The sequence below is a fragment of the Streptomyces sp. RB17 genome (genome assembly GCF_009604455.1).
Classification (GTDB): Bacteria; Actinomycetota; Actinomycetes; order Streptomycetales; family Streptomycetaceae; genus Streptomyces.
The window spans coordinates 168,802-224,827 of the sequence record NZ_WEGL01000006.1; the positions used below are offsets into that span (position 1 = coordinate 168,802).

The window sequence follows — 56,026 nt, forward strand, 5'->3', positions numbered from 1 at the left end:
TCAGGTCAGGCCGGTCGGGCGTCCGGATCAGGACGCGCCGTCGGGCGGGAGCGCGACGCGCGCGGTACGGCGGTCACCGTCCAGCACGCGCAAGGCCCGTGCCAGCGTGAACCCGTGCAGCTCCGTCTCGCCTCGCTGGTGCATCGACGCGAGCGCGTCACGCAGCTCTGTGGCCTTGCGCACCAGCGCCTGGGCGGCGCGCAGCCCGCGATAGGTGTCCCCGCCGTGCGCGGGGTTGATGCGGCCCAGCAGGTCGGCGGCCTCCAGGTAACGGTCGATCAGCTCACCCTCGGCACGCGTCAGCGCGGGCAGCGGCGGCAGGTCCGGCAGCATCGGCGGCTCACCTCGCGTCCGGTGCGCCGGGGGTGCTCCGCCGGCCGGGTACGACGGCGTCCACCAGGCCGTAGGCCACCGCGCCGGGAGCGTCCAGGACCAGGTCCCGCTCCAGGTCGCCGTGCACCTGCTCGGCCGTGCGCCCGGTGTGCCGTACCAGCATCTCCTCCGTCAGCGCGCGGATCCGGGTCAACTCCTCCGCCTGGATGAGCAGGTCGCTGGGCTGGCCCTGCACCGGCTGGGCGAGCTGGGGCTGCGAGAGGACCATGCGCGCACCGGGCAGGGTGAACCGCTTGCCCGGTGTGCCGGCCGCGAGCAGCAGCGCGGCGTGCGAGGCGGCCTGTCCCAGACAGTAGGTCGCCACGTCGCAACTGACGTAGCGCATCGTGTCGTAGACCGCCGTCAGCGCACTGAACGAACCGCCGGGGGAGTTGACGTACAGCGTGATGTCCCGCTCGGGGGCCGCGTGTTCGAGGTACATGAACTGCGCCATCACGTCGTTCGCGGCCACGTCGTCCAGCGCGGTCCCGAGGAAGACGATCCGGTCCTCGAACAGCTTGCCGTAGGGATCGAGCGTGCGGGCACCGCTGCTGGTGCGCTCGGTGAACTCGGGCAGGACATGACGGGCGAACGCTCGGGACATGGGACACCCCTTCTCATCGCACGGGCCTCCGGCGGGCTCGGCTTCTGTAAAAAATGTACAGGACGTACGTGACGTAAGGTTGGGGTATGGCCTACGAGATTCCGGTGACGCAAGCCAGGGCTGAGCTCGCGGACCTGATCAACCGCGTGGTGTACGGCGGTGAGCGCGTCGTCGTGACACGGCACGGCAAGCCGCTGGTCGCGCTGGTGTCGGCCGCCGATCTGGAGCGGCTGGACGCGCTGGAGGAGGCGGCCGAGGAACAGGTCGTCAGCTCGGTCTCGGGGGTCCGCGAGGTCGGTTCCGCCGCGCGCGAACAGCAGCGGTTCGGGATCGCCGCCGAACATCGTGGTCCCGGCATGGCCGCCGAGCATCGCGGCCCGGGTGCGTCCTGACCCGCGGGGGTATCGGGACTCCCAGCGCGCGGTCATCGGTGGATCAAGGTCTGGTTAACGTCGCTGAAACTCCGGCGTTCTAGCCTGCCGATCCACGCCATCAGGGGTTTTTCTGCCCGGATTGACGACGATCCGGGAATTTGTCTGTGTGTTACATCTATTCCCGTCGCGATGGCTGCGGCACCCGGACCCCGCACGGTCCGGAGCAAGGACTGTGAGGTGGGACGTGCAACTGACCCCGCACGAGCAAGAGCGGCTGCTGATCCATGTGGCGGCCGACGTGGCCGAGAAGCGCAGGGCCCGCGGGCTCAGGCTCAACCACCCGGAAGCGGTCGCCCTGATCACGTCGCACATCCTCGAGGGCGCGCGGGACGGCCGCACCGTCGCCGAGCTGATGTCCTCCGGCCGTAAGCTCCTCACCAGGGACGACGTCATGGACGGGGTCCCCGAGATGATCCACGACGTGCAGGTCGAGGCCACCTTCCCGGACGGCACCAAGCTCGTCACCGTCCACGAGCCGATCATCTGAGGGGGCCGCGATGATTCCCGGAGAGATCCTGTTCGCGGACGACCCGGTCGTCTTCAACGAGGGCCGTGAGGTCACCCGCCTCACCGTCCTCAACGCCGCCGACCGGCCGGTCCAGGTCGGCTCCCACTACCACTTCGCCGAGGCCAACCCCGGCCTGGAGTTCGACCGCGCCGCCGCCCGCGGCAAGCGGCTGAACGTCGCCGCCGGCACCGCCGTACGCTTCGAGCCCGGCATCCCCGTCGACGTCGAACTCGTGCCCCTCGGCGGCGCCCGGATCGTGCCGGGGCTGCGCGGGGAGACCGGGGGTGCCCTCGATGCCTGAGATCGCGCGCGGCGCTTACGCCGACCTGTTCGGCCCCACCGTCGGTGACCGCATCCGGCTCGCCGACACCGACCTGCTGATCGAGATCGAGGAGGACCGCTCCGGCGGACCCGGCACCTCCGGGGACGAGTCGGTGTTCGGCGGCGGCAAGGTGATCCGCGAGTCCATGGGCCAGTCGCGTGCCACCCGCGCCGACGGCACGCCCGACACCGTGATCACCGGTGCCGTCATCGTCGACCACTGGGGCGTCGTCAAGGCCGACGTCGGCATCCGCGACGGCCGGATCGCCGCGATCGGCAAGGCCGGCAACCCGGACACCATGGACGGCGTCCACCCCGACCTGGTCATCGGCCCGGAGACCGAGATCATCGCGGGCAACGGGCGGATCCTCACCGCCGGCGCCATCGACGCGCACGTGCACTTCATCTGCCCCCAGATCGCCGACGAGGCGCTGGCCTCCGGTATCACCACCCTGGTCGGCGGCGGCACCGGACCGGCCGAGGGCTCCAAGGCCACCACCGTCACGCCCGGGCCCTGGCACCTCGCCCGGATGTTCGAGGCGATGGAGGCGTACCCGGTCAACGTCGGCTTCCTCGGCAAGGGCAACACCGTCAGCCACGAGGCGATGCTCTCGCAGATCCGGGGCGGCGCGGCCGGCCTGAAGCTGCACGAGGACTGGGGCTCCACCCCGGCCGTCATCGACGCCGCGCTGACGGTCGCCGACCGCACGGGCATCCAGGTCGCCATCCACACCGACACCCTGAACGAGGCCGGATTCGTCGGTGACACCCTCGCCGCGATCGCGGGCCGGGGCATCCACTCGTACCACACCGAGGGCGCCGGCGGCGGGCACGCACCGGACATCATGACCGTGGTCTCACAGCCCAACGTGCTGCCCAGCTCCACCAACCCGACCCGGCCCTACACCGTCAACACCGCCGAGGAACACCTCGACATGCTGATGGTGTGCCACCACCTCAACCCGGCGGTCCCCGAAGACCTGGCGTTCGCCGAGTCCCGGATCCGGCCGTCCACCATCGGCGCGGAGGACGTCCTGCACGACCTCGGCGCGATCTCGATCATCTCCTCCGACTCCCAGGCCATGGGCCGGGTCGGCGAGGTCATCCTGCGCACCTGGCAGACGGCCCACGTGATGAAGCGCAGGCGTGGCGCACTGCCGGGCGACGGACGGGCGGACAATCACCGGGTGCGTCGCTATGTCGCCAAATACACGATCAACCCGGCGCTCGCCCAGGGTCTCGCCGCCGAGATCGGCTCCGTGGAGACCGGCAAGCTCGCCGACCTCGTGCTGTGGGAGCCGGCGTTCTTCGGGGTCAAGCCGCACCTCGTGCTCAAGGGCGGGCAGATCGCCTACGCGCAGATGGGCGACGCCAACGCCTCCATCCCCACCCCGCAGCCGATCCTGCCCCGGCCGATGTACGGCGCGATCGGCCGGGCCCCGGCCGCCGACTCGGTCAACTTCGTCAGTGGCCTGGCGATCGAGGACGGGCTGGCGGAGCGGCTCGGGCTCGGCAAGAGGTTCGTGGCCATCGAGTCCACGCGCGCGGTGACCAAGGCCGACATGCGCGAGAACGACGCGCGGCCCGACGTGCGGATCGATCCCGACAGCTTCGCCGTGCACATCGACGGCGAACTGGTGGAGGCGACACCGGCCGCCGAGCTGCCCATGGCCCAGCGCTACTTCCTCTTCTGAGGGCGTCGTGATGGCACGGGCAGCACTTCTCGTCCTGGCCGACGGCCGCTTTCCCGCCGGAGGGCACGCGCACTCCGGCGGCGCGGAGGCCGCCGTCAAGGCGGGCCGCATCACCTCCGCCGCGAGCCTGGAGGACTTCTGCCGGGGCCGGCTGCACACCGCCGGGCTGGTCGCGGGCGCGCTGGCGGCTGCCGCCGTACTCGGCGTGGACCCAGGGGAATTGGACGCGGCGGCCGACGCCCGTACGCCGTCGCCCGCCCTGCGGGCCGCCGCGCGTCGCCTCGGCCGCCAGTTGCTGAGGGCGGCGCGGGCGAGCTGGGCGTCACCCGGACTCGACGCGCTGGCCCGGGAGTTCCCCAAGGGCGCCCACCAGCCGGTCGTGCTCGGGCTGGCCGCGCGGGCGGCCGGGCTGGGACCGGACGACGCGGCGTACTGCGCGGTGTACGAGAGCGTGAGCGGGCCGACGACGGCGACCGTACGACTGCTCAGCCTCGACCCGTTCGAGGCGACCGGAGTGCTGGCCCGGCTCGCGCCGGAGCTGGACCGCGTCGTGGATACGGCGGTGGAGGCGGCGCGAAGAGTGCCCTACGAGGGTGTCCATGCGCTGCCGGCCGCGTCGGGGCCCTTGCTGGAGGTCGGTGCGCAGTGGCATGCCGGCTGGCCGGTACGGCTGTTCGCGTCCTGACATGTCTCGCCCCCGCCGCCCGTACCCTCCCCCACTCTCGGCTTCGCTCGAGCGGGGGGACCCCCATCATCCCCAGGGGCCGCGCCCCTTCGACCTCACCAGGGGGCTCCGCCCCCTGGACCCCCGATCGGCCTGAACGGCCTTGTCCTCAAACGCCGGACGGGCTGATTGATGCCGGACCTGGCTGAAAATGGAGCCGCTGTTATGCACCTCGACCACACCCACTCCGGCCCCGCCGCCCTCAGTGCGGACGCCCACCGGCCCGACGGCTCGCGCCGTGCCCTGCGCATCGGGCTCGGCGGGCCCGTCGGGTCCGGGAAGACCGCGACCGTCGCCGCGCTCTGCCGGACGCTGCGCGACGAGCTGTCGCTGGCCGTCGTCACCAACGACATCTACACCCGTGAGGACGCCGAGTTCCTGCTCCGGGAGGCCGTACTGCCGCCCGAGCGGATCACGGCCGTGGAGACGGGCGCCTGCCCGCACACCGCGATCCGTGACGATATCTCCGCCAACCTCGAAGCCGTGGAGGACCTGGAGGACGCGGTCGGCCCGCTGGACCTGATCCTCGTCGAGTCCGGCGGCGACAACCTCACGGCGACCTTCTCCAAGGGGCTCGTGGACGCGCAGATCTTCGTGATCGACGTGGCCGGCGGCGACGACATCCCGCGCAAGGGCGGCCCCGGGGTCACCACCGCCGACCTCCTCGTCGTCAACAAGACCGACCTCGCGCCCCACGTGGGCTCCGACCTCACCCGGATGGCCGCCGACGCCAAGGCGCAGCGCGCCGAACTCCCGGTCTTCTTCCAGTCGTTGCGCAGCGACAAGGGTGTCGCCGACGTGGCGGCCTGGGTGCGCGAGCGGCTCGCCGCGTGGACGGCATGACGGCCACCGGGGTCCGGGCGGACGCGCGGATCGTGGCCCGCGCCGACGGCCGGGGCGGCACCGCGCTGCCGGTGCTGGAGGGCGACGGCCCGCTGGCCCTGCGCCGTACCCGGTCCGCCGGTACCGAGGCGAGGGTCATGGTCGTCGGCGCGATGAGCGGCCCGCTCGGCGGCGACCGTTTCTCGCTCACGGCGCGCGTGGCGGAGGGCGCCCGGCTGCGCGTCGGCTCGGCCGCAGCCACCCTCGCCCTGCCCGGCCAGGCCAAGGACGAGGCCCGCTACGACGTACGGCTCGAGGTGGCCGACGACGCCGAACTGCACTGGCTCCCCGAGCAGTTGATCTCAGCCTGCGGCAGTGACCTGCACGTCACCACCCGCGCCGAACTGGCCGCCGGTGCCCGGCTCGTGCTGCGCGAGGAGCAGGTGCTGGGGCGGGCGGGGGAGGAACCCGGGCGGCTCAGCAGCCGGCTGACCGTGCGGGTCGCGGGCCGGACGGTGCTGGACCAGGAACTGGCCTGTGGGCCCGGGGCGCCGGGCGGCTGGGACGGACCGGCGGTGCTGGCGGGGCACCGGGCGGTGGGGCAACTGATCGTCGTACGTCCCGAGTTTGCGGGACAACCGGTCGAGCCCCAGATGCTGGACGAGCGCGCCGCCCTGATGCCGCTGGCCGGTCCCGCAGCACTGGTCAGTGCCGTGGCCCCCGACGCACTGCGGCTACGACGACTCCTGGACGAGTCATTGGCAAGGCTCGTTGGCCGAACATGACCATCCGTTTATCGGATTGGTAAAGATGGTGGCCGCCCCCTGTTCTCAGGCAGCTCACAGCCGAGAGGATCCCCGGACCGACCACTCGCAGTGATCCTGATACAGGGGGAGGATCCCACTTGAGGGACAACAGACCGAACAGCCGCCTGCTGGCGCTCGGTTCGGCGGGAGCGCTCGTCACCGCCACCCTGATCGCCGGCGCCGTCTCGGCGCCCGCGGCCAGTGCCGCCGGCCGGCCCGGCCCGGACCGGGAGGCCAAGGGCGCCGCGATCGCCGCCGCCCGTGCCGCCAAGGCCGGCATCGACTGGCAGGACTGCCCCGCCGACTGGGGGCTGGCGAAGCCCATCCAGTGCGGCTGGGTCAGCGTGCCCGTCGACTACGCACACCCGTACGGCAAGCAGATCAAGCTCGCCGTCGACCGCATCGGCAACACCGGCACCAAGGAGGAGCGTCAGGGCTCGCTCGTCTACAACCCCGGCGGGCCCGGCGGTTCCGGGCTGCGCTTCCCGACCCGGATCACCAACAAGAACGCGGTGTGGGCGAACGTCGCCAAGGCCTACGACTTCGTCGGCTTCGACCCGCGCGGCGTCGGCCGCTCCGCGCCCATCTCCTGCGCGGACCCGCAGGAGTTCGTGAAGGCGCCGAAGATGGACCCGGTGCCGGACACCGAGGCGGACAAGACCGCCCAGCGCAAGCTGGCCCGCGAGTACGCGGACGGCTGCCTGGAGCGCACCGGCCAGGCGATGCTCCAGCAGATGACCACGCCCAACACCGCCCGTGACCTGGACGTCATCCGCGCCGCCCTGGGCGAGAAGAAGCTCAACTACCTCGGCGTCTCCTACGGCACCTACCTCGGCGCCGTCTACGGCACCCTCTTCCCGGGCCACCTGCGCCGCATGATCGTGGACAGCGTGGTCAACCCCGCCCGCGAGAACATCTGGTACCAGGCCAACCTGGGCCAGGACATCGCCTTCGAGGGCCGCTGGAAGGACTGGGAGGACTGGGTCGCCGCGAACGACACCGCCTTCCACCTCGGCACCACGCGCGACGCCGTCCAGGCCAAGTGGCTCCAGCTGCGCGCCACCGCCAAGAAGAACCCCATCGGCGGAGTCGTCGGGCCGGCCGAGCTCATCTCCTTCTTCCAGAGTGCGCCGTACTACGACTCCTCGTGGGTGCCGGTCGCCACGGTGTTCAGCAAGTACGTCGCCGGTGACACCAAGGCGCTGGTCGACGCCGCCGCCCCCGACCCGTCGAACACGGCCGGGAACATCTCCGCCGAGAACGGCAACGCCGTCTACACGGCCGTCGAGTGCACCGACGCCAAGTGGCCCACCAGCTGGCAGAAGTGGGACAGGGACAACACCCGGCTCAACCGCGACTATCCCTTCATGACCTGGGCCAATGCGTGGATGAACTTGCCGTGTGCCACATGGCCGGTGCAGCAGCGGACCCCGGTCGACGTGCGGACCGGCAAGGGCCTGCCGCAGGTGCTGATCGTGCAGTCCACCCGGGACGCCGCCACCCCGTACGAGGGCGCCGTCGAACTGCACAAGCGGTTCCAGGGCTCCCGTCTGATCACCGAGAAGGACGCGGGCTCGCACGGTGTGACCGGCCTGGTCAACCCCTGCATCAACCAGCGCGTCGACGCCTACCTGCTCGACGGCAAGCTGGACGGCGCGGACGCGACCTGCGGACCGCACGCCACACCCAAGCCGTGACCGGGATCGTACGGTGACGAGGGGCGGCCGGGCTCTCCGGCCGCCCCTCATCCATGCGGCTCATGCCACTCATGCCGCGAGCCGGGCGTCCTCCGCCGCGTAGTCGAACAGGTCCGGATACGCCTGGGCGAGGAGCGGGAAGCACTCCCGCCAGTCCCGTCCGCAGAGCGTGTCCGTCAGCCAGTCGACCGTCTCCGGCAGGCTCTCGGCGTACGAGACCACCGGCCGGTAGCCCAACTCCCGCTCCGCGGCGGACATGTCGAAGACGACCGGCAGCGGAACCGACCACGGCGTCCTCCCGACGGAGCCGTCCGGAGGGCCGTCGAGCAACGCCGTCTCCGTCTCCGCGCCCATCACCGCGTCGACCGCCGCGCCGATCTCGGCGACCGTCGGCGCCTCTCCGTCACAGGCGTTGAGCACCCGGGTACCGGGCCGGGCCGCGGCCAGCCGTACCAGTTCGGCGATGTTGCGCGCACTCGACGGATGGAACCGGCTCTCACCCTGGTACGACAGCACCCGCCTGCGTCTGCCGTCGAGATTCCGCTTCACGAAGTACAACTCGCGGGGCAGCGGGCTGTACGGTCCGTGCACCGCGCCCGGCCGCAGCACGGTCACCGGCAACTTCCCGTCCGCCGCGAGGAGTTCGTGTTCGAGAGCGACCTTGCGGGCACTGTACGACCCCTCGCCCGGAGCCACTGTCGGCCGGCTCTCGGGGACCGGCACCGGGTAGGCAGGAAAGCCGTCCGGCTCGTGCAGCGTGTCGAAGTTCCGGCCCTTGCCGTCGTCGTACACGGACACGGTGGAGATCACGACCGCCGAGCCGACACGGCCGGCCAGGGAGGTCAACTGCCGTGCGTGCGCGGTGTCGTACGCGATCATGTCGACCAGCAGGTCGCAGCCGTCGCCGACCACCGAGGCCAGGGCCGCGTGGTCGGAGCGGTCCAGCCGGACCGTCCGCACCCCGTCGCCCCACGCCCGGTCCCGGCCGCCGCCCCGCGAGGCCGCCGTCACTTCCCAGCCGTCCCCTGCCAGCGCCTCCACCGTCGGACGGCCGATCTGCCCGCTCGCCCCGATCACCACAGCTTTCTTCATGGGCCGAGCCTAGGTACGCGGGCCGCCGGGCCGGTGGACCTTCTGCCGTCGGCAGAGGCGTTCAGCTCAGCGGCGCCCGCGGGAACCTGCGCTCTCTGGCGCCGTTCTCCACGGCCTGTCGTTCTTTGACGACGGCCGCGTACTCGTCGACGTACTCCTGCTCGGACAGCACCAGGATGGCGTACATGATCTCGTCGGTGACGGCCCGCAGGATCGCCTTCTCGTGCTCCATGCCGGCGTAGCGGGAGAAGTCGAGCGGCCGGCCGAAACGGATGGTGACCGGGTGGACGTTCGGGATGACCTTCCCCGGCGGCTGGGCCTCGAACGTGCCGATCATCGCGCACGGCACGACCGGCACCCCGGCCCTCAGCGCCATCACAGCGACGCCGACCTTGCCCTTGTAGAGCCTGCCGTCGTGCGACCGGGTGCCCTCCGGGTAGATCCCCAGCAACTCGTCCCTGCCCAGCACCCTCAGGCCCTCGCGGATCGCCGCCTGCCCCGCCTCCTTGCCCGAGCGGTCCACCGGAATCTGCCCGGCACTGCGGAAGAAGAACGCGGTGAGCCGGCCCCTGAGGCCCGGGCCGGTGAAGTACTCCGCCTTGGCGAGAAAGGTGATCCGGCGCTTCAGCATCGCCGGCATCAGGAAGTGGTCCGAGAAGGACAGATGGTTCCCGGCGACGATCGCGGGGCCGGAGTCCGGCACGTTCTCCAGGCCCTCGATCCGGGGCCGGAAGACCAGTCTCAGCAGGGGACCCAGCAGCACGTACTTGAGCAGGTAGTAGAACACGGTTCGACTCGCCCCTTACCTCGTCCAGGCCACCACGCGTGCGCCTGTCGTCATCTGTAACCGCAACTGACCATGCTCATGCCGTTCTCCGCGCCCCGCGAGGAGGCTCATGGCCTCCCCGACAGAGCGACAGCCGCGCTCCGGCGCGGAACTCGCCGCCGTACTCGACTCCATTGCACGTTCCGTGTGGCTCAGTTCGGCGGGTCCGTCGTGGACTGCTCGGCCCAGATGATCTTCCCGCCGGGGACGAAGCGGGTTCCCCACCGCTCGGCGAACTGGGAGACCAGCAGCAGTCCGCGGCCGCCCTCGTCGGTGGTGCGCGGATGGCGCAGATGGGGCGCGGTGGCGCTGCCGTCGGAGACCTCGCAGATCAGGGCGTTGCGGTCCCGGATCAGCCGGAGCCGGACGGGGCCCTCCGCGTGCCGGATGGCATTGGTGACCAGCTCGCTCACGACCAGTTCGGTGGTGAACGCCAGCTCCTCCAGCCCCCATTCGCCCAGCTGCCGGGCAGCCTCCTTGCGGGCGTCGGCGACCACGGCCGGGTCGGCGGCCAGGTCCCAGTCGGCGACCTGGTCGGCGCCGAGCAGCCTGGTGCGGGCCATCAGCAGGGCCACGTCGTCGTACGGCCGGGCCGGCACCAGCGCGTCGACCACGGCCCGGCAGCGCGTGTCGAGCGTGGGGGCGCGCCGTTCCAGGACGCGGCGCAGCCGGTCGCGGTCCACGGCCTCGGCCCCGGCGCTGCCCGAGCCGTCTCCGTGGACCAGCAGCCCGTCGGTGTGCAGGGCCAGCGTGCTGCCCTCGGCCAGCGTCAGCTCGACCGCCTCGAACGGCGGGCCGCCCGCCCCGAGCGGCGGCCCCTGCGGCAGATCGACGAAGCTGACGTCGCCGTCGGGCAGGACGACGGCGGGCGCGGGATGGCCCGCGGCGGCCATCGTGCACCGGCCGTTGACGGGGTCGTAGATGACGTACACACACCCCGACCCCACCGCCTGGATGCCGGCGGCCTCCGGGTCCTCGGGTCGGACGCCCTCTTCCCGGGCCATCCGCGCCACGAGGTCGTCGAGATGGGCGAGGACCTCCTCGGGCGGCAGATCGAGCGCCGCGAGGGTGTGCACGGCGGTGCGCAGCCGCCCCATGGCCGCCGCGGCGTCGATCCCGTGCCCCGGCACCTCGCCCACGATCAGGGCCACGCGCGCACCGGACAGCGGGATGATGTCGTACCAGTCGCCGCCGAGGCCGGTCAGCTCGTCGGCCGGCCGGTAGCAGGCGGCCACCTCGACCGCGTCCTGCTCGGGCAGCCGGCGCGGCAGCAGGCTGCGCTGCAGGACCAGGGCCGCGTCCCGTTCGCGGGTGTAGCGGCGGGCGTTGTCCACACAGACCGCCGCCCGGGACACCAGGTCCTCGGCGAGATTCAGGTCGTCCTCGTCGAAGGGGTCCTGACGGTGGCGCCGGAAGAAACTGGTGACGCCCATGGTGATGCCCCGGGCACGGATGGGCACGATCATCACGCTGTGCAGGCCCAGTTCCAGGAAGGTCGCCGCCCGGCCGCCCGGGATGTCGGTGGCCCACTCCGTGTCGAGCGGGTCGAGCCGTTCCTCGCGCCAGGACCGGCCCGTGGTCAGACTGCGGACCGGGGGCGACCCGGCGAGGTAGGTGGCCACCGCGCCGATCTCCACGACGGCTTCCGGGACCCCGGGGACCACCGACTGGTGCCCGGCCCGCCGCAGCGGCACCTCGTCCGTGTCGCGCACGGGTCCCGGCTCGGGCTCCGCGCCCCGCAGCACGGACTCCAGCAGGTCCACGCTGACGAAGTCGGCGAAGTCCTGCACGGCCACGTCGGCCAGTTCCTGCGCGGTCCGCACGATGTCCAGGGTGCGGCCGATCTGCTCGCCGGCCCGGTCGAGAAGGGCCAGCCGCCGTCGGGCGCGGTGCCGGTCGGAGATGTCGACGACGGTGTAGTAGACACCCATCGGATGGCCCTGCTCGTCGTCGAGACGGGTGAAGGACATCATGTGCGCCGTCTCCCGGAGCGGCGCGGACCGTACCTGGCCCACGTGCTCGTAGCCGACGACGGGCCGGCCGGTCTCCAGCACCTGCCGCATCTGTTCCTCGATGCCCTCGGAGTCGAGTCCCGGCTGGATCTCCGCGAGCCGCCGCCCCAGCCGCTCCCCGGGGGAGCCGCCGCCGTACCGCTCCAGGGCCGCGTTCGACCAGACGCAGCGCAGATCGGTGTCCACGATCGCGATGCCGATGGGGGAGTCGGTCACCATCTGCTCCAGCACCCCGCGGCTCATGTCCCAGCCGCGTTCCCCGGCCACGTCGGAGAGGAGAACCAGCCAGTGCGCCGCCCCGCCGGGTTCCATCGCCGGAGTGATCCGCACCATCACACGGATCGGCTGCCCGTCCTTGCGTCGCGCGGTCAGCAGGCCCGCCCAGCCGCCGTCCCTGCGGCACCGCTCGGCCAGCTCGGGCAGCCGCGCGGCGTCCTCGGCGGACAGCAGGCGGGTCACGTTGGTGCCCACCGCCTCGGCGGCCGTGTACTCCAGCAGGTGCTGGGCGCCCCGCGTCCAGCTGGTCACCACGCCCTGTGCGTCGAGCAGCAGGGGCGCGGCGTCGGCCACGTCGAACCGCCGCCCGCCGGCGTCCTGCTCCTCGTGAGTGCTCACGGCCGACCTCTCTGTAGCTGAGAGTGGTCTACCCCCTCATGGCTCAATCTTCACCCTTCGGGCGAACGAGCGGTCGGTGTGGGGCGGCCCGGCCGCCCCACACCTGCGTCACGACCCCAGCACCTTCTCCAGTGCCGTCAGCGCGGAGCGCAGCTCCTCCGCCGTGATGGTCAGCGGCGGTGCCAGCCGGATCGTGGAACCGTGGGTGTCCTTCACCAGGATCCCCTCCCGCATCAGCCGCTCGCTGATCTCGCGGCCGGTGCCGATCGCCGGGTCGATGTCGACGCCCGCCCAGAGCCCGCGCGACCGGAAGCCGACCACGCCCCGGCCGGCCAGCTCGGTCAGCCCGTCCCGCAGGAGCACGCCCAGCTCGGCGGCCCGGCGCTGGAACTCGCCGGTCTGAAGCAGTTCGACCACGGCCGTGCCGACCGCCGCCGCGAGCGGGTTGCCGCCGAACGTGGAGCCGTGCTCGCCCGGGTGCAGCACACCCAGCACCTCGCGCCGGGCGACCACCGCCGACACCGGCACGATCCCGCCCCCCAGTGCCTTGCCGAGCAGCAGCACGTCGGGTACGACGTCCTCGTGCTCGACGGCGAAGGTGCGGCCGGTGCGGCCGAGGCCCGACTGGATCTCGTCCGCGATGAACAGGCAGCCCTTGCGGCGGGTCAGCTCCCGCACCCCGGCGAGATAGCCCTCGCTCGGGATGATCACGCCCGCCTCGCCCTGGATGGGCTCGATCAGCACCGCCGCCGTGGTCTCGTCGACGGCCTCCTCCAGCGCGGCCAGGTCGTCGTACGGCACGATCCTGAAGCCGGGTGTGAAGGGGCCGAAGCCCGCCCGGGCGGTCTCGTCCGTGGAGAAGCTGACGATGGTCGTCGTACGGCCGTGGAAGTTCTCCGCCGCGACCACGATCGTCGCCCGGTCGGCGGGGACGCCCTTCACGTCGTACGCCCACTTGCGGGCCACCTTGATGCCGCTCTCCACCGCCTCGGCGCCGGTGTTCATCGGCAGCACCATGTCCAGGCCGGTCAGCTCCGCGAGCCGTTCGGCGAAGGAGGCCAGCCGGTCGTTGTGGAAGGCGCGGGAGGTCAGCGTCAGCTGGTCGAGCTGGCGGTGTGCGGCCTCGATCAGCGCGGGGTGCCGGTGGCCGAAGTTCAGGGCCGAGTACCCGGCGAGCATGTCCAGGTAGCGGTTGCCCTCGACGTCCTCCACCCAGGTGCCCTCGGCACGGGCGACCACCACCGGCAGCGGGTGGTAGTTGTGCGCGAGGACCGGCTCCTCGGCCCGGATCAGGTCGTCGGACGTGCGCGTGCGCGCGGGTGCGGTCATCAGCGGATCTCCTGGGTGCAGCACTTGATGCCGCCGCCGGCCTTGTGGAACTCGGACAGGTCGACGGGGACGGGGGCGAAACCGTGGTCGGCCAGGCGCTCGGCGAGCGCCTCGGCCTGGGGGGCGATGAAGACGTTCCGGCCGTCGGACACGGAGTTCAGGCCGAACGCCATCGCGTCCTCTCGGGTGGCGAGCACCGCGTCCGGGTACAGCCGGCGCAGCACCTCCCGGCTGCCCGCCGAGAACGCTTCGGGGTAGTAGCAGATGTTGTCGTCGTCGAGGACGAACAGCGCCGTGTCCAGGTGGTAGAAGTACGGGTCCACCAGGGTCAGGCCGATCACCGGATGGCCGAGGAACTCCTGCGCCTCCCGGTGCGCCTCACGGGTGGTGCGGAACCCGGTGCCGGCGAGCACGTACCGGCCCGTCCACACCAGGTCGCCCTCGCCCTCGCTCACCGACTCCGGGCGGTACACGTCGTAGCCCGCGGCCTTGAACCAGGTGTCGTAGTGGAGCGACTCCGGGCGCCGCTCGGGCGCGTGGAAGAGGGAGCCGAAGACCCGGCCGCCGACCACGAACGCCGCGTTGGCGGCGAAGACCATGTCGGGCAGGCCGCGGACCGGCTCGACCGACTCCACGCTGTGACCGTGGGTGCGGTAGGCGCTGATCAGGGCCTGCCACTGCTCCCGGGCGAGATCCACGTCGACGGGCTTGTCGGGGTGCATCCAGGGGTTGATCGCGTACTGCACGGCGAAGTGTCTGGGTTCGCAGACGAGAAAGCGCCGAGCACGCTGAACACGGCTTGGGGACACAGAGGGTTTCCTCCGCTTTGCGTTGTGTCACTGGGGGTGCACACCACGGTAGAAAGGGAGGAGGACGGCCGACAAGAAACAAAAGCTGCGCAGATGCGCAGCATCGCTGCGTTCTTCAGGCCTTATACGCACTACTCCTGCGCATGGTCCCGGTCATTCCGGCGCGGCGTGGGTGGCACCGGCTTCCGGGCTCTCGGGGAGCAGGTGGGAGAGCACCATCACGCTGATCGTCTTCCGGATGAACGGCTCGACCCGGATCCGCTCCAGCACCTCCTCGAAGTGGTCCACGTCCCGCGCCCGCACGTGCAGCAGCGCGTCGGCGCCGCCGGTGACCGTCATGGCCGCCGTGATCTCCGGATGGTTGCGCACCACCTCCGCCAGCCGCCGGGGCGGGGCGGCGCCCTCGCAGTACACCTCGACGTACGCCTCGGTGCGCCAGCCGAGCGCCGAGGGCTTCACCGTCGCCGTGAACCCGGTGATCACCCCCGTCTCCCGCAGCCGGTCCACGCGCCGCTTGACCGCCGTCGCCGACAGTCCGATGTCCGCGCCGATCTCGGCGAAGCTGGTCCGGGCGTTCGCCATCAGCGCGGTGATGATCCGGCGGTCGAGGTCATCGAACGAGGTCGTCCTGCTGTTCATGCGGGAACTGTAGTCAGCGCGCGCCGGCCGGTCGTCCCTACGCCCGGGTGACGACCATGGCGAGCGTCAGCAACCCGAGCACCACCCATCCGAACCACAGCCAGCCGTTGCTGCCGAGCGCGACCGTGTAGGCGGTCACGACGACGAGCCCGCCGACCGTGAGAGCCCCCATCGCCCTGGTGGAACCGTTCGTGGAACCGGGCATCGCGACACCCTCCTCATGGTCCGTCCTCGACCATGGTGCCCCCGATCCCGCCCGGAGGGGATGGCTCCGGCTAGCTCTCTCGCGCGTTCAGGGAGGCCAGATAGGCGTTGTACGCCTCCAGCTCCTTGTCGCCGTCCCGGTCCGCGGCCCGGTCCATGCGCTTGGCCTGCCGCTGCTCGGAGCTGTACCACTGGAACAGCAGCGCGATCAGCACCAGCACGGACGGGACCTCGCTGAACGCCCAGGCGATGCCGCCGGCCGCGTTCTGGTCGGCCAGCGCGTCGATGCCGAGCGAGGCCGGTGGGTGCTGGAAGGTGTCCACCATCGGCGCCGACGCCATCATCAACGCGATGCCGAAGAACGCGTGGAACGGCATGCCCGCGAACAGCTCCAGCATCCGCATCACGTACCCCGGCCGGTACGGGCCCGGGTCGACGCCCATGATGGGCCAGAAGAACACCATGCCCACGGCGAAGAAATGCACCATCATCGCGATGTGCCCGGTCTTCGACCCCATCAGGAAGTCGAACAGCGGGGTGAAGTACAGCACGTACAGGCTCGCGATGAACATCGGGATCGTGAACGCCGGGTGCGTCACGATCCGCATGTAGCGGCTGTGCAGCAGCGCCAGCAGCAGCTCGCGCGGGCCCTTGCGGCCCCGGCCGGCGGTCGGCAGCGCGCGCAGCGCCAGGGTGACGGGCGCGCCGAGCAGGATCAGGATCGGCGACAGCATGCTGATGATCATGTGCTGCACCATGTGCACGCTGAACATCACCATGCCGTAGTCGTTCAGCTTGGTGCACATCACCAGGGCGACGGTCAGCACACCGACGACGTACGACACGGTACGGCCGACCGACCACGCGTCCCCACGCCGCCGCAGCCGGACCACACCCCAGCCGTACAGGGCGAGCCCCAGCAGGCAGGCGACGAGGAAGAACGGGTCAGCGGACCACTCCAGCCCCCGTCCCAGCGTGAACGGCGGCAGATCCATCATCATGCCGTGTCCGCTGTGATCCATCCGGCGGCTCCTGATTCGTGGGGGTTGTGCGAGTTGTCCGCCCCAAGACTAGAACCGCCCCCGGTCACTGCCGTGACCGGGGGCGGGTTGTTCTCGGGTGAACTACAGGACGCACTCCGCCTCGTCGTACCGCTCCACGGGGACGGTCTTCAGGGTCTCGACCGCCTCGGCCAGCGACACCATGACGATGTCGGTCCCGCGCAGCGCCGTCATCCGCCCGAACTCACCCCGGTGCACGGCCTCCACCGCATGCCACCCGAACCGCGTCGCGAGCACCCGGTCGTACGCCGTCGGCGTGCCACCCCGCTGCACATGCCCGAGGATCACCGGCCGCGCCTCCTTGCCGAGCCGGTGCTCCAGCTCGACCGACAGCTGCCGGGCGATCCCGGCGAAGCGCTCGTGGCCGTAGATGTCCTTGCCGCCCTCGTCGAAGTCCATGGTGCCGGGCCGCGGCTTGGCACCCTCGGCCGCGACCACGATGGCGAACCGCTTGCCCGCCTCGAACCGCTCGCCGACCTTCCGCGTCAACTCGTCGATGTCGAAGGGCCGTTCCGGGACGACGATGGCGTGGGCGCCCGCCGCCATGCCGGAATGCAGGGCGATCCAGCCGGTGTGCCGGCCCATGACCTCCACGATCAGCACGCGCTGGTGCGACTCGGCGGTGGTCTTCAGCCGGTCCAGGGCCTCCGTCGCCACGGTCACGGCCGTGTCGAAACCGAAGGTGACGTCCGTGACGGCGATGTCGTTGTCGATGGTCTTGGGCACGCCCACGATCGGCAGCCCACCGTCCGACAGCAGCCGGGCAGCCTTCAGCGTGCCCTCACCGCCGATCGGGATGATCGCGTCCAGGCCGAGTTCCTCGACATGCCCCTTGGCCCGCTCCACGCCGTCCCGCAGATGCTCCGGGCGGACCCGGGAGGAGCCGAGGATCGTGCCGCCGCGCGCCAGGATGCCGCCCACCGCGTCGAGGTCGAGCTTGAGATAGTCGCACTCCAGGAGGCCCTTCCAGCCGTCCCGGAAACCGATGACCTCGTCGCCGTGGTCGGCGACGGCACGGTGCACGACGGACCGGATGACGGCGTTCAGGCCGGGGCAGTCGCCGCCGGACGTGAGGACACCAATGCGCATAGCCCGAAATACCTTCTCAACGTGGGCCGGGTAACCGGACCACGTTGTCCGGCGGATTCCCGGCCACCCTACCGGCGTGTGGGGGTGGCTCCGTAGCGGGCGTCCGCCTGCTGGACGCGCCCGCACATGTGAGCGGACGGGCCGTCAGGCGGGCCCGCTACGGGGTTGCCGCAAGACGCTGAGAAGTCCCTGACGTGACGCTCACGCAGGCCGCTGCGCAACTGTGCTCACGCAGGCTGCTGCGCAACGGTGGTCACGCAGGCTGCTGCGCAACGGTGGTCACGCAGGCTGCTGCGCAGCCGCGATGCGCTCGTTGCGGAGCGCCTCGTACCAGCGGTCGTCGGTCGGCGGCAGCGCGTTGACGTCGAGCGCCAGCTTCAGCAGCAGGTCGGCGATCTGCGGGTTGCGGGCGAGCACCGGGCCGTGCATGTACGTGCCGAAGACGGTCCCGTTGTACGCGCCCTCCGTGCCGTCCCCGGTGCCGTTGCCCTTGCCGATCTTCACCTGCGCGAACGGGCGCGCGGTGCGGCCGAGGTGGGTGACGCCCTGGTGGTTCTCGAAGCCGGTCAGCGGGGGGAGGCCCAGCTGCGGGTCGATGTCGGCGAGCACGTCACCCACGCACCGCTCGCCCTCGCCGCGCACCGACACCACGTCGAGCAGGCCGAGGCCCGGCTCGCGCTGGCCGAGGTCGTTGATGAACTCGTGGCCGAGGATCTGGTAGCCGGCGCAGACGGAGAAGACGATCGCGCCGTTCTCCACCGCCCGGTGCAGATGCCCGTCACGGCGCAGCCGCTCGGCAGCCAGCCGCTGCGGACGGTCCTCGCCGCCGCCGATCAGGTAGATGTCGCCGGACGTCGGGATCGGCTGGTCGCTGCGCACGTCCAGCCGGGCCACGTCCAGGCCGCGCTGCCGCGCCCGCCGCTCCACGACGAGGGCGTTGCCCTGGTCGCCGTAGGTGCTCAGCAGGTCCGGGTAGATCCACACCAGCCGCAGTTGGTTGTCGCTCATGAGGTGATCGCCCTTCGAGGATCAGAAGATCAGTTGCCGACGCGGCGGCGCAGGTCCTGGAACGCGGTGTAGTTCGCGATGACCTCGATCCGGCCCGGCGGGCACATCTGCACGGCCTGGTCGAGGTCGTCGCAGACCTGGAAGTGCTGGTTCGCGACCTCCAGACGGACGGCGAGGTCCAGCTTCCGGTCGCCGATCACGAAGATCGGGTGGCCGGTCAGCCGGGTGTAGTCGACGTCCCACAGCCAGGAGGTGTCGGTGCCGTCGGCCCCGCGGGCGTTCACGGACAGGATCACCGGGGCGGGCGGCGGGTCGATCAGGGAGAACGTCTCCAGCCAGCCGGCCGGGTTCTTCGCCAGCAGCAGCCGCAGATCGCGGTTCTGGAACTGCACGACGTCATAGCGTCCGGCCACGGCCTGCACCTGGTACATCCGCTCCAGGGCGACCTGCGGCGGCACCCCGAAGACGGCGGCGACGGCCGCGGAGGAGGCGGCGTTCGCCTTGTTGGCACGGCCCGGAAGCTGCAGATGGATGGGCCAGGCGGACCCGTGCGGATCCAGCACGTGGTCCCCGGACAGCGCCCAGGTCGGGGTGGGCCGGCGGAACCCGCACTCGCCGCAGAACCAGTCGTCCCCCGGGCGCTGCATCACGCCACCGCAGGACGGACAGGACCAGGCGTCGTCCTTCCACATCTGCCCGGCCGCGACCCAGATCACATTCGGGGACGAGGAGGCGGCCCACACCACCAGCGGATCGTCACAGTTCGCGACGACCACGGCCTTGGACCCGGCCAGACCCTCGCGCCAGTTCTCGGCGAGCATCCGGGTCTCGGCGGCACGGTCCAGCTGGTCGCGGGAGAGGTTGAGCAGGGCGATGCACTTCGGGTCGGTGTCCCGGGCCACACCGGCCAGGTACTTCTCGTCGACCTCGATGACACCGAACTTCGCGTCCGAGCCGCCGGCGAGCGCGGAGGTGATGCCGGCCGGCATGTTGGCGCCCAGCGCGTTCGACACGACCGGGCCCGCGGCGCGCAGCGCCTCGGCGATCAGCCGGGTCGTCGTCGTCTTGCCGTTGGTGGCGGACACCAGGACGACGTCCAGGTTCTGCGCGAGCCGTGCGAGCAGGTCGGGGTCGAGTCTCAGCGCGACCCGGCCACCGATCACCGACCCGCTGCCGCGCCCCGCGGCGCGCGATGCCGCAGCGACCGCCTTGCCCGCGGTCACGGCCAGCTTGGCCCGCGGCGTGAGCGGGTCCGAGTTCCCTGCCATCAGTTCTCGATCCTCCTTGCGTACGCGCCGCGCCTGGGGCCATCCGGCAGCGTGGTGTGGACCTCAGCCTATCGAGATCCGTTCGCACACCCGAATCCCGGCCCACGCCTTGAGCGGCGGGCATGGGCGATACGAACCGTACCCTTGCCGCCATGCGACACGGTTCCATTCCGGGCGCCCACGGGCGCGTCCGGCCTCTCACCCTGCTCGGCGACGCGGGTTTGCGCGAACAATGCCGGGAAGTCGCCGAATTCGGCCCCGAACTGGCGGCCCTCGTGGAGGACCTGTTCGCCACGATGTACGCGGCGCAGGGGGTCGGTCTGGCGGCGAATCAGATCGGAGTGGCGCAGCGCGTGTTCGTGTACGACTGCCCGGACGACGACGATGTCCGGAATCTCGGACATGTGGTGAACCCACGCCTGGTGGACGTCGACGGAGTGGTCGTCCGGGGCCCCGAGGGCTGCCTGTCCCTGCCCGGGCTGGAGGCAGGGACCGAGCGCTACGACCACGCGGTGATCGAGGGCTTCACGGCGACGGGGGAACCGGTCACCGTGCACGGCACGGGGTTCTTCGCGCGGTGCCTGCAGCACGAGTACGACCATCTTGAGGGCCGGGTCTACGCGGACCACCTCATGGGTTGGCGCAAGCGGAAACTGCTGAGGCACATCAGGCGAGCTCCATGGCACCGCTGAGGGGAAACCCAGCGGCGCGGGGCTGTGTCGACATGCGGCTGCGCCGCGGGGCGCGACCAGCCCCCACGCACCCGCAGGCGAACTGCGACCGTCAGAACCCCGGCCCCCCCATTTTGTCCCCGGCCGCGGCAAGGCGACCCCACAGCAGATCAGCCAGAGACCGCACCAACTCGGCGCGGGAACAAGGCCGTTCCCCCAGCCACCAGTCACCCGCCGCATGCATCATCCCGACGATCCCATGCCCCCACACCCGGGCCAGCTGCTGACTCTCCGGCCCCAGATCCACCCGCTCCTCGATGACCTGAGCCAGTTCCTCGCCCATGCGCCGAAGCAGCGGAGCCGAATGCTTGCCGACGTCGAACCCCTGGTCCCCGCTCCCGCCGCCCTCCGCCGGATGCATCAGGAACCGGTACACCTGAGGCCGCGCCTCGATCGCGGCGAGATACGTGTCCAGCGTCGACTCGACCCGCTCCCGCCGATCGGCCGGAGCGTCGAGCGCCGCCCGCAGCGAATCGAGCAGCGCATCCGTGTGCCGTTTGGCCAAAGCGGCGTAAAGGCCACCCTTGTCGCCGAAGTGGCGGTACAGGATCGGCTTGGTGATGCCGGCCTCCGCGGCGATCGCGTTCATCGACGCCTGCGGGCCGTCGCGCAGCACCACCCGGTCCGCGGCCTCCAGCAGCTCGCGCCGTCGGCGGTCGGCGGATCGCTGCTGATCGGTCCGCTGTGTGGTGTCCATGTGCTCTCCCCACCCGTGCTGATTCGGTGACGCCTGCGCAAACTAACACTGACTGTGCCCCTGACATCGAACGGGATGCCGAGACGTCATCACCGGTTGACTTTTCCTACCCGTCGGTAACAGACTCGGGTTACCGCTAGTAACATCGCACTTCCGCCGCTGGAGGGGACATGGCCGAGTTCACCATGGAGCTGAACGACGAACAGAAGGAAGTCCGGGACTGGCTCCATGGCTTCGCCGCCGACGTGATCCGCCCCGCGGCCGCCGAGTGGGACGAGCGTGAGGAGACTCCCTGGCCGGTCATCCAGGAGGCCGCGAAGGTCGGCATCTACTCCCTCGACTTCTACGCGCAGCAGTACTTCGACCCCACCGGCCTCGGCATCCCGATGGCCATGGAGGAGCTGTTCTGGGGCGACGCGGGCATCGCCCTGTCCATTGTGGGCACCGGCCTGGCCGCCGTGGGCGTTCTCGCCAACGGAACCGAGGAACAGATCGGCACCTGGATCCCGCAGATGTACGGCGACCAGAACGATGTCAAGGTCGCCGCCTTCTGCTCCTCCGAGCCCGACGCCGGCTCCGACGTCGCGTCCATGCGTACGCGGGCCGTGTACGACGAGGCCAAGGACGAGTGGGTGATCAACGGCACGAAGACCTGGGCGACCAACGGCGGCATCGCCAACGTCCACGTCGTCGTCGCCAGCGTCGACCCGGAGCTGGGCTCCAAGGGCCACGCCTCCTTCATCGTGCCGCCGGGCACGCCGGGCCTGGCCCAGGGCCAGAAGTTCAAGAAGCACGGCATCCGGGCCTCGCACACCGCCGAGGTCGTCCTCGACAACGTCCGCGTCCCCGGTTCCTGCCTGCTCGGCGGCAAGGAGAGGCTGGACGAGCGGCTGGCCCGGGCCCGGGAGAGGGCCGCGAAGGGCGGCGAGCGCGTCAAGAACGCGGCGATGGCCACGTTCGAGGCCTCCCGGCCGGCCGTCGGTGCGATGGCCGTCGGCACCGCCCGGGCCGCGTATGAGGTCGCCCTCGACTACGCCAGGACACGGGAGCAGTTCGGGCGGCCGATCATCGACAACCAGGGGGTCGCCTTCCAGCTCGCGGACATGCGGACGCAGATAGACGCCGCCCGGCTGCTCGTGTGGCGGGCGTCGTGGATGGCCGTCAACGGGAAGCCGTTCACCGCGGCCGAGGGGTCCATGTCCAAGCTGTTCGCCAGCGAGACCGCCAAGAAGGTGACTGCCCAGGCCATCCAGATCCTCGGTGGCAACGGATACACCCGTGAGTACCCGGTCGAGCGCATGCACCGGGACAGCGCCATCTACACGATCTTCGAGGGGACGAGCGAGATCCAGCGGCTCGTCATCGCGCGCACGCTCGCGGGTATGCCGATTCGGTAGCGCCGTGGGGCTGCTGCGCGATCCGGTCACACGGTGGTGTGTGGCCGGTCGCGCAGTTCCCCGCGCCCTCAGGGAGTCATCTGTGCCTCAGTGGAGTCAGTTGCTCGATGTCGTACTTGGCCCGTAGCGCCTCGATGGCCTCCTGGTCCGGTGGGCCCCCGTTCCCCAGGATCTCCAGCAGCTCCTCGAAGTAGCGTTCGTGATCCGGTGGCGGACTCGCCTGGAAGAACATCTTCGCGGGCGTCTCCGTCGGATTGGCGAATGCGTGCGGGCAGCCCGGGGGTACGACGATGACCGTGCCCGGAGTCGCCCGCACCACCCGGGTGCCCGAACTCGACTGCCATTTCTGCCAGTTGTCGGGAGTGCGGATGCGCGGCTCGAAGGCGAGGACGTCCAGTTCACCCTCCAGGACGTAGAACAGTTCCTCGCTGCGCGTGTGCACATGCGCGCCCACGTCGAAGCCCGGAGGGACCTCCACCTCGAAGGTGGAGGCCATCCGTGAGTGCATGCCGGTGACCTTGAACGTCACCCGCTGGGCCGGCGTCTCCACGACACGGCCGTGGCCCGGCGGCACGAGCAGTCCCTCGGTCCAGGTCATGCGCCGCTCACCAGGTCACCGGCAGGGCCTCGGGCCCCCGGATCAGCGCGCCCTTCTTGAAGGGCACCTTCTCCGGCGGTACGGCCAGCCTCAGGCCCGGCATCCGGTCCAGCAGGGCGTCCACCATGAGTTCCTCCTCCATTCGGGCCAGCATGTTGCCGGGGCAGAAGTGCGGGCCGAAGCCGAAGGAGACGTGGGGGTTGGGGCTGCGGGTGAAGTCGATCGTCTCCGGGTCGGGGAAGACCTCCGGGTCGCGGTTCGCGGCCAGATAGGAGTTGTACACCGCGTCGCCCGCGCGGATCCGGACGCCTCTGATCTCGACGTCCTCCAAGGCGATCCGGGACAGCCCGACCGCGTTGCGGTGCGGGATGAAGCGCAGGAGTTCGTCGATCGCCCTGGGGCGGATCTCCGGCTCCGCGCGCAGCCGGTCCACCAGGTCGGGGCGGGTCAGCAGCAGATAGAACATCTGCCCGCTGTTGTTGGTGACCGCCTCGCCGCCGATCTGGAGGAGACCCGCCAGCCCGACGGCCTCCTCCAGCGTCACCTCGCCCCGGCCCACGGCGGCGCCGAGCAGGGAGGCGACGTCCTCGGCCGTGCTGTTCTCGCGCAGCCCGATCAGATCCGAGAAGTAGGCGGCCATCTCCCGCTTGGCCTTCTCGCTGACCTCCTTGCCGTTCGAGGAGGACAGGATGAGCTGGGTCCAGGTGTGCATGGTGTGCCGGTCGGCGGCCGGGACGCCCATCAGCTCGCAGATCACCGCGATCGGGAACGGGCTGAGCACCGCACTGGTGAGATCGGCGGGCGGGCCGTCCTGGAGGAGTTCGTCGACCAGTTCGTCCAGCATGGCGCGCGCCTTGTCGCGCACCCGCTCCACCCCCTTCGTGGTGAACGCGGGCGCCACCGAGCGGCGCAGCCGGGTGTGGTCGGGCGGGTCGAGGAAGCCGACCGCGCCCGGGTCCGGGATGAAGTGCGGGGCCAGCCGGGTGACCGGCTTCTTCATCACCTCCTCGCGGCTGAAGCGGGGGTCGTTGGTCACCATGCGGACGTCGTCCATCCGGGTCACCAGCCACGCCCAGCCCTCGCCGTTGGGCAACTGGATGCGGGTGACCGGTCCTTCGCACATCAGCTCTCTCAGCACCGGATCGAAGTCCGTCCCGGTCAGATCGAGCGCCGGCCAGTGCCGGATCGGGGGCAGGGTCTCGGTGAGTGTCTCTTCGGTCATGCGGTACTCGAACCGTCTCTCGGTCTTCAGCTGCGCCAACGGCCCAGCGCCATTTCCGCGGTGATGCCGGGGCCGAACCCGGCGAGGAGCCCGCGCGCCCGGTTCTGGGTGCCGCCCTCGTCGAACATCCGGCGCAGCGCGTCCAGCACGACGCCGGAGGCGATGTTGCCGTACTCGGTGAGGGTGGCCCGGCTGAACCGGAAGGCGTGCGGGTCGACCTGGAGGAACTTGCTGAGGTCGTCGAGGATGCGCGGCCCGCCCGCGTGGACGATGTAGAAGTCCAGGTCGGAGGCGTCCCAGCCGTGCATGCCCGCGAGGTCCTGCAGCGCCGGGGCCAGCGGCTCCATGGTGGCCGGCACCCGCTTGTCGAGCAGGAAGTGGAAGCCGGTCGCCCGGACGTCGTACATGATCCACTCTTCGGTCTTGGGGATCAGGTACGAGCCGTTGCGTTCCAGCTCGATGCCGGTGCCGCCCTTGCCGCGGACCACGGCGGCGGCTATGCCGTCACCGAACAGGCCGTTGGAGAGCAGCGAGCCGACGCCCAGGTCGGTGGGCTGGTAGCACAGCGAGCAGAACTCGCAGGCCACGATCAGCGCGTTGGTGTCGGGGTAGGCCGTGCAGAAGTCGTGCGCGCGGTTGATCGCCGCGCCGCCGGCCGCACAGCCCAGCTGGGCTATGGGGAGCTGTCGGGTGGTCGGGTCGAAGTCCATCTCGTTGATCAGCCACGCCGTGAGCGAGGGCATCATGAAGCCCGTGCACGAGACGAAGACGATCACGTCGATGTCGGTGGTGAGGAGTTCCGCGTCGTCGAGGGCGCGCTGGATTACCGCGGGGACCCGGGCCTTGGCCTCGGCCTCGTAGAGCTTGTTGCGCTCCTCGAAGCCGGGGTGCTTGAGGGTCTCCTCGATGGGCTGCACGATGTGCCGCGTCTTCACGCCCGTGTTCTCTATCAGCCGCAGGGCGAGCGGCAGTTGCGGATGATCCGCGTGCCGGGAGCGCGCCAGCTCCAGCGTCTCCTCCATCGTGATCACGTGCTCCGGCACCGACACCGTGGGTCTGCACAAAGTCGCCATGAACCGTGCCTGCTTTCAGCCTTCCGGAAGGTCTGCGCCCGCCGGTCAGAGGGTCGTTCACCTCAGGAGGTGGTTCACCCACGATCACTCGACCTGGCGACGATCTCGCGCCGAACTACTCCAGACCGGGGACACCGCGTCCGCGGACGGGTGGGAAACCGCAGGTCCGCGGGAGGGAGAACATCGTGCCGGTCGCGGCCGAGGCACTGCTGGAGACGGCCGCCAGGGAACTCGCCCCGGACCGTCCGCCCATCCCTTCGTCCCCCTGGTGGAACGCGGCGCGGCAGCTCCCCGGACCCTCGCCCGCCCGGCCCGGAACAGCAGTGGAGGATCCCCGCCGACCGCCGCTCCTCACGAGCACATGGCCCAGCGCGCCGACCCCGCCCCCGCGGCCTCTTTCGGCACTCTCGCGCCGGGCGAGGAACGCGCGGCAGCACGTCTGGCGGACCTCGTCCGGGCCCGCGGCGTCATCGAGGCACTCCCGGACGTACGCCCCTGTGACGGGCTGCCAGGCCTACCCCGCCCACGATCCCCGGCCGGGAGACGGTGGTGCGCGCGCATCCGCCCTGCGCGACCTAGGGCGCCCCACTGCTGTGCGCGATACACGCCACATCGATACGATCGGCCAGCTTGGCCAGCTCAATGGTCAAAGCGGCAACCGTGTCCTCGTCCAACCCCGGGTCCCCGGCCTCGACGAGCCGCAGCCACCGCCCACCCACGGTCCGCAGCAGCTTGCTCACGTCGGCCGCGGCCACCTGCAAGGTACCGCGGTCGTCGACGATCAGAGGCAGGGTCACTTCGCGGTTCACAAAAGGGGATGGTAGTCGCGCAGCACTCACGCACCCTGCCAAACCGTGGTGATGTTGCAGAACTCGCGGATACCGTGCCCGGACAGCTCACGCCCGTACCCGGACCGCTTGACCCCGCCGAACGGGAACGCCGGATGGGAGGCGGTCATCCCGTTGACGTACACGGAACCGGCCTCCAGATCGCGGGCGCACCGCTCCACCTCGCTCTCGTCCCGCGTCCACACGTTGGAACTCAGCCCGAACGGCGAGTCGTTGGCGATGAGCAGCGCCTCGTCCAGGTCGCCGGCCCGGTACAGCGTGGCGACCGGCCCGAACGCCTCCTCCCGGTGGATGCGCATCTCGCGGGTGATCCCGGCCAGTACGGTCGGCGGGTAGTACCAGCCGGGCCCGTCCGGCCGTTCGCCGCCGCAGAGCACCTGCGCCCCGCTGCGCCGCGCGTCGTCGACCAGCTCCTCCAGGTCCTTCCGCCCCTGCTCGCTGGAGAGCGGCCCGACCTCGGTGTCCTCCTCCAGCGGGTCGCCGACCCTGAGCGCCGTCATGCCGGCGACGAACTTCTCGGCGAAGGCGTCGTAGACGTCGGTGTGCACGATGAACCGCTTGGCGGCGATGCAGGACTGCCCGTTGTTCTGCACGCGCGCCGTGACCGCCACCTCGGCCGCCCGGTCCAGGTCGGCGGAGGGCAGCACGACGTACGGGTCGCTGCCACCCAGCTCCAGCACCGTCTTCTTGATCATCTCCCCGCAGGTGGAGGCCACCGCGCGGCCCGCCGGCTCGCTGCCGGTGAGCGTCGCGGCCTTCACCCGCTCGTCCCGGAGGATGTCGTCCACCGCGCCCGAGCCGATCAGGAGCGTCTGGAAGCAGCCCTCCGTGAAGCCCGCCCGGTGGAACAGGTCCTCCAGGTACAGGGCCGTCTGCGGGACGTTGGAGGCGTGCTTGAGCAGGCCCACGTTGCCCGCCATCAGGGCGGGCGCGGCGAACCGGATCACCTGCCAGAGCGGGAAGTTCCACGGCATCACCGCGAGGACGGGTCCCAGCGGCCGGTACCGGACCCGGACCCGGGACGCGCCGGAGTCCCGTACATCGGCCTCGGCCGGCTCCTCGTCGGCGAGCAGCGCCTCCGCGTGCTCGGCGTACCAGCGCATCGCCTTGGCGCACTTCGCGGCCTCCGCCCAGGCCTGCTTGATCGGCTTGCCCATCTCCGTGGTCATCACCCGGCCGATCTCGCGCCGGTCCTCGTCCAGCAGATCGGCGGCCTTGAGCAGCAGCCGGGCGCGATCGACGAACGAGAGCGCCCGATAGGTGCGGAACGTCGCCTCGGCGAGCTGGAGCCGGCGTTCCAGCTCTTCCTCGCCCATGGGCTCGTACGTCTTGAGCGTCTCGCCGTTCGCCGGGTTCACCGTCGCGATGGGCATGGCTGACCTCCCTGGGAGCGGGCTTGCTTAGACCTTCGCGCGCGGCAGGGCCGTCCGCAACGTGTGTCATCCCTTAGGCCGAGTGCTCCGCCAGCCGGTCGAGAAACGCGGTCTGCGCCGTGATGACCAGCGCACGGGCCCGCTCCAGGCCGAGCCACTCCACGCGGTCCAGCTCCGGGAACTCCCGCACCCGGCCGGACCTCGGCGGCCACTCCATGGTGAAGGTGCCGGGGCGGAAGGAGCTCAGGTCCGGGTCCGCCTCGACGGCCCACGCCGTGACGATCTTGCCGTTCTTCTGCGCGACCTCGCCCAGCGGTACGGCCTTCCCGTCGGGCGGCACCAGCCCCAGCTCCTCCTGGAACTCGCGCCGGGCGGCCTCCCAGGCGGGCTCGTCGGGTTCGTACTCGCCCTTGGGGACCGTCCACGCCCCGGCGTCCTTCTTCGCCCAGAGCGGACCACCCATATGGCCGAGCAGTACCTCGAGTCCCTCATCGGCGTGCCGGAACAACAGCAGTCCCGCGCTGCGCTTCCTCGCACGCTCCGTCATGGCTCGACCTCCGGATGGGCCGCCAGCAGGGCCTCCACGGTATCGGCCTCCTCGGGGCGTTTGTCCTCGCGGTAGCGGACCACGCGGGCGAAGCGGAGGGTGACGCCGGCCGGGTAGCGGGTGGAGCGCTGGAGGCCGTCGTAGGCGATCTCCACGACGAGTTCGGGGCGCACCCGGACCACCCAGCCGTCGTCCTCCACGGCCAGCTCCCGCAGCCGCTCGGTCTGCCAGGCGAGCATCGCGTCGGTCATGCCCTTGAAGGTCTTGCCGAGCATGGCGAAGCCGCCGTCCGGGGTGCGGGCGCCGAGGTGGAGGTTGGAGAGCTTGCCCGTGCGCCGTCCGTGGCCCCACTCGGCGGCCAGCACGACGAGGTCGAGGGTGTGCACGGGCTTGACCTTCAGCCAGGCGGCGCCGCGCCGGCCCGCGCTGTACGGCGCGTCCAGCGCCTTGACCACCACGCCCTCGTGGCCGCGGGCCAGGGTCTCGGCGAGGAACCGTTCCGCCTCCGCGAGGTCTCCCGGCCCGGAGGCGACCGTCCGGCGCACCCGCATCGGCTCGGGCACCAGCCGGGCCAGCTCCGCGTGCCGCTCGGCGAACGGCAGGTCCAGCAGATCGGTGCCGTCGACCGACAGGACGTCGAAGAAGACGGGGGAGACCGGGACCTCCCCGGCCGCCTTGGCCACGTCCGTCCGGGAGCCGACCCGACCCGCCGTCTCCTGGAAGGACCGGGGCCGTCCGGCCGCGTCGAAGGAGATCACCTCGCCGTCCAGGATGAACCGCTCGCCCCGCAACTCCCGTGCGGCGGCGGTCACTTCGGGCAGCCGGCCGGTGATGTCGTCCAGGGTGCGGGTGTGCACCCGGACCGTGTCGCCGTCCCGGTGGACCTGCACCCGGATGCCGTCCAGCTTCTCCTCCACCGCGCACGCGCCCAGCTTCTCCACCGCCTCGGCCACCGAGGACGCGCTGTGCGCCAGCATCGGCAGCACCGGCCGCCCCACGGTGAGCCGGAACCGGTCGAGGGCCCCAGGGCCCTCGCCGAGCAGGGCCTGGGCGACCGTCTGCAGCGACCCGGCCAGCATCACCGCCCGGCGTACGGCGGCCGGGTCGGCGCCCGTCGCCCGCGCGAGGCCCTCCACCGCGACCGCGTCCAGCGCGCCCTGCCGCACCTCGCCGGTGAGCAGACCGAGCAGGAAACGCTGCTCCTCCTCGGTGGCCGCGCCCATCAGCTCGCCGACGAGCCGGACCCGCTGCGCCTGCGAGCCCGGCCCCGAGACCTTGCCCAGCTCGCCGAGCAGGGCGTCGACCTCCCGGACGGTGAGCGTGGGCTCGCCGGCGGGCGGCACCGGGCGGCTCAGCACCTTCCAGCCGACGCCGAGCCGGCCCTGCGGCAGCCGTCCGGCCAGGTACGGGATGACGATCGGCACGTCGTCCGGCTCCGCCTCCCGGAACAGTTCGGCGAGCAGCGCGGTTTTACGGGACCGGGCCGCCGTCGCGGCGACGTCCCGGGACACCTGGGCGAGCCGGGTCAGCAGCATGCAGCCATCGTGCACCGGGGGAGCGGCCGCTACACCCGGACGGAGTCGAGGTCTGTCATCAGCAGTTCCCCGTTGATCGCCGCACCCGCCCGGTACCCCCGGCTCGCCGCGTTGATCACCTGCTCGGCGAAGCCGCTCGCGTTGCCCGCAGCCCATAGTCCGGGCACGGTCGTCAGGCCCCGTTCGTCGATCACCGGGTAGGCGCCGAACGGCGTCTCGCGCAGCTCGGCGCCCAGCCGCACCAGCAGGTGGTTGTTCGGCACCGCGCGCGGGGCGGCGTACAGGACCTCGCGGTCGTGGACCGTGCCGTCCGAAAGACGCACCCCCGTGAGCCGGTCGTCGGCCACGACGAGTCCCGTCACCTTCCCGGGCACGACCGTGACCCCGGCGGCGGCCAGCCGGCGCAGGTCGTCGTCCGTCAGTGCCGACTCGCTCAGCTCGTGCAGGAAGAACCGCACGTCCTTCGACCACTGGGTGACCATGAGCGCCTGGTGCACGCTCAGCGGCGAGGTCGCCAGCACCCCGGTCGGCAGGTCGCGGGCCTCCCAGCCGTGGCAGTACGGGCAGTGCACCACGTCGCGGCCGAACCGCTCGGCCAGCCCGGGGACATCCGGCAGCTCGTCCTTGAGGCCCGTGGCGATCACCAGCTGCCGGGCCCGGACGGTCCGGCCGCTCGCGAGCACGACGGAGAAGTCCCCGTCCCTCGTCGCGTCCACGACCCGGTCCCGGACCAGCTCCACCCCGTACCGGGCGATCTCCTCGCGGCCGATCGCCAGGAACTCGGCCGGGGACATGCCGTCGCGGGACAGATAGCCGTGCATGTGCGGGGACGGCGTGTTGCGCGGCTCGCCCGCGTCGACGACCAGCGCGCGGCGCCGGGCCCGGCCGAGGACCAGCGCGGCCGACAGCCCGGCGGCCCCGCCACCGACGACGACTGCTTCGTACGTGTTGTTCTCGGTCCTGTTCTCGGTCATGGGGCGACGGTCGCTCGACGCTCGCGGGATTGACAAACGCATTTGCCGTTCCTGCAATAGGCGCCATGAGCACAGACGACGTACTGGCCGAAGTGGGCCCGCGGCTGCGGCGCATCCGCAGGGACCGGCAGGTGACCCTGGCGGCGCTGTCCGAGGCCACCGGCATCTCCGTCAGCACCCTCTCCCGGCTGGAGTCCGGTCTGCGCAGGCCAAGCCTCGAACTGCTCCTGCCCATCGCCCAGGCCCATCAGGTGCCGCTGGACGAGCTGGTCGGCGCGCCGCCGGTGGGGGACCCACGGGTGCGGGCCGAGCCGATCGTCCGCGGCGGGCGCACCCACTGGCCGCTGACCCGCCAGCCCGGCGGGCTCCAGGCCTTCAAGGTGCTCGAACCGCAGCGGAAACAGGACCCGGATCCGCGCACCCACGAGGGCTACGAGTGGCTGTATGTGCTGTCGGGGCGACTGCGGCTGGTCCTCGGCGAGCACGATGTCGTGCTGTCGGCGGGGGAGGCCGCCGAGTTCGACACGCGCGTGCCGCACTGGTTCGGTTCGACGGGGGAGGGGCCGGTGGAGTTCCTCAGTCTGTTCGGGCCGCAGGGCGAGCGGATGCACGTGCGGGCCCGGCCCAGGCGGAAGTGACACGGACGACTGTTCCCTGAATGCGACTGTTCCCTGAATGGCAAGCGACCGCTTAGTATGCAATCGGACCCGGTCAGACGAAGCAGTCCCGTGGAGGCCCCGCATGCAGGCATGGCAAGTGCACGAGAACGGCGAGCCGAGCGAGGTGATGCACCTGACGGAGGTGGAGCCGCCCACGCCGGGTGACGGCCAGGTGCGCCTGCGCGTGCGTGCCGCCAACGTCAACTTCCCGGACGCGCTGCTGTGCCGCGGCCAGTACCAGGTGCGCCCGCCGCTGCCGTTCACCCCCGGCGTGGAGATCTGCGGCGAGACCGAGGACGGCCGCCGGGTGATCGCCAACCCCGCGCTGCCCTACGGCGGTTTCGCCGAGTACGCCCTCGCGGACGCCCGTGCTCTGCTGCCCGCGCCCGAGTCGCTGGACGACGCCGAGGCCGCCGCGCTGCACATCGGCTACCAGACCGGCTGGTTCGGCCTGCACCGTCGGGCCCGTCTGGAGGCCGGCGAGACCCTGCTCGTGCACGCCGCCGCCGGAGGGGTCGGCAGCGCCGCCGTCCAGCTCGGCAAGGCGGCGGGCGCCACCGTGATCGGTGTCGTCGGCGGCGCGGACAAGGCGGCCGTGGCCCGCGAGCTGGGCTGTGACGTGGTCGTCGACCGCCGATCCGAGGACGTGATCACGGCCGTGAAGGAGGCCACCGGCGGCCGGGGCGCGGACGTGATCTACGACCCGGTGGGCGGCGAGGCCTACGTCCAGTCCGCCAAGCTCGTCGCCTTCGAGGGCCGGATCGTCGTGGTCGGCTTCGCGAGCGGCACCATCCCCAGCCCCGCCCTCAATCACGCGCTGGTGAAGAACTACGCGATCCTCGGCCTGCACTGGGGCCTGTACAACACCAAGAACCCCAAGCTGGTCCTGCGCTGCCACGAGGAGCTGACCGAACTGGCCGCGCGTGGCGCGATCAAGCCCCTGGTGAGCGAGCGGGTGCCGCTGAGCGAGGCCTCCGTGGCCGTGCAGAAGGTGGCGGACGGCCGGTCCACCGGCCGGATCGCCGTGGTGATGGAGGGAGCAGCATGACCGACGCCGACGAACTGCGCCGCCGCACACGGGAGTTGCTGTCCGTGCATCCCCCCGCGGACACCGACCGCCTCGACTTCCTGCGCGCCCGCTTCGACGCCGGGCTCGCCTGGGTGCACTACCCGGAGGGTCTCGGCGGACTGGGCGCCCCCCGCCACCTCCAGGCCGTGGTGGACGCCGAGCTGGAGGCCGCCGGCGCCCCCGACAACGACGCGCGCCGCAACGGCATCGGGCTCGGCATGGCCGCCCCGACGATCCTCAAGTACGGCACGGAAGAGCAGAAGCAGCGCTATCTGCGGCCGCTGTGGACGGGCGAGGAGGTCTGGTGCCAGCTGTTCAGCGAGCCCGGCGCCGGCTCCGACCTGGCCGCGCTCGGCACCCGGGCCGTGCGGGAGGGCGAGGACTGGGTCGTCAACGGGCAGAAGGTGTGGACGTCCGGCGCGCACAACGCCCGCTGGGCCATCCTCATCGCCCGCACCGACCCGAGCGTGCCCAAGCACGCGGGCATCACCTACTTCCTCTGCGACATGACCGACCCCGGTGTCGAGGTCCGGCCGCTGCGCCAGATCACCGGCGAGGCCGAGTTCAACGAGGTCTTCCTCACCGACGTCCGCATCCCCGACTCCCGCCGCCTCGGCGAGGTCGGCGACGGCTGGCGGGTCGCCCAGACCACGCTCAACAACGAGCGCGTGGCCATCGGCGGCATGCGGCTGCCCCGCGAGGGCGGCATGATCGGCCCGGTCGCCAGGACCTGGCGCGAACGCCCCGAGCTGCGCACCCACGAACTGCATCAGCGGCTGCTGAAGCTGTGGGTCGAGGCCGAGGTCTCCCGCCTCACCGCCGAACGCCTGCGCCAGCAGCTCGTCGCCGGGCAGCCCGGCTACGAGGGCTCCGGCATGAAGCTCGCCTTCGCCCGGCTCAACCAGGAGATCAGTGGCCTGGAGGTCGAACTCCGCGGCGAGGAGGGCCTGTCGTACGACGACTGGACCATGCGCCGCCCGGAGCTGGTCGACTTCACCGGCCGCGACGCCGGCTACCGCTATCTGCGCGCCAAGGGCAACAGCATCGAGGGCGGGACCAGCGAGGTCCTGCTGAACATCGTCGCCGAGCGGGTCCTCGGCCTGCCCGCCGAACCGCGCACCGACAAGGACGTCGCATGGAAGGACCTGGCCCGATGACACAAGCGCCGGACCTGCTGTACTCCGAGGAGGAAGAGGCGCTGCGCTCCGCCGTCCGCGACCTCCTGACGGACCACTGCCCGCCGGCGGACGTCATCGCCCGCGCCGAGTCGGACACCCCGCACGACCTCGCCCTGTGGAAGTCCCTCGCCGAGGGCATGGGCCTGGCCGGGCTCCTGGTGCCCGAGGAGCAGGGCGGCCAGGGCGCCTCCGCCCGCGAAGTCGCCGTCGTCCTGGAGGAGCTGGGGCGTACGGTCGCACCGGTGCCGTATCTCACCAGCGCGGTCGTGGCCACCGAGGCCCTGCTGGCCTGCGGTGACGACGAGCTCCTGGGACAGCTGGCCTCCGGGCGCACCATCGGCGCCCTCGCGGTCGGCCTGCACGCGGCTCCGGGCGCCACGTTCAAGGCCGTACGACGTGAGAACGGCCTCCTGCACGGGGAGTTGGCCGGCATCGCCGACGCGGCCGTGGCCGACGTCCTGCTCGTCCCGGCCGAGGACGGCGGCCTGTACGCCGTGGCCGCGGACACCGCGACCGTCACCCCGCAGATCTCCCTCGACCTGACCCGGCCGCTGGCGACGGTACGGCTGGAGGGCGCGCCCGGCCGCCGCGTCGGCGACGCCGAGCCCGCCGTACGACGCGCCCTGCGCGCCGCCGCAGGACTCCTCGCCTCCGAGCAACTCGGTGTCGCGGACTGGGCGTTGACCGAGACGGTGCGCTACCTGAAGGAGCGCAAGCAGTTCAACCGGCCGGTCGGCGGCTTCCAGGCGCTCAAGCACCGGCTCGCGCAGCTGTGGCTGGAGGTCGTCAACCTGCGGGCCGCTGCGCGGGCTTCGGCCGATGCGCTGGCCTCGGGCGAGGACACGGACGTCTCGGTCGCCGTCGCGCAGGCGTACGCGGCGCCGGTCGCGGTCCACGCCGCCGAGGAGGCGCTGCAGCTGCACGGCGGCATCGGGATGACCTGGGAACACCCGATCCACCTGTATCTGAAGCGGGCCAAGGCGGACTCGATCGCCTACGGGACTGCGGGGGCCCATCGGGAGGCGCTGGCCGGACTGGTCGACCTCCAGGCGCCCTGACGCCACCCGCGTGAAGCCCGCCCCACCTGGGGCGGGCTTTTCCGCGGCCAAGCTCCGCAGAAGTGAACAACGCGCCAACTCCCCGCGAGACAGGGCCTCTTCGGTGACAGGGCCACGCATACTCCCTTCGGTCCCATCCGGCACCTCAAGGGAGGCAGAGCATGGCCCTCACCACCCGTCGCGGAGCCCTCACCACCCTCGGCGCCGCCCTCGCCGGCGCGGTCGTCCTGCCCGCGTCGCACGCCTGGGCGGGCACCGCTCAGCGGGGTCGGCACCCGCTGTGGAACGCGCACGCCCACAACGACTACGAGCACCCCAGGCCGCTGCTCGACGCGCTCGACCACCGCTTCAACAGTGTCGAGGCCGACATCTTCCTCGTCGGCGACCAGCTCCTGATCGGGCACGACAGCTCCGAGCTGGACCCGTCCCGCACCCTCGAATCCCTCTACCTCGACCCGCTCGCGGCCCGGGTCCGGGCGGGCCACGGCTCGGTGTACCGGGGCTGGCGCAGGCCGCTGCAACTCCTGATCGACATCAAGACCGAGGGCTCGTCGACGTACCTCGAACTCGACCGCCACCTGCGCCGCTACCCGCACCTGTTCACCCGCTACGCGCACGGCCGCGTGCATCCCGGACCGGTCACCGCCGTCATCTCCGGCGACCGCGCCGCCCGCATCCCCATGGAGGCGCAGGAGGAGCGGCGCGCCTTCTACGACGGCCGGCTCACCGACCTCACCGCCGCCGCCCCGGCCACGTTCATCTCGCTGATCAGCGACAACTGGACGCAGAACTTCACCTGGTCGGGCGAGGGCGCGTTCCCCGACGCCGAGCGGCACAAGCTGCGGAGCATCACCGCCGCCGCGCACGCGCGCGGGCAGCAGGTGCGGTTCTGGGCCACCCCGGACGCCGCGGGCCCGGCCCGGGACGCCCTGTGGACGGAACTGCTGGCCGCCGGTGTCGACTTCCTCAACACCGACGACCTGGCCGGGCTGGAGAACTTCCTGGACGCCCACCCCGCCGCATAACGCCGCGCGATGTGACACCACTCGATCGGGGGACACGTCAGGCGCCCGGACAAACCCTCCGCTACGCCACACTTGCGGCCGGAACGCCACTCAAGGGGCGTGGCGGAGGAGGTTCCTGGTGGTCATTCCCGTCTCTGCGGTCCTGCTGCTCCTGATCCTGGCCGTGATCTTCATTCGCAACTGCTCGCTGAAGATCTCCCACGCCCTGGTCTGCCTGCTGCTCGGCTTCTTCCTGGCCGGTACGAGCATGGCGCCCACCATTCACAGTGGGCTCATGACGACCGCCGACCTGGTGAGCGGTCTGCGGCCCTGAGATCAGCCGGCCGAGAACACCCCGATGCCGTTCGCGACGGGGCGCTCGGCGCCGGTGCTGGGGTGGTTGCGGACCGTCACGGCGCTCGCCCCGCCGTCGCGGGTGACCAGCTCCGTCGAGCCGCCGCCGTCGAGGTTGAACGCGTCGGACGCGCCCAGCGCGCGCATGGTGGCCGCCTCCTCCGCGACGGTCATCCCGGTCCGGTACTCGGCGGCCCCGTCCAGCGCCAGGACGAGCAGCTGCCGTCCGCCGCCCTTGAAGCCCACCACCGTGCGCACCGCCGAGGTTCCGGTGTCCAGACCGGACAGCTTCTTGCCGCCCTCGAGGACCGGGAAGCCGCCGATCGCGAACGCGTACGGCACCCCGGACGAGGCCGCCACCAGGCGGTGCGTCACGCTCACCGCGTCCCCGACGGAGAGCTTGCGCAGCCGCCGCGCGCCCTCCTCGCGGCCCACCAGGACCGTGGTGCCCGCCGGGATCGAGCCGCTGCCGGGGGTGTCGGACGCGGAGACCACCCGCCCGCCCCGCACCTTCACCTCGTAGGTGTCGGTGCTGCACGGCGCCGACCGCTGGGCGTCGGTGCCGCACACGGCGCGCATCCGGGAGGCGCTGCCCCAGGGTGCGGTGAACGCGCCGACGGAGTTCTCCGGGAGCGCGTACTGGTTGAGGCCCTTCAACGGGAACTTGCCCTCCGGTGTGGCCACGCTCCCGGCCAGGGAGAGTCGGTCCAGCCTGGCCCGCCGGTCGGTGCCCACGCCGAAGACGTCCTGTGTGTTCGTGCCCGGCGGCAGTGCGGGCCCGAACCGCTGGCCGTTCGGCACCGCCGCCTTGAGCTCCTGCCCGTCCGTGATCGCCGGTCCGACGCTCGCGCCGGTGGCCTCCACGCCCGGATGCTGGGTCTCGGTGATGTTGAAGAAGTCACCGTTGACCCCCGCGACCGCCCCGGCGGAGTCCGCCATCCGGGAGACGGTGGCCCGGGCCGCCACCGCACCCGGGTACAGCAGGTCCACGCGGACGTGCGGATTGCCCAGGTCGACGGTGAGGAGATGGGCGTGTGTCCGGCCCGCGGCCGCGGTGACGTCGAACTGCCGGTAGGTGACACCCGGCGCGATGCGCTTGCCGGCCGGTGCGGCGCCGGCCGGTGCCGCCCCCGCCAGGGACGCACCGGCCAGCACACCGAACGCCGTGACGACCGTGAGAACCGCTCTGCCCGTTGCCGAACGCCAAAGACGTCTGATCACCGTGCCCCCTGATGCCTCGTCAACTGTCCCTGTCGCAAGGGCGTTGCCGTACGTGTTGTGTCGTACGGGTTCTACGGGGCAGTGGATCAGAGTGCGGCGACCGCCGGGCCGACTAGGCGTCGACTACGCGAGAACGAGTGAGAAAACGCACCCCCTCGGGTGCCTCCAGCGAGAAGCCGCTGCCCCGTCCGGGGACGACGTCCACGATCAGCCGGGTGTGGCTCCAGGCCTGGTACTGGCTCCGGGACATCCAGAAGGTGACGGGCTCGGCCACACCGTCCACCGTCAGCTCCGCCAGCAGCACGTCCGAGCCGCCGGTGCGGAACTCGCCGTCCGGGTAGCACATGGGAGCGCTGCCGTCGCAGCAGCCGCCGGACTGGTGGAACATCAGCGGGCCGTGCTCGGCGTGCAGCCGCCGCACCAGGTCCGCGGCCTCGGGAGTGAGTTCGACGCGCGGGGTTTCCTCGTCCATGGGTCACCGTCCTGAAGAGCCGGGGCGCGGGGCGTCGGGTCCGGCCCAGTCTCACGGATCGTCACCGGCCCGTCCAGAACGCGTCGTCGGCCCGTCCGGTCGGGGTCACCGATGGCTGAGCACGTTCACCACCCGGCCGCCCGGGTCCCGCACGAAGAACCGTCGTACGCCCCACTCCTCGTCCGTCAGGGGATGCACGATCTCCGCGCCGCGCTCCCGCATCGCCGCGTACGCCGCGTCCACGTCGTCGACCTCGGTGCTCAGGTCCGGGGCGACGGGCGCGGTGCGGTCCTGCGTGATCAGGCCGATCTGCACGGCCGGGTTCCCGGGGGAGGCCGGCGTCATGATCCAGCCGAGGTTCATGACCTCCTCCAAGCCCAGCGCTCCGTAGAACTCCGCGCTCTGCGGCAGCGCGGTCGACCGGAGGTTTGTCACGACACGGCGTACGTGCATCTCGTGGTCCGCTGGTCGGTCGGCTGGTGCGGGAGGCGCCAGGGTATCCCTGCGCGCGACTGAGAGGATGGACCCATGCACCCCTCGCCCTTCGACCTGCCCGAGCCGCGCTTCGTCACGGCCGGCGAACATCCGCTCTGGGACGAGGCGCCGGCCGCGGTCGACCGGGACATGGCCGCGACCCTGCCCGGGCAGCAGCCGCCGCGTCTCGTCGCGTACCCGGGCTTCGAGGAGGACGAGGAGGCGGAGCGGTGCTACGTCGCCTTCGCGGACGGCTACTCGCACGGCAACCCCCTGGGGCGGGCCGGGTCCGCCGCCGGAGCCCTGCGGGTGGTCGCCGAGGCGGCCCAGGACACGGTCATGGAACGCCTGTGGCAGGCCTGGCCCGTGTGCACCCTGCACGGGCTCGGCCTGCACGTGACCGAGGACGCCGGGCGCCCGTCCTGGTGGTGCGCCGGGGGTTCCCGGCCGGACGATCCGGCTCATGTCCGTGCCGCGACAGGGGAGATGGACACGGTCCACCGCCCCCGCCGCCCGAACCGCAAGCGCCGGAAGGCCCGCTGACGCGCCCGGTGCCGGGCCGCCGGACCCGGACTGCGATCATCCTCGGATGCGAGAGATCGACGAGCTGGTGGGAGTGCCCGATCCGGCATGGCCGGAACTCCGCCAGGCCTTCGCCGCGAGCGACGTACCCGTGCGGGTCCTGCCCGCCGACCCCGACGAGGGCCGCCGCTGTCTGCTGCAGCTCCACGTCACCGCGCGCTCGGTGCTCGGGGCGCTGACCCTGCACTGCGGCGGGCTCGTCCTGGACGACGGATGGGTGCGGGTGTACGGCGCGGGCTCGGCCGCGAACGGGCTGCCGAGCCTCGGCCGGGTCAACGGCTTCCCCGCCGTGCCCGACCCCGGCTGGTACCCGGCGGACGGGCTCGTGGTCGGTCATGACGTGCTCGGCGGGGTGTTCTGCCTCAACGGCCACGAACCGGGCCGGGCCGGCCGTCCGGGCGTGCCCGGACAGATGACGTACTTCGCGCCCGACACGCTGGAGTGGGAGGCGCTGGACATGGGTCACTCCGCCTGGGTGTGGTGGCTGCTGTCCGGCCGGCTGGAGACGTTCTACGACGGGCTGCGCCACCCGGGCTGGCGCGAGGAGGCGGCGGCCCTGGACCTCGGGCAGGGCATCACCGTCTTTCCGCCGCTGTGGACCGAGGAGGCGCACCGGGATCTCGCCGCGACCAGCCGGCGCGCGGTGGCGATGCGGGAGGTCCTCGGAGTCACCGCCGACTCCGCCCGGCAACTCGGACCGGCCGACCCCGGCTTCCTCGGCGAGGTGTGAGCCCGCGGGCCGTGGCTCACCCGGTGCCGCGGATCCGGTAGGTCAAGGTCTCCGCCATCGCCCTGACCGAGGGCCCCGGAATGCATCACCCTGCGTCGCATCGGGCCGCGCCGGTCACCGTGAGCAGCACCGGCGGCTCCGCCAAGTCGGTGTCCGGGCCGGGTCACGTATCGGGCGTTGGAGGTGTGAAGCGCCCCGAGGGGGGACGCGGGGCGTGCGGCTACCGCCGCGTGGGCGCGACCAGCCACAACACGGCCGCAGACGCAAGACGGCACCATGCGGCCCTCGCCGCCGAGCGCCTAGCGTCGCTGGTGGCGGGCGCGGCGGGCCTCGAACAGCAGGGGCAGCATGGACAGCACGACGACCACGGCGACGAGCGGCAGCAGGTAGTCGTCGACGTGCGGGACGGAGGTTCCGAGCGTGAAACCGGCGAGGACGAGCAGCTGCGACCACAGCACCCCGCCCACGGTCTGCCAGAGCGTGAAGGGCCGCACGGGTACCGCGAGCACACCGGCCACGGGGTGCAGTACCGTCCGCAACAACGGCACGAAACGGCCGATGACCAGTGCCTTCCCGTAGCCGTACCGGGCCAGCAGCCCCTCGGCCCGGGCGGCCGCGGCCGTCACCCGCCGGCTGGAGGTGCGGGTCAGCAGCGCCCGTCCGCCGTGCCGCCCGATCAGATATCCGACCTGCCCGCCGGCCACCGCCCCGACCGCCGCGCACAGCAGCACCTGCCACAACGCCATCCGGGGCGGCTGGTGCGCACTGCCGGCGCACAGCACACCGGCCGGGAACAGCAGGGTGTCACCGGGCAGGAAGAAGCCGACGACCAGCAGACCGGACTCCGCGAAGATCACCACCAGGACGCCGAGCGCGCCGAAGGCGGCCAGCACCGAGGCGCTGTTCATCGGATTGACGGCTGTCACCTGGCCGCGCCTCCCGGCCTGCTCGCAGGGCTGCTCGCTCACCAGCATCGCCCGGCCGCCGGGAAAACGCCCGCCCCGGCGCAGGATGTCGAGGCGGGCGGCCTGCCGGGCCGTAAGGTGCCGGTCAGCTTCGTCTCCCGCCCCGGGCCGTTCGAGGCGACGCGCACGCTGTGGCCGATCTCGTAGCCGGCCTTCCGCGCGGAGAGCCTGTCCAGCGCGATCTCACCGCTGCGCTGCGGACCGAGGCCCGAGCCGATGGGGTGGCGGGGGTCCTTGCCGGAGGCGTCCGGGACGTAGTTGCCGCCCGTGACAGCCCGGCCCTGCCGAGCAGGTTCCCGTGCCTGTCGGCGACACCGTGGTCATCATCGCCTACGAGACGGGCCTGGTCTCCGTGCCCCAGTGACACCCGCACGCGCCGGAGGGCCCGGGAGCCGCCCCATCCACGGGGCGGCGGACCGGACGGCCGAGGCCCGCCGTCGCGGCGGGCGACGGAGAGGTGGCACTGTCAGTCGGCCAGAGGGGCTCGACTCGTGCCGGTCGTCGCGGCGCCGGCGGGCCGTGCCCGCATCAGCTCACCAGCTCACCGGGTGCGCGACAGATCACTCCGGTTGCGCCCTGGCCGTACGGCCCGCACGCTGCCTCCGTGGAGCGCACCCTGGAAGCACGCACGCGGCCCGTTCTGGTGACCGGTGCCGCGGGCCGGGTCGGAGCCGTCGGTCGGGCCGTTGTCGAAGGTCTTCGGCGCCGAGGGTTGCAGGTCCGGGCGTTCGTGCGTCGGGATGACGACCGCGCTCAGGCGTTGCGTGAGACCGGCGCCGAGGTCGTGGTCGGAGACCTGACGTCCTCCCGTGATGTCGCCGATGCCCTGGACGGCTGTGGGCAGGTGTACTTCGGCATGGCCGTGTCGGAGCAGTATCTGCTGGCCGCAGTGACGACGGCTGCCGCCGCGCGCGCCTACGCCGGGCTGGAGGCGTTCGTCAACATGTCGCAGCTGACCGTCTCCGAGATGGATGTCACCAGTACGGCCGAGTCGCACCAACATCGGCAACAGTGGTTGGTCGAGCAGGTTCTCGACTGGTCGGGCCTGCCCGTGGTCGAGGTCCGGCCCACCGTCTTCCTGGAGAATCCACTGTTCCAGGCGGGCTTCTCCTGGATCCCGCGGGACGGCACGATCAGGCTGCCGTTCGGCCGGGCGAAAACGTCCCCGATAGCGGCACACGACGTGGCGGCGGCCGTGGAGGAGATCCTGGCCGATCCGTCCCGGCATGTCGGCCGGACCTACGAGCTGACCGGCCCCCGATCGGAGAGCATCGACGCCATGGCGGCGGAGATCTCGGCGGCTTCGGGCCGAACGGTCGGCTACACCGACGTTCCCCTGCAGCGATGGCTCGACGACGATCTCCGAGCACTGGGACTGCCGGATCACACCTTCCAGCACATCTCCACCATGGCTCGCCTGCATGCGGCCGGTCGCTACGATCGCCAGGCGCACGGCATGGAACAGATCACCGGGCGTCCGGCCGGAGGGGTGGCCGATTTCGTCCGCAGGAACCCCGAACTGTTCACCCGCTGAAAAGAGCGTCGAGGTCACACGGGCGTTGCAGAAGCCTTCGGGCGGTCGATGCGCCCGCATGTCGTGGGCGAGATCGTCCCGTGACCAGGGCTGATTAGTCTGCGGACATGCTCAGCACGCACCGCCTGCACGTTCTGGCCGAGATCGATCGGTCGGGGAGTATTGCGGGGGCCGCCCGGCAGCTCCGGCTGTCCCCCTCCGCCGTGTCCCATCAGCTCGCTCAGCTGGAGAAGGACGTGGGCGTGAGCCTTGTCGAACGCGGTGCACAGAGCCTCCGCCTGACGTCGGCCGGGCGGCGGTTGTCCCTGCGCGGTCAGGAGGTGCTCGCGCTGCTCGACGCCGCCGAGAAGGATCTCCTGGCGCAGGCCCGAGCCGACTCGGGTCACCTGCGGATCGGATTCTTCGCGTCCGCCGGATACCGGCTGCTGCCGGAGGCACTGTCGCGGTTCTCCGGACGCTACCCGGCCGTCGAGCTGGACCTCGTCGAGGGGCAGCCGCACGAACTGGCCCCCAGCGTGCAGCAGGGTGCCATCGACGCGCTGATCGCCTTCGACTACCCACTCGACCCGTGGACGCCGCCGGACGGGGTCCGGCTCCGGGAACTGCTCCACGAGCCCCTGTATCTGGTGGTGCCGGCCGGGCATCCGGCGGGTCGGCGTGCCCAGGTCCGGCTTCAGGAACTGGCCGGGGAGCAGTGGATCACCTCCTTCGGGACCGGGTCGCCGGTGCTCTCGGTGCTGGAGCGTGCCTGTGCGCTGGAGGGATTCGCGCCGAACATCCGCTGTCGCAGCGACCATTACGAGGTGATCCTCGGCCTGGTACGGGCCGGGATGGGGATCGCGTTGGTGCCTGGTCTGGGCATCAACGACACCCCAGGGGTGCAGACGACCAGGCTGTCGGGGCCGCGGTTGTACCGGAAGGTCTCAGTCGCCTCCCGGCCGGGCAACCCGAATCCGCTGCTGAACACCTTCCTCGCCTACCTGGCCAGTGCCGCGTCCAACCTGCTGACGGTGGCGAAACGCTGAAGCGTGTCGCACGAGGCTGTGCCCGGACGTCTTCCTTGTACGGCGGAGGCGGATCGGGGACGGCACCGTCATCCAGGTCCGTGACCGAGGTCCTCCGCGACTGGCGGCGGCGTGGTGGCGGCCGCCATCAAGCGGTCCGGGCCGTCGCCCACATGCACAACCACACCCTCGCGTCATGACCAGATGACGCCGCTCACCGGTTCCGGCCTGCCCGCTCACCGCCTTGTGCAACAGGCTTGAGCGGGCGGGGCCGCGCGTCCGCACGGAGGTGGCCGCCGCACCGGTCGGCCGGTACCGCGTCAGCCCGCCAGCGCCGCGATGCGTGCGCCGACCGCGCGCATCGCCTGCACCATCGTGAACTCGTGTCCTGGCGGGCAGGAGGTGAGCACCGCGTAGCAGACCTGGCGGCTGCCGCGGACCACGCCCACATCGCAGCGGGTGCCGGCGTCGGTGCCGGTCTTGTTCGCCACCCAGGTGCGATCGCCCGCGACGCGCCGCACGGCGTCGTCCTCCGGATCGTGCGGGATCTCTGCCGGGACCATGCTCCGGTCGCTGCAGGCGGCCATCCAGCCGAGCATCGTCGTCGCCCACGGTTCGTCGCCGGCGATGCGTTCCGCGAGGCCGGCCAGTTCGTGGGCGGTGCCGACGGCGAAGGTCGGGGCGTGGTGTGCGAGCCGGGGTTCGCGGATCCGGTCGAGGATCCGCGTCCGCTCAAGGCCGAGCAGGCCGGCCCGCTCGTTCACGCGGTCCAGGCCGATGACTCGGATCAGGGCGTTGGTGGCGGTGTTGTCGCTGACGGCGGCGGTGAGGCGGGCCAGGTCGGTCACGGTCCAGCGGTGTGCGGAGAGTTTGGCCAGCAGGCCCGATCCTCCGCAGTAGTCCTCTTCCGTCAGGTCCACCGGCTCGTCGCCGGCCAGGGTGCCGACGGTCAGGGCGTGTGCGACCTCGGCCAGCAGCAGCAGCTTGCCGACGCTGGCGAGCGGGAGCAGCTTGTGGCTGTGGTGGTCCAACTCCGGGTGGCCGGCCACGGCGACGGCCAGCATTCCGGGCGCCGTGGCCGGCAGGGCACCAGTCAGCATGCCAGCAACTTGCCGGGCCGGGCTCCGGTCACGGCGCCGTCGTCCACCACCACGGTCCCGTCGACGACCACCAGCGTGATGCCTGCGGGAGGCAGCAGCGGTTCGGTGAAGGTGGCCCGGTCCGTGACCGTGGCCGGGTCGAAGACCACGAGATCGGCGGCGGCGCCGTCGCACAGGACGCCGCGTCCGGTCAGGCCGAACCGTGCCGCGGTGGCCCCGGTCATCTTGCGCACCGCCTCGGTCAGGGACAGGAGGGCGAGGTCGCGGACGTAGTGTCCGAGGACCCGCGCGAAGGTGCCGGCCCAGCGCGGGTGCGGCAGGCCCGGCTTGGGCACGCCGTCGGAGCCGATGATCGCGAACGGCGTGCTCAGTACCCGCTGGACGTCGTCCTCGCGCATCGAATGGCTGATGATCGTCACGTCGCCGTCCTCGGCGAGCAGCAGCTGCGCGACGACGTCGATGGCTTCGGCACCCTGTTGGGCGGCGATGTCGGCGATGGTCCGTCCCTGCAGCTGGGGATGACGGGCCGCGCTCGCCACCGCGATCCGGTCCCAGCCGCCGTTGCCGACGGTGTTCTCCCATCCCGGCACGCCTTCGGCGATGGACACGCGCATCCGCCGGCGCGCCGCCGGATCGCCCAGCCGTTTCAGCAGCTGTTCCGGGCCGCCGTCGTGGGCCCACGGCGGCAGCATCGCGGCCAGGGCCGTGCTTCCCGCCGTATAGGGGTAGACGTCACAGGTCACGTCCAACCCCGCGGCGCGCAGGTGTTCAAGTCGGGGCAGGGTCCGCAGGGTGCGGCCCCAGGCGTACTTGCCCGCGGTCTTGTGGTGGGAGACGTGCAGTGCCGCGCCGCTGTCGCGGGCGATCCGGACAGCCTCGTCGAGGGCGGCCTCGACGTGTGACATCTCGTCACGCAGATGTGTCACATAGGGCTTGCCGTGCCGGGCGGCGACGGCGGCGAGGGCGGTCACCTCAGCGGTGTCCGCGTAGCTGCCCGGCGTGTAGATCAGGCCGGAGGAGAGCCCGGCGGCGCCCGCGGTGAGCGCATCGTCCAGCACCTGGCACATCTCGGCGAGCTCCGCGTCGGTCGCCGCTCGGTCATCGTGTCCGACGACCGATCCGCGCACGGTGCCGTGTCCGACCAGGGAGACCAGATGGTTGGCCCTGCCGGTGTCCGTGTGCGCCCGGGCGAACGCGGCGAAGTCGCCGTAGGGGTGGGGGAAGGCGCTGTCACCGCAGTTGCCGCAGATCTCGACGGTGACGCCCTGCAGCACCGCGGCGTGGGCCTGGGCCTGCCCGATGTCATCGAGGGTCGTCAGATCGGAGTGGGTGTGCGCGTCGATGAAGCCGGGCGCCACCACCTGCCCGGTGGCGTCGTGCACCCGGGCAGCCGTGACGGAACTGTCGGCGGGCAGGACGCAGACCCTGCCCGCGGCGATGCCCACGTCCGCGCGCCGCAACGGGGAACCGGTTCCGTCCGCGAGTTCGCCCCCGCGAATCAGCAGGTCGAAGTCACGCCTGGTCATCGCGCCGCCACCGGCGAGGGAAGCGGCGCGACGCCGCTCCTGGACACCACGTCGTCGATGGTCTCGGCGGCGCGCAGCAAGGTGAAGCGGACCTCGCCGTCCCCGTCGGCCTCGAAACCGTAGACGGGCGGCATGGGCAGGCTGTTGTAGTGGAACGGAGAAGAGAAGTAGTAGGCCCCCGTGTCGGGCACGACGACCAGGTCGCCCGGCGACAGGCGCGGCAGCAGTCGCTCCTTGGCCAGCAGGTCGCCGGCGAAGCAGCATGGACCGGCGACATCCTGGACCTCCTGGTCGGCGCCACTGGGCCGGCCGTCGCCGTCGTACACGAGCACGCGCAGGGGCCACCTCTGTGGGTCGAAGGTGGTGCGCGCCGCCACCTGGGCGCCGACGTGGGTCAGAGCGATGCGCCGCCCGCCGGACGTCTTCGTGTACTCCACGCGGCTTGCGACGAAGCCGTTCTTCGCCATCAGAGCGCGGCCGTACTCGGTGACGATCCGGAAGGAGCCGTCGAACAGGTCCGGCACCAGTTGCTTCAGCACAGCGACGTGGTCGGCGAAGGTCGGGGAGTCGGCGTCGTCGGTGAAGTCGACGGGCAGTCCGCCGCCGATGTCGATGCCCACGACCTGGCCGGGCCGCTGCCGGTTGACCTCCTGCGCGAACTCGACGGCCACGGCCACTCCGGCCGCGTTGAGCTCCAGCGGGATGCCCTGCGATCCGACGTGGACGTGTACCCAGCGCAGCCACGGCCGGGCCCGGTAGGCGTCCAGCAGGCGCTCACGGTGGCCCGGGTCCTGCAGCGCGATACCGAACTTGGTCGTGCGGCCCGCCGTCGACATGGCTTCGATGCTGCCGAGCCCCACCTGGGGGTTGATCCGGATGCCGATCCGCGGCACGGCCGCGGCAAGGCCGATCAGCCCGTCGACGCGCTCGAGTTCCTCGAAGTTGTCGATGTTGACGGCGATGCCGCCGGCCAGCGCTGAGGCCAGCTCGGCGAGCGTCTTCACGGGGGAGTCGAGGACGATCCCGTCGGGGGTGAATCCGGCGGCGCGGGCCTGCGCGAGTTCTCCGGGGCTGCTCACCTCGCACGCCATGCCGTGACGGCGCAGCTGCGCCAGCACCGGCACGAGCGGGTTCGCTTTGGCGGCGAACGCGTGCAGGACCTCGACCTCGGACGGCCATGCCGCATGAAGCGCCTGGGCGCTCTCGCCGATTCCGGCCAGGTCGACGAAGGCGGCTACCGGGGTTTCCAGACCGTCGAGAAGGCCTTGTGCGGCAGCGTGGACGGCCCCGTCCCGCCGGGTTCGGCGCGCTGGGACCGCACTGGGGGTCGGGTGCATCGCTTCCTTCGAGGAGTGTCGGGCAACCGGCGCGGCTCGAGGGCCGGGTCGGCGCAGTCCGGTCGCAAGAGTCCGGCTTCGGTGACGCGTCGGGCGGCCGGAGGCCCCGCGACGCGTCGGACGGCCGGCAGGCCCAGGGGATCCGGTGGTCCGCCGGACCGGCCCCAGCCTGCCCGGACGATGCGCTGTTCGCCGGAAGCATCGAAAACGTCGGTGCTCAGTCACCACTTCCTTCCCGGTGGCTGGTCGGGAGTCCGACAGCGGCCCAACATAACGGCTCACCGCGGCGATGTTGCCGCATGACCTGCGTGGATTCGAGTGAGGGGTTTGCCCATGACCGAGGTCGCCGCCGTCGACGGCGGGGCGCCGGGCCATCGCGTCGGCGCCTGGGCATCACGGATCACGCCGGAGGCGGTCGGCGGCCAGGCCGGGGCGCCGGTCTGGCCGGCCGTGGTCGGCGCCGAGACGTGGTGGTGCGCGTCCGACCCGGTGGCGGCGAGCGTGCGCCTGTGGCGCTGCGCCGAGCCCGGATCCCGCGTGCTGGAGGTGCTGGACCCCGCCTGGTCGGTGAGCAACCGCTCCATCGGCTACGGCGGGCGGCCCTACCTGGTGGTGCCGGGCGTGGATCGGCACCGGCTCGTCTTCACGCACGCCGCCGACCAGCGGCTGTACGCGGCGGGCGTCGCGTCCTTGTCCGCCCTCGCCGAGGCACCGAGCCCCCTGCCGGTGCCGCTCACACCTGCCGACCCGGAGGGAGTGCACACCGCGTACGCCGATCCGATCCCCGGCCCGTGCGGAGCCGAGGTCTGGTGCATCCGCGAGACCACTCGCACCGCTCCCGGCGGACAGTTGGACGATCCCGCGCCGCGCACGGTCCGCGACGTCGTCGCCGTTCCGCTGTCGGGCGCGGCGGCCGTCGATCCGCATGCGATCCGGGTCGTGGCGCGCTCGCACCACTTCCTGTCCGGGATCCGGCTGAGCCCGGACGGGTCGCGCCTGGCCTGGATCGGCTGGGACCACCCCGACATGCCCTGGGACACGAGCGATCTGATGGTGGCCCGCCTCCAGGACGGCGTGGCCGTCGAGCCGGTGCGCGTCCTGGGCGGCGACGGCGTCTCGGTCCCGCAGGCCGAGTGGGCCGACGCGGACAGTCTCTATGCGATGGCCGACCCCGACGGCTGGTGGAACCTGCACCGGGTCGACCTGCTGGACGGCGGCGCCAAGGCCACCTGCGTGCTGCGCACCGACACGGAGTGCTCCCACGCGATCTGGAGGGTCGGGGCGACCTCGTTCGCCGTGACCGACGCCGGTGTGCTGCTGCGGCAGAGCCGCGGTGACCAGAGCCTCGCGCTGTGGGACCCCGCGAGCGGCGCACTGACCCAACTGGCCGGGGAGTGGACCGACTTCGCCGTCGGGCTCCCGGGCGACGCCTCGGCCGTCGCGGTGGTCGCGGCGAGCCCCACCGAGACCGCGACCCCGCTGCGCATCGATGCGACACCCCGTCAGGTCGGCCGCGCGCCGACGGTGACCGTCGCCCGCTGCACCACCCCGAACCACGACCGCTTCGCACGCCGGCAGTCCGTCCCGCAGCGCCGCACCGCCGCCGTCGACGCCGGCTGGGAGGTGCCGTATGTGTACTACCCGCCGACCAGCCCGGACCAGGGCGGTTGCGCCGACCAGGCCCCGCCGCTCCTGATCGACGTCCACGGCGGCCCGACCAGCCGTACCGGCGGCACCCGCAGTCTGGAGATCTCGCTGTTCGCGGGCCACGGCTACGCCGTCGCCTCGGTCGACTACGGCGGCTCGATCGGCTACGGCCGGGCCTATCGCGAACGGTTGCGCCACAGCTGGGGCACGGTCGACGTCGACGACTGTGTCGCCGTGGCCAGGGCGCTGGCCGACGCCGGGCTCGCCGACCCCCGGCGCACCGCCATCCGCGGCGGCTCCGCGGGCGGCTGGACCGCGCTCGCGGCGCTCGCCGGTCGCGACGTCTTCTGCTGCGGGTCCGTCTACTACCCCATCAGCGACCCGGTGACCTGGCGGGGCGGCCAGACCCACGACTTCGAGAGCCGCTACGTCGAGTCACTGGTGGGCGTGCTGCCGGAGGACGAGGCGCGCTACTGCCAGGTGTCGCCGCTGGCGAACGCCGCGAAGATCACCGTCCCGTTCGTGATGCTGCAGGGTCTGGACGACACCATCTGCCGCCCCGACCAGGCGCGCAGGCTGGTCGCGGCGGTGGAAGAGGCGGGCAGCCCCGAGCTGTGCTTCCGCTTCCTGGAATTCCCCGGCGAGGGCCACGGCTTCCGGCGCGCGGCCACGATCGCCGCCGGTCTGCGGGCCGAGCTCGAACTGTACGCCCATGTCATGCGCGAGCCGTGACGGCTCCTCAGCCGCTGTACGCCGCGAGCAAACCGGTGAGGCCCGAGCCGAAGAAGCCCCGGGTCCGCCGCCCGTGAACCACCCGCTCCCTGTGATCGTGAGGTGCTGGTCATGTCCGATAGCGTCGCTCCGATGCCCGTCCCCTCGGAGGACGAGGGCGTCTCCCTGGCCGCCGACGCGGTGGCCCTCTGCTCCCGGCTGATCCGCTTCGACACCAGCAATTTCGGCGGCGGTGAGAGCCGCGGTGAGCGCGCCTGTGCCGAGTGGGTCGCCGAGCAGCTGACCGATGCCGGTCTCAAGCCGGTCGTGCTGGAGGCCGCTCCCGGCCGGGCCAGCACCGTGGTGCGCATCCCCGGTGCCGACCCCGCCGCGCCCGCGCTGCTGGTCCACGGCCACCTCGACGTCGTGCCCGCCGAGCCGTCCGACTGGACGACGTACCCGTTCTCCGGCGAGGTCCGCGACGGCGCGGTCTGGGGGCGCGGCGCCCTCGACATGAAGGACATGGACGCGATGATGCTCGCGTTCGTCCGGCACCTGGAGCGCACCGGCACCAGACCGCCACGCGACCTGGTACTGGCCTTCGTCGCGGACGAGGAGGACACCGGCGAGTACGGTGCGCGGTTCCTGGCCGAGCGGCACCCCGACCTCTTCGAGGGGGTCAACGCCGCGATCAGCGAGTCCGGCGGCCACACCGTCCATCTGCCCGGTGGCGGTCGGCTCTACCCCGTCGCCGCCGGCGAGCGGGGGAGCGCCTGGATGACCGCGACGGCGCGCGGCACCGCGGGGCACGGCTCCCGCCGTAACGACGACAACGCACTGGTGAAACTGGCCGCAGCGATCGGTCGGGTCGCCGACCACGAGTGGCCGGTGCGGGTGGTGCCGATCGTCGCGGCGCTCCTGGACGGCCTCTCCCGGCACCTCGGCATCGAGATCGACCCCACCGATCTCAGCCCGCTGGGCGCCGCCGCACCGCTGGTGTCGGAAACCCTGGCCAACTCGGTCAACACCACCATGCTGCGCGCCGGTTACAAGCACAACGTCATCCCCACCGAGGCGAGCGCGGCGCTGGACGGGCGCATCCTGCCCGGCACCGAGGCCGAGTTCTTTGCCACGGTCGACGCCCTGCTCGGCCCGGGCATCACCCGCACCAGCGACTACCAGGCTCCGGTCAGCGCCGACCACACCGCGCCGGACTTCGCCGCGATGGCGGCAGCGCTGCGCGCCCACGACCCGCAGGCCCTGGTCCTGCCCTACTGCATGACCGGCGGCACCGACGCCAAGGCCTTCGCCGCCCTCGGCATCCCCGGCTTCGGCTTCGTGCCGGGCCGCACCCCCGCGGACTTCGACGCCTGGCAGTACGTCCACGGCGTCGACGAGCACGTGCTCACCGACAGCCTCGGCTTCGGCGCGCGTGTGCTCACCAGCTATCTCATGACCGATCCCCGCGCGTTCGCCTGAAGCAGCACCTCACCCTCACGCCCACGGAGGCACGACATGGTTGTGCGCGACAGAAGAAGAATCCGAGCGGCCCTGGCCGCTGCCAGCGTCAGCGGCCTGCTCCTGGCCGGACCAGCCGCCCTCGCGGCGGCGACGAGTGCCGAAGCCGCCCCGTCGGCGAACACCACCTCCGGCACCACGCTCCGCGTCGCCATGGACAGTTCCGGCGTGGACACCCTCAACCCGTTCACCGCGTTCTTCAACGGCTCCCTCGACATCTTCGGGAGCATCTACCCGTCGCTGACGTCGATCGACGAGAACGGTGTCCCGGGCCCGTACCTCGCCTCGTCCTGGACCCTGTCGCCGGACCACCTCACCTGGACCTTCAAGATCCGCAAGGGACTGAAGTGGAGCGACGGGCAGCCCCTGACCGCCGCCGACGCCGCCTGGACGCTGAACCTGATCAGGACCGACAACGTCGCCGGCACGGCCAACGGAACGCTGGTGTCCAACTTCGCGTCGGTGACCGCACCGGACCCCGCCACCCTGGTCATCAAGACCAAGAAACCGCAGGCCAACGTCACCTACGTGAGCATCCCGGTCTCCGGCATCCCGATCGTGCCGCAGCACATCTGGCAGTCCCACGTCGCGGACCTGAAGGACTTCAAGAACGACTCGTACCCGATCGTCGGTTACGGACCGTGGGTCCTCACCAGCTACAAGACGGACCAGTACGCCAAGTTCGATGCCAACAAGTCGTTCGTCCTGGGCGCGCCCAAGTACGACCACCTGATCGAGCAGGTGTACAAGGAGTCGGACGCCGCGGTCGCGGCGCTGAAGGCCGGTCAGCTGGACTACATCAATGGCGTCAACGCCACCCAGTTCGCATCGCTGCGGCACACCAGCGGTATGCAGACCGCGCAGGCCGCCGGTGACGGCTGGACCGGCGTGGAGCTCAACCCCGGCGCCAGGACCCGCTCGGGCAAGCCGATCGGCACCGGCAACCCGGCGCTGGCCGACCCGACGCTGCGCCGGGCGATAGCCCAGGCCATCGACAAGAAGACGCTGCTGGCCAAGGTCATCGACGGTCAGGGCCAGGTCGCCACGGGCTACCTGCCGCCGGCCTGGCCGCAGTGGCGCTGGACGCCGCCGGCGGGTGAGACACAGACGTACGACCCGGCCGCCGCGAACAAGCTGCTGGACGCCGCGGGCTACAAGAAGGGCTCCGACGGCGTTCGCATCAACCCGAAGAACGGCAAGCCGCTCAACCTGCGCCTGGGCATCCACTCCGACAACTCCAACGACCCCGCGATCTCGACCTACCTGGTGGGCTGGCTCAGGACGATCGGAGTCCACGTCACCATCCAGCCGATGAGCATGACCGCGCTCAACAGCGACCTGGGCAAGGGCAACTGGGACATGCTGATGGACTCCTGGACCACCGGCCCCGACCCGACCTACCTGCTCGGCATCCAGAGCTGTTCGACGCTGCCCGACGACGCGGGCAACGGGGGCAACACCGATGCCTTCTTCTGCGACCCCACCTACGACAAGCTGTTCGCGAAGCAGGCGACCGTCTTCGACCCGGCGCAGCGCGCGAAGCTCGTCGGCCAGATGCAGGCCATCCTCTACAAGGCGGACGTGGACCAGCTGTTCTACTACGCCACGAACAAGATCGCGGCCTCCTCGAAGGTCACCGGACTGATCACCGGCAAGCAGACCAACGGTTTCTACCCCGCGCAGACGAGCTTCTGGAGCTACCTGAAGGCAGCCCCGGCGGCGCACAGCACCTCGTCCTCATCCGGCGGCAGTACCGGACTGTGGGCGGGCCTTGCCGCAGCCGTGGTGGTGGTCGGAGCGGGCGGCGTCATCGTCCGTCGCCGCGCCGGGGCGGACGACCGTGAGTAGTCCGTCCGCAGCGGCGGAGGCGACCGTCGCGGCACCCGAACCCCGCCCCCGCCGGGCGTTCGGGGTGCCGCGGCCCGGCTACCTCGCCAACAAGCTCGCCGCCGCCGTCGTCAGCTTCGCGGTGACGCTGGTCATCGGTTTCGTCCTGTTCAACGTGATGCCGTCCGACCCGGTGCGGACCATGACGCGGGGGCGGCCCGTCAGTGAGGCGCAACTCGCGTCCCTGCGCATCCAGCTCGGCCTGGACAAGCCGATCTGGGAGCGGTTCCTCAGCTATGTCGACAACACCCTGCACGGGCACCTGGGCTACTCCTGGGAGTACCAGCAGTCCGTGGCCTCCCTGACGCTGAGCCGGCTCGGGCCGACCCTGCTGCTGATGGGTACCTCCTTCGCCATCTCGGTGGTGCTCGGCCTCTGGCTCGGCATGCGCAGCGGATGGCGCGCGGGCAGCCTGCTCGACCGGTTCACCTCCGCCACGGCACTGACGCTGTGGTCGGTGCCGACCTTCTGGCTCGGCATGATCCTGCTGATCCTCTTCAGCGTCGGGATCGGCCCGATCCACGGGTTCTTGCCGACGGCCGGGATGAGCGATCCGACGCTGCCCCAGACGGGCATGACGCACTATCTGGACGTCGCCCGCCACCTCGTGCTTCCCGCGCTGACCATGGTCCTGGTCGTCTACGCGCAATACGTGACGATCATGCGGTCCTCGATCGTCGAGGAGATGGGGAGCCCGTACCTGCTCACCGCCCGGGCCAAGGGTCTGACCGACGCCTCCGTGCGCCGCCGCCACGCCCTGCCCAACGCGCTGCTGCCCTCGGTGACGATGATCTTCATGCACCTGGGGGGCCTGATCAGCGGCGCTGTCACGGTCGAGGCGATCTTCTCCTGGCCAGGTCTCGGGAATCTGACCTACCGGGCCCTGACCATCCCCGACCTGCCGGTCCTGCAGGGCACCTTCATCGTCTTCAGTGCGAGTGTGATCATCATGAATCTGCTGGCCGACCTGGTCTACCGGTTCCTCGACCCGCGGGTGCGCGCCCAGTGACCGCCGCGCAGACAGCCACCGCACCGACCGCCACCGGACAGCCGCCCGCCGCGGCCGTTCCACCCCGCTTCGCCGCAGCGCGGCGCTTCGCCCGCGCCTTCGTCCGCCGGCCCTCGGGCATGGCCGGGCTGGCGATCCTGGTTCTGTTCACCCTGCTGGCGCTCGTCGCCCCGGCATTCATCGGGCCGAAGCAGTTGGACGTGACCAAGGTGAACGGCCCGCTGCTGGCGGCGCCCGGCGGCTCCTACCCCCTGGGCACGGACCAGGCCGGCCGCAGCGTCCTGCTCCTGCTCATCTGGGGCTCCCGCGAGTCGCTGCAGATCGGCGTCGTCGCCACCGTGCTGACGGTCGTCTTCGGCAGCGCGGTGGGGATCGTCGCAGGGCACTACGGCGGATTCGTCGGCCGCGCCCTGATGCACATCACCGACTGGTTCATCGCGCTGCCGAGCCTGCCGCTGGCGATCTCGCTCGCGGCGGTGCTCGGCCAGGGCTCGGCCTCGATCACCATCGCGATCGCCGTCACCTCGTGGACGGCGACCGCCCGCCTCGTCCGTGCCCAGACCCTGGCCGTCGAAGCCCGCCCGTTCGTCGAACGGGCCCGCGCCCTCGGCGCCGGGAACTGGCAGATCATGCTGCGTCAGGTGCTGCCCAACGTAATGCCGCTGATTCTGGTGTCCAGCACGCTCACCGTCGCCGGCTCGCTGCTGTCCGAGGCGACGCTGACCTTCCTCGGCCTCGGCAGCCCGACCGACGTCACCTGGGGCGAGATGATCCGCGACGCCTTCTTCGGCGGCGCGTTCACCGCCGACGCCTGGTGGTACCTGCTGCCTCCGGGCCTGGCCATCCTGGCCGTCGTCCTGGGCTTCACGCTCACCGGACGCGCCGTGGAGCACGTGCTCGACCCGCGGATGGAGAAGAAGCGATGACGACGCACACAGTCACCCCCGCGCGCCCGCTGCTGGAGGTCCGCGACCTCCACGTCACCTACCGGCAGGGCGGCCAGACCGTCCCCGCCGTGCGCGGCGTCACCTTCACCCTCGGGGCCGGCGACACCCTCGGTATCGCCGGGGAGTCCGGCTGCGGCAAGTCGACGATGGCGCTGAGCCTGCTGCGGCTGCACGGCGGCGCGGCACAGGTCACCGGCGAGGTGCTCTTCGACGGCGAGAACCTGCTGACCACCACCTGGTCCAAGCTGCGCGCGGTGCGCTGGGCAGGCGCGTCGGTGGTGTTCCAGGGCGCGATGAGCGCGCTCAACCCGGTGCGCACGGTCCTGGACCAGATCGTCGAGCCGATGGTGCTGCACGACAAGATCGGCCCCAAGGACGCCGAGCGCCGCGCCGCGGAACTCCTCGACAGCGTCGGCATCCCCTCCCGCCGCATCCGGAGCTACCCGCACGAGTTCTCCGGCGGACAGCGGCAGCGCGTGATGATCGCCATGGCCCTGGCCTGCCGCCCGGATCTGATCATCGCCGACGAGCCCACCACCGCGCTGGACGTGATGGTCCAGGCGCAGATCCTGGAACTCCTGGGGGACCTGGTCCGCGAGTCGAAGATCGCGGTCATCATGATCACCCACGATCTGTCGCTGCTGGCGCACACCTGCGACCGGCTTGCCGTGATGTACGGGGGACGGATCGTCGAACTCGGCCCCTCCCGGCAGGTGCTGGAGGACCCGCAGCACCCGTACACCCGGGCCCTGTCCCGGGCCTTCCCCACCATCGGCGACCCGGCCTCCCGGCGTGCCCCGGAGGGCCTGCCCGGGGACCCGCCGCGGCCCTCGGAGACCGACAGCGGCTGCGCCTTCGCGCCCCGCTGCCCGGAGGCAGAGGCGTCCTGCCGCACCGGCGAGATGCTGCTGTGGCCGGCCGGCCCCGGCCGCAGCGCGGCATGCCTGCACGCCCGGCCCCAGCACGGAGGTACCCCGTGACCGTCATCCCCAGCCAGGAGACCGCCATGAGTCAGCAGGCCGCGCTGGAGGCCCGCGACCTGTCCGTCGTCTACCCCGGCTCCCGCGGCCGGGGCCCGGCACGCGCCGTCGACGGCGTGAACCTGCGCATC

56 protein-coding genes (1 of these 56 cut by a window edge) are annotated in these 56,026 nt (G+C 71.6%); 27 read left to right on the forward strand and 29 right to left on the reverse strand.

The genetic code is table 11. The annotated features are described in order from the left end of the window. Positions 1–27: 27 nt before the first annotated feature. Positions 28–333: a hypothetical protein gene (locus SRB17_RS25975; RefSeq protein WP_153542574.1), complete on the reverse strand. Its 306-nt coding sequence runs from the start codon at positions 331–333 to the stop codon at positions 28–30. Positions 334–340: 7 nt separating this feature from the next. Beyond that, entirely contained in the window at positions 341–976 is a 636-nt protein-coding gene (locus SRB17_RS25980) for an ATP-dependent Clp protease proteolytic subunit (protein ID WP_153542575.1), read from the reverse strand. 86 nt (positions 977–1,062) lie between these two features. Here SRB17_RS25980 and SRB17_RS25985 point away from each other — a divergent pair, with 86 nt between their 5' ends. The 8 genes from SRB17_RS25985 to SRB17_RS26020 all read left to right on the forward strand — a co-directional run bounded on the left by SRB17_RS25985 (position 1,063) and on the right by SRB17_RS26020 (position 7,982). Further along, positions 1,063–1,368: a type II toxin-antitoxin system Phd/YefM family antitoxin gene (locus tag SRB17_RS25985; RefSeq protein ID WP_153542576.1), complete on the forward strand. Its 306-nt coding sequence runs from the start codon at positions 1,063–1,065 to the stop codon at positions 1,366–1,368. 226 nt (positions 1,369–1,594) lie between these two features. After that, positions 1,595–1,897, forward strand: coding sequence for an urease subunit gamma (locus SRB17_RS25990; RefSeq protein ID WP_093479411.1), 303 nt, complete (start codon positions 1,595–1,597; stop codon positions 1,895–1,897). Between the two features lie 10 nt (positions 1,898–1,907). Then, positions 1,908–2,219, forward strand: a complete 312-nt coding sequence (locus SRB17_RS25995) for an urease subunit beta (RefSeq protein ID WP_153542577.1) — start codon at positions 1,908–1,910, stop codon at positions 2,217–2,219. Then, entirely contained in the window at positions 2,212–3,933 is a 1,722-nt protein-coding gene (locus tag SRB17_RS26000; protein ID WP_153542578.1) for an urease subunit alpha, read from the forward strand. The genes SRB17_RS25995 and SRB17_RS26000 overlap by 8 nt, the downstream gene beginning before the upstream one ends. Positions 3,934–3,943: 10 nt before the next feature. After that, positions 3,944–4,618 carry an urease accessory protein UreF gene (locus SRB17_RS26005; protein ID WP_153542579.1) on the forward strand — a complete coding sequence of 225 codons (675 nt, stop codon included), beginning with the start codon at positions 3,944–3,946 and terminating at the stop codon, positions 4,616–4,618. Positions 4,619–4,822: 204 nt separating this feature from the next. Beyond that, on the forward strand, positions 4,823–5,500 hold the full coding sequence (ureG, locus tag SRB17_RS26010) for an urease accessory protein UreG (protein WP_153542580.1): 678 nt from the start codon (positions 4,823–4,825) through the stop codon (positions 5,498–5,500). Next, a complete protein-coding gene (locus tag SRB17_RS26015; RefSeq protein ID WP_153542581.1) occupies positions 5,497–6,264 on the forward strand; it encodes an urease accessory protein UreD in 768 nt (255 codons plus the stop codon). The genes ureG and SRB17_RS26015 overlap by 4 nt, the downstream gene beginning before the upstream one ends. Positions 6,265–6,383: 119 nt before the next feature. Further along, on the forward strand, positions 6,384–7,982 hold the full coding sequence (locus SRB17_RS26020; RefSeq protein WP_194294141.1) for an alpha/beta hydrolase: 1,599 nt from the start codon (positions 6,384–6,386) through the stop codon (positions 7,980–7,982). Positions 7,983–8,051: 69 nt separating this feature from the next. Here the strand turns inward: SRB17_RS26020 and SRB17_RS26025 are convergent, their stop codons facing one another. The 11 genes from SRB17_RS26025 to SRB17_RS26075 all read right to left on the reverse strand — a co-directional run bounded on the left by SRB17_RS26025 (position 8,052) and on the right by SRB17_RS26075 (position 19,934). After that, entirely contained in the window at positions 8,052–9,074 is a 1,023-nt protein-coding gene (locus tag SRB17_RS26025; protein ID WP_153542582.1) for an NAD-dependent epimerase/dehydratase family protein, read from the reverse strand. A 61-nt stretch (positions 9,075–9,135) separates the two neighbouring features. Then, complete coding sequence (locus SRB17_RS26030) at positions 9,136–9,861, reverse strand: lysophospholipid acyltransferase family protein (protein ID WP_323376246.1); 726 nt, start codon at positions 9,859–9,861, stop codon at positions 9,136–9,138. Between the two features lie 191 nt (positions 9,862–10,052). Further along, entirely contained in the window at positions 10,053–12,527 is a 2,475-nt protein-coding gene (locus SRB17_RS26035; RefSeq protein WP_323376247.1) for a SpoIIE family protein phosphatase, read from the reverse strand. A gap of 108 nt (positions 12,528–12,635) precedes the next feature. Then, the gene (gene rocD / locus SRB17_RS26040; RefSeq protein ID WP_153542583.1) at positions 12,636–13,856 is read right to left on the reverse strand and encodes an ornithine--oxo-acid transaminase; all 1,221 of its coding nucleotides are present in this window, start codon (positions 13,854–13,856) and stop codon (positions 12,636–12,638) included. Then, positions 13,856–14,665, reverse strand: a complete 810-nt coding sequence (gene ddaH / locus SRB17_RS26045; RefSeq protein ID WP_323376248.1) for a dimethylargininase — start codon at positions 14,663–14,665, stop codon at positions 13,856–13,858. Before ddaH ends, rocD begins: the two co-directional genes overlap by 1 nt. A 153-nt stretch (positions 14,666–14,818) precedes the next feature. After that, a complete protein-coding gene (locus SRB17_RS26050; protein ID WP_153542584.1) occupies positions 14,819–15,304 on the reverse strand; it encodes an Lrp/AsnC family transcriptional regulator in 486 nt (161 codons plus the stop codon). Between the two features lie 37 nt (positions 15,305–15,341). Next, positions 15,342–15,509, reverse strand: coding sequence for a hypothetical protein (locus SRB17_RS26055; RefSeq protein ID WP_153542585.1), 168 nt, complete (start codon positions 15,507–15,509; stop codon positions 15,342–15,344). A gap of 70 nt (positions 15,510–15,579) precedes the next feature. Beyond that, positions 15,580–16,530: a cytochrome c oxidase assembly protein gene (locus SRB17_RS26060; RefSeq protein WP_153542586.1), complete on the reverse strand. Its 951-nt coding sequence runs from the start codon at positions 16,528–16,530 to the stop codon at positions 15,580–15,582. A gap of 102 nt (positions 16,531–16,632) precedes the next feature. Continuing rightward, positions 16,633–17,658 (reverse strand): 6-phosphofructokinase, encoded by a 1,026-nt coding sequence (locus SRB17_RS26065; protein WP_153542587.1) that lies wholly within the window; start codon positions 17,656–17,658, stop codon positions 16,633–16,635. Positions 17,659–17,937: 279 nt separating this feature from the next. Beyond that, positions 17,938–18,666, reverse strand: a complete 729-nt coding sequence (locus tag SRB17_RS26070) for a type 1 glutamine amidotransferase (RefSeq protein WP_153542588.1) — start codon at positions 18,664–18,666, stop codon at positions 17,938–17,940. 29 nt (positions 18,667–18,695) lie between these two features. Next, complete coding sequence (locus SRB17_RS26075) at positions 18,696–19,934, reverse strand: MurT ligase domain-containing protein (protein ID WP_153542589.1); 1,239 nt, start codon at positions 19,932–19,934, stop codon at positions 18,696–18,698. Positions 19,935–20,086: 152 nt separating this feature from the next. On the opposite strand from SRB17_RS26075, the gene def reads away from it, so the two are divergent. Beyond that, positions 20,087–20,626, forward strand: a complete 540-nt coding sequence (gene def / locus SRB17_RS26080) for a peptide deformylase (RefSeq protein WP_194294142.1) — start codon at positions 20,087–20,089, stop codon at positions 20,624–20,626. 91 nt (positions 20,627–20,717) lie between these two features. Here def and SRB17_RS26085 read toward each other — a convergent pair whose 3' ends face one another. Continuing rightward, positions 20,718–21,362: a TetR family transcriptional regulator gene (locus SRB17_RS26085; RefSeq protein WP_153542591.1), complete on the reverse strand. Its 645-nt coding sequence runs from the start codon at positions 21,360–21,362 to the stop codon at positions 20,718–20,720. A gap of 170 nt (positions 21,363–21,532) precedes the next feature. On the opposite strand from SRB17_RS26085, the gene SRB17_RS26090 reads away from it, so the two are divergent. Beyond that, a complete protein-coding gene (locus SRB17_RS26090; RefSeq protein ID WP_153542592.1) occupies positions 21,533–22,759 on the forward strand; it encodes an acyl-CoA dehydrogenase family protein in 1,227 nt (408 codons plus the stop codon). Positions 22,760–22,835: 76 nt separating this feature from the next. On the opposite strand, the gene SRB17_RS26095 is transcribed toward SRB17_RS26090, so the two are convergent. The 8 genes from SRB17_RS26095 to SRB17_RS26130 form a co-directional block, all read right to left on the reverse strand. Beyond that, entirely contained in the window at positions 22,836–23,357 is a 522-nt protein-coding gene (locus SRB17_RS26095; RefSeq protein ID WP_153542593.1) for a cupin domain-containing protein, read from the reverse strand. 7 nt (positions 23,358–23,364) lie between these two features. Then, a complete protein-coding gene (locus SRB17_RS26100) occupies positions 23,365–24,579 on the reverse strand; it encodes a cytochrome P450 (protein ID WP_153542594.1) in 1,215 nt (404 codons plus the stop codon). A 26-nt stretch (positions 24,580–24,605) separates the two neighbouring features. Further along, on the reverse strand, positions 24,606–25,652 hold the full coding sequence (locus SRB17_RS26105) for a type III polyketide synthase (RefSeq protein ID WP_153542595.1): 1,047 nt from the start codon (positions 25,650–25,652) through the stop codon (positions 24,606–24,608). A 575-nt stretch (positions 25,653–26,227) separates the two neighbouring features. After that, on the reverse strand, positions 26,228–26,461 hold the full coding sequence (locus tag SRB17_RS26110) for a DUF6213 family protein (RefSeq protein ID WP_323376249.1): 234 nt from the start codon (positions 26,459–26,461) through the stop codon (positions 26,228–26,230). 26 nt (positions 26,462–26,487) lie between these two features. Further along, complete coding sequence (locus tag SRB17_RS26115; RefSeq protein ID WP_153542597.1) at positions 26,488–27,873, reverse strand: NADP-dependent succinic semialdehyde dehydrogenase; 1,386 nt, start codon at positions 27,871–27,873, stop codon at positions 26,488–26,490. A 73-nt stretch (positions 27,874–27,946) separates the two neighbouring features. Beyond that, complete coding sequence (locus tag SRB17_RS26120; RefSeq protein ID WP_153542598.1) at positions 27,947–28,420, reverse strand: NUDIX domain-containing protein; 474 nt, start codon at positions 28,418–28,420, stop codon at positions 27,947–27,949. After that, complete coding sequence (locus SRB17_RS26125; protein ID WP_153542599.1) at positions 28,417–29,955, reverse strand: ATP-dependent DNA ligase; 1,539 nt, start codon at positions 29,953–29,955, stop codon at positions 28,417–28,419. Before SRB17_RS26125 ends, SRB17_RS26120 begins: the two co-directional genes overlap by 4 nt. 29 nt (positions 29,956–29,984) lie before the next feature. Continuing rightward, the gene (locus tag SRB17_RS26130; RefSeq protein WP_153542600.1) at positions 29,985–30,929 is read right to left on the reverse strand and encodes an NAD(P)/FAD-dependent oxidoreductase; all 945 of its coding nucleotides are present in this window, start codon (positions 30,927–30,929) and stop codon (positions 29,985–29,987) included. A gap of 65 nt (positions 30,930–30,994) precedes the next feature. On the opposite strand from SRB17_RS26130, the gene SRB17_RS26135 reads away from it, so the two are divergent. From SRB17_RS26135 to SRB17_RS26160, 6 genes are all read left to right on the forward strand, one after another. Next, positions 30,995–31,567 carry a helix-turn-helix domain-containing protein gene (locus SRB17_RS26135; protein ID WP_153542601.1) on the forward strand — a complete coding sequence of 191 codons (573 nt, stop codon included), beginning with the start codon at positions 30,995–30,997 and terminating at the stop codon, positions 31,565–31,567. A 103-nt stretch (positions 31,568–31,670) separates the two neighbouring features. Beyond that, positions 31,671–32,636 (forward strand): NADPH:quinone oxidoreductase family protein, encoded by a 966-nt coding sequence (locus SRB17_RS26140; RefSeq protein WP_153542602.1) that lies wholly within the window; start codon positions 31,671–31,673, stop codon positions 32,634–32,636. Next, complete coding sequence (locus SRB17_RS26145; RefSeq protein ID WP_153542603.1) at positions 32,633–33,814, forward strand: acyl-CoA dehydrogenase family protein; 1,182 nt, start codon at positions 32,633–32,635, stop codon at positions 33,812–33,814. The genes SRB17_RS26140 and SRB17_RS26145 overlap by 4 nt, the downstream gene beginning before the upstream one ends. Further along, positions 33,811–34,893 (forward strand): acyl-CoA dehydrogenase family protein, encoded by a 1,083-nt coding sequence (locus SRB17_RS26150; RefSeq protein WP_153542604.1) that lies wholly within the window; start codon positions 33,811–33,813, stop codon positions 34,891–34,893. The genes SRB17_RS26145 and SRB17_RS26150 overlap by 4 nt, the downstream gene beginning before the upstream one ends. Positions 34,894–35,054: 161 nt before the next feature. Then, entirely contained in the window at positions 35,055–35,918 is an 864-nt protein-coding gene (locus tag SRB17_RS26155) for a phosphatidylinositol-specific phospholipase C/glycerophosphodiester phosphodiesterase family protein (RefSeq protein ID WP_153542605.1), read from the forward strand. 118 nt (positions 35,919–36,036) lie between these two features. After that, positions 36,037–36,231, forward strand: a complete 195-nt coding sequence (locus SRB17_RS26160; RefSeq protein WP_323376250.1) for a hypothetical protein — start codon at positions 36,037–36,039, stop codon at positions 36,229–36,231. 2 nt (positions 36,232–36,233) lie between these two features. Here SRB17_RS26160 and SRB17_RS26165 read toward each other — a convergent pair whose 3' ends face one another. The 3 genes from SRB17_RS26165 to SRB17_RS26175 form a co-directional block, all read right to left on the reverse strand. After that, on the reverse strand, positions 36,234–37,406 hold the full coding sequence (locus SRB17_RS26165; RefSeq protein WP_323376346.1) for a phosphodiester glycosidase family protein: 1,173 nt from the start codon (positions 37,404–37,406) through the stop codon (positions 36,234–36,236). Positions 37,407–37,584: 178 nt separating this feature from the next. Continuing rightward, a complete protein-coding gene (locus SRB17_RS26170) occupies positions 37,585–37,944 on the reverse strand; it encodes a DUF779 domain-containing protein (protein ID WP_153542606.1) in 360 nt (119 codons plus the stop codon). A gap of 105 nt (positions 37,945–38,049) precedes the next feature. Continuing rightward, a complete protein-coding gene (locus SRB17_RS26175; RefSeq protein ID WP_153542607.1) occupies positions 38,050–38,397 on the reverse strand; it encodes a VOC family protein in 348 nt (115 codons plus the stop codon). Positions 38,398–38,472: 75 nt separating this feature from the next. Between SRB17_RS26175 and SRB17_RS26180 the strand changes: the two genes are divergently transcribed. Beyond that, entirely contained in the window at positions 38,473–38,961 is a 489-nt protein-coding gene (locus SRB17_RS26180; protein ID WP_153542608.1) for a hypothetical protein, read from the forward strand. 46 nt (positions 38,962–39,007) lie between these two features. Next, positions 39,008–39,730 carry a DUF2625 family protein gene (locus SRB17_RS26185; protein WP_153542609.1) on the forward strand — a complete coding sequence of 241 codons (723 nt, stop codon included), beginning with the start codon at positions 39,008–39,010 and terminating at the stop codon, positions 39,728–39,730. 299 nt (positions 39,731–40,029) lie between these two features. On the opposite strand, the gene SRB17_RS26190 is transcribed toward SRB17_RS26185, so the two are convergent. Further along, on the reverse strand, positions 40,030–40,656 hold the full coding sequence (locus SRB17_RS26190; protein ID WP_323376251.1) for a DedA family protein: 627 nt from the start codon (positions 40,654–40,656) through the stop codon (positions 40,030–40,032). Positions 40,657–41,338: 682 nt separating this feature from the next. Between SRB17_RS26190 and SRB17_RS26195 the strand changes: the two genes are divergently transcribed. Further along, positions 41,339–42,229 carry an NAD(P)H-binding protein gene (locus SRB17_RS26195; protein ID WP_323376347.1) on the forward strand — a complete coding sequence of 297 codons (891 nt, stop codon included), beginning with the start codon at positions 41,339–41,341 and terminating at the stop codon, positions 42,227–42,229. 107 nt (positions 42,230–42,336) lie between these two features. Beyond that, entirely contained in the window at positions 42,337–43,254 is a 918-nt protein-coding gene (locus tag SRB17_RS26200) for a LysR family transcriptional regulator (protein ID WP_153542611.1), read from the forward strand. 299 nt (positions 43,255–43,553) lie between these two features. On the opposite strand, the gene SRB17_RS26205 is transcribed toward SRB17_RS26200, so the two are convergent. Genes SRB17_RS26205 through SRB17_RS26215 form a run of 3 tightly spaced genes read right to left on the reverse strand, consistent with a single transcriptional unit; the run spans position 43,554 to position 47,196 of the window. Continuing rightward, positions 43,554–44,333, reverse strand: coding sequence for a serine hydrolase (locus SRB17_RS26205; protein ID WP_153542612.1), 780 nt, complete (start codon positions 44,331–44,333; stop codon positions 43,554–43,556). Next, positions 44,327–45,859: an N-acyl-D-amino-acid deacylase family protein gene (locus SRB17_RS26210; protein ID WP_153542613.1), complete on the reverse strand. Its 1,533-nt coding sequence runs from the start codon at positions 45,857–45,859 to the stop codon at positions 44,327–44,329. Before SRB17_RS26210 ends, SRB17_RS26205 begins: the two co-directional genes overlap by 7 nt. Then, positions 45,856–47,196 (reverse strand): diaminopimelate decarboxylase, encoded by a 1,341-nt coding sequence (locus SRB17_RS26215; RefSeq protein WP_153542614.1) that lies wholly within the window; start codon positions 47,194–47,196, stop codon positions 45,856–45,858. The genes SRB17_RS26210 and SRB17_RS26215 overlap by 4 nt, the downstream gene beginning before the upstream one ends. 333 nt (positions 47,197–47,529) lie before the next feature. On the opposite strand from SRB17_RS26215, the gene SRB17_RS26220 reads away from it, so the two are divergent. The 7 genes from SRB17_RS26220 to SRB17_RS26250 form a co-directional block, all read left to right on the forward strand. Then, a complete protein-coding gene (locus SRB17_RS26220; RefSeq protein ID WP_153542615.1) occupies positions 47,530–49,575 on the forward strand; it encodes a prolyl oligopeptidase family serine peptidase in 2,046 nt (681 codons plus the stop codon). A gap of 111 nt (positions 49,576–49,686) precedes the next feature. Beyond that, positions 49,687–51,033 (forward strand): M20/M25/M40 family metallo-hydrolase, encoded by a 1,347-nt coding sequence (locus SRB17_RS26225; RefSeq protein WP_153542616.1) that lies wholly within the window; start codon positions 49,687–49,689, stop codon positions 51,031–51,033. A 36-nt stretch (positions 51,034–51,069) separates the two neighbouring features. Next, complete coding sequence (locus SRB17_RS26230) at positions 51,070–52,920, forward strand: ABC transporter substrate-binding protein (protein WP_153542617.1); 1,851 nt, start codon at positions 51,070–51,072, stop codon at positions 52,918–52,920. Then, positions 52,913–53,968 carry an ABC transporter permease gene (locus SRB17_RS26235; RefSeq protein ID WP_323376252.1) on the forward strand — a complete coding sequence of 352 codons (1,056 nt, stop codon included), beginning with the start codon at positions 52,913–52,915 and terminating at the stop codon, positions 53,966–53,968. Before SRB17_RS26230 ends, SRB17_RS26235 begins: the two co-directional genes overlap by 8 nt. Continuing rightward, positions 53,965–54,894, forward strand: a complete 930-nt coding sequence (locus SRB17_RS48130) for an ABC transporter permease (RefSeq protein ID WP_323376253.1) — start codon at positions 53,965–53,967, stop codon at positions 54,892–54,894. The genes SRB17_RS26235 and SRB17_RS48130 overlap by 4 nt, the downstream gene beginning before the upstream one ends. Further along, positions 54,891–55,895: an ABC transporter ATP-binding protein gene (locus tag SRB17_RS26245; protein WP_153542618.1), complete on the forward strand. Its 1,005-nt coding sequence runs from the start codon at positions 54,891–54,893 to the stop codon at positions 55,893–55,895. Before SRB17_RS48130 ends, SRB17_RS26245 begins: the two co-directional genes overlap by 4 nt. 26 nt (positions 55,896–55,921) lie before the next feature. After that, positions 55,922–56,026, forward strand: partial view of an ABC transporter ATP-binding protein gene (locus SRB17_RS26250; RefSeq protein WP_153542979.1) — the start only. It continues 891 nt past the right edge of the window; the window shows 105 of its 996 coding nt (coding positions 1–105); its start codon is at positions 55,922–55,924; its stop codon lies off the right edge, out of view.

Excerpts from the sequence above, each read along its gene's own strand:
- SRB17_RS25975 (WP_153542574.1), bottom strand. The coding sequence starts at position 333 with ATGCTGCCGGACCTGCCGCCGCTGCCCGCGCTGACGCGTGCCGAGGGT.
- SRB17_RS25980 (WP_153542575.1), bottom strand. The coding sequence starts at position 976 with ATGTCCCGAGCGTTCGCCCGTCATGTCCTGCCCGAGTTCACCGAGCGC.
- SRB17_RS25985 (WP_153542576.1), top strand. The coding sequence starts at position 1,063 with ATGGCCTACGAGATTCCGGTGACGCAAGCCAGGGCTGAGCTCGCGGAC.
- SRB17_RS25995 (WP_153542577.1), top strand. The coding sequence starts at position 1,908 with ATGATTCCCGGAGAGATCCTGTTCGCGGACGACCCGGTCGTCTTCAAC.
- SRB17_RS26000 (WP_153542578.1), top strand. The coding sequence starts at position 2,212 with ATGCCTGAGATCGCGCGCGGCGCTTACGCCGACCTGTTCGGCCCCACC.
- SRB17_RS26005 (WP_153542579.1), top strand. The coding sequence starts at position 3,944 with ATGGCACGGGCAGCACTTCTCGTCCTGGCCGACGGCCGCTTTCCCGCC.
- ureG (WP_153542580.1), top strand. The coding sequence starts at position 4,823 with ATGCACCTCGACCACACCCACTCCGGCCCCGCCGCCCTCAGTGCGGAC.
- SRB17_RS26015 (WP_153542581.1), top strand. The coding sequence starts at position 5,497 with ATGACGGCCACCGGGGTCCGGGCGGACGCGCGGATCGTGGCCCGCGCC.
- SRB17_RS26025 (WP_153542582.1), bottom strand. The coding sequence starts at position 9,074 with ATGAAGAAAGCTGTGGTGATCGGGGCGAGCGGGCAGATCGGCCGTCCG.
- rocD (WP_153542583.1), bottom strand. The coding sequence starts at position 13,856 with ATGACCGCACCCGCGCGCACGCGCACGTCCGACGACCTGATCCGGGCC.
- SRB17_RS26050 (WP_153542584.1), bottom strand. The coding sequence starts at position 15,304 with ATGAACAGCAGGACGACCTCGTTCGATGACCTCGACCGCCGGATCATC.
- SRB17_RS26055 (WP_153542585.1), bottom strand. The coding sequence starts at position 15,509 with ATGCCCGGTTCCACGAACGGTTCCACCAGGGCGATGGGGGCTCTCACG.
- SRB17_RS26060 (WP_153542586.1), bottom strand. The coding sequence starts at position 16,530 with ATGGATCACAGCGGACACGGCATGATGATGGATCTGCCGCCGTTCACG.
- SRB17_RS26065 (WP_153542587.1), bottom strand. The coding sequence starts at position 17,658 with ATGCGCATTGGTGTCCTCACGTCCGGCGGCGACTGCCCCGGCCTGAAC.
- SRB17_RS26070 (WP_153542588.1), bottom strand. The coding sequence starts at position 18,666 with ATGAGCGACAACCAACTGCGGCTGGTGTGGATCTACCCGGACCTGCTG.
- SRB17_RS26075 (WP_153542589.1), bottom strand. The coding sequence starts at position 19,934 with ATGGCAGGGAACTCGGACCCGCTCACGCCGCGGGCCAAGCTGGCCGTG.
- def (WP_194294142.1), top strand. The coding sequence starts at position 20,087 with ATGCGACACGGTTCCATTCCGGGCGCCCACGGGCGCGTCCGGCCTCTC.
- SRB17_RS26085 (WP_153542591.1), bottom strand. The coding sequence starts at position 21,362 with ATGGACACCACACAGCGGACCGATCAGCAGCGATCCGCCGACCGCCGA.
- SRB17_RS26090 (WP_153542592.1), top strand. The coding sequence starts at position 21,533 with ATGGCCGAGTTCACCATGGAGCTGAACGACGAACAGAAGGAAGTCCGG.
- SRB17_RS26095 (WP_153542593.1), bottom strand. The coding sequence starts at position 23,357 with ATGACCTGGACCGAGGGACTGCTCGTGCCGCCGGGCCACGGCCGTGTC.
- SRB17_RS26100 (WP_153542594.1), bottom strand. The coding sequence starts at position 24,579 with ATGACCGAAGAGACACTCACCGAGACCCTGCCCCCGATCCGGCACTGG.
- SRB17_RS26105 (WP_153542595.1), bottom strand. The coding sequence starts at position 25,652 with ATGGCGACTTTGTGCAGACCCACGGTGTCGGTGCCGGAGCACGTGATC.
- SRB17_RS26115 (WP_153542597.1), bottom strand. The coding sequence starts at position 27,873 with ATGCCCATCGCGACGGTGAACCCGGCGAACGGCGAGACGCTCAAGACG.
- SRB17_RS26120 (WP_153542598.1), bottom strand. The coding sequence starts at position 28,420 with ATGACGGAGCGTGCGAGGAAGCGCAGCGCGGGACTGCTGTTGTTCCGG.
- SRB17_RS26125 (WP_153542599.1), bottom strand. The coding sequence starts at position 29,955 with ATGCTGCTGACCCGGCTCGCCCAGGTGTCCCGGGACGTCGCCGCGACG.
- SRB17_RS26130 (WP_153542600.1), bottom strand. The coding sequence starts at position 30,929 with ATGACCGAGAACAGGACCGAGAACAACACGTACGAAGCAGTCGTCGTC.
- SRB17_RS26135 (WP_153542601.1), top strand. The coding sequence starts at position 30,995 with ATGAGCACAGACGACGTACTGGCCGAAGTGGGCCCGCGGCTGCGGCGC.
- SRB17_RS26140 (WP_153542602.1), top strand. The coding sequence starts at position 31,671 with ATGCAGGCATGGCAAGTGCACGAGAACGGCGAGCCGAGCGAGGTGATG.
- SRB17_RS26145 (WP_153542603.1), top strand. The coding sequence starts at position 32,633 with ATGACCGACGCCGACGAACTGCGCCGCCGCACACGGGAGTTGCTGTCC.
- SRB17_RS26150 (WP_153542604.1), top strand. The coding sequence starts at position 33,811 with ATGACACAAGCGCCGGACCTGCTGTACTCCGAGGAGGAAGAGGCGCTG.
- SRB17_RS26155 (WP_153542605.1), top strand. The coding sequence starts at position 35,055 with ATGGCCCTCACCACCCGTCGCGGAGCCCTCACCACCCTCGGCGCCGCC.
- SRB17_RS26170 (WP_153542606.1), bottom strand. The coding sequence starts at position 37,944 with ATGGACGAGGAAACCCCGCGCGTCGAACTCACTCCCGAGGCCGCGGAC.
- SRB17_RS26175 (WP_153542607.1), bottom strand. The coding sequence starts at position 38,397 with ATGCACGTACGCCGTGTCGTGACAAACCTCCGGTCGACCGCGCTGCCG.
- SRB17_RS26180 (WP_153542608.1), top strand. The coding sequence starts at position 38,473 with ATGCACCCCTCGCCCTTCGACCTGCCCGAGCCGCGCTTCGTCACGGCC.
- SRB17_RS26185 (WP_153542609.1), top strand. The coding sequence starts at position 39,008 with ATGCGAGAGATCGACGAGCTGGTGGGAGTGCCCGATCCGGCATGGCCG.
- SRB17_RS26200 (WP_153542611.1), top strand. The coding sequence starts at position 42,337 with ATGCTCAGCACGCACCGCCTGCACGTTCTGGCCGAGATCGATCGGTCG.
- SRB17_RS26205 (WP_153542612.1), bottom strand. The coding sequence starts at position 44,333 with ATGCTGACTGGTGCCCTGCCGGCCACGGCGCCCGGAATGCTGGCCGTC.
- SRB17_RS26210 (WP_153542613.1), bottom strand. The coding sequence starts at position 45,859 with ATGACCAGGCGTGACTTCGACCTGCTGATTCGCGGGGGCGAACTCGCG.
- SRB17_RS26215 (WP_153542614.1), bottom strand. The coding sequence starts at position 47,196 with ATGCACCCGACCCCCAGTGCGGTCCCAGCGCGCCGAACCCGGCGGGAC.
- SRB17_RS26220 (WP_153542615.1), top strand. The coding sequence starts at position 47,530 with ATGACCGAGGTCGCCGCCGTCGACGGCGGGGCGCCGGGCCATCGCGTC.
- SRB17_RS26225 (WP_153542616.1), top strand. The coding sequence starts at position 49,687 with ATGTCCGATAGCGTCGCTCCGATGCCCGTCCCCTCGGAGGACGAGGGC.
- SRB17_RS26230 (WP_153542617.1), top strand. The coding sequence starts at position 51,070 with ATGGTTGTGCGCGACAGAAGAAGAATCCGAGCGGCCCTGGCCGCTGCC.
- SRB17_RS26245 (WP_153542618.1), top strand. The coding sequence starts at position 54,891 with ATGACGACGCACACAGTCACCCCCGCGCGCCCGCTGCTGGAGGTCCGC.